46 protein-coding genes, 1 tRNA gene and 4 pseudogenes (2 of these 51 only partly in view) are annotated in these 56,713 nt (G+C 63.9%); 31 read left to right on the top strand and 20 right to left on the bottom strand.

Annotated features, from left to right (window positions below; translation table 11 throughout):
* The 3 genes in view from HWY37_RS29020 to HWY37_RS29010 are tightly spaced (at most 28 nt apart) and all read right to left on the bottom strand, a layout consistent with a single transcriptional unit that may run on beyond the window.
* Positions 1 to 917 carry the 5' portion of a branched-chain amino acid ABC transporter permease gene (locus HWY37_RS29020; RefSeq protein ID WP_176090388.1) on the bottom strand. It extends 64 nt beyond the left edge of the window, so only the first 917 of its 981 coding nucleotides appear in the window; the start codon lies at positions 915 to 917; its stop codon lies off the left edge, out of view.
* Between the two features lie 2 nt (positions 918 to 919).
* Complete coding sequence (locus HWY37_RS29015; protein WP_175206044.1) at positions 920 to 1,795, bottom strand: branched-chain amino acid ABC transporter permease; 876 nt, start codon at positions 1,793 to 1,795, stop codon at positions 920 to 922.
* Positions 1,796 to 1,823: 28 nt separating this feature from the next.
* Positions 1,824 to 2,966, bottom strand: a complete 1,143-nt coding sequence (locus HWY37_RS29010) for an ABC transporter substrate-binding protein (protein ID WP_176090387.1) — start codon at positions 2,964 to 2,966, stop codon at positions 1,824 to 1,826.
* A gap of 211 nt (positions 2,967 to 3,177) precedes the next feature.
* Here HWY37_RS29010 and HWY37_RS29005 point away from each other — a divergent pair, with 211 nt between their 5' ends.
* Positions 3,178 to 3,951: an IclR family transcriptional regulator gene (locus tag HWY37_RS29005; protein WP_176090386.1), complete on the top strand. Its 774-nt coding sequence runs from the start codon at positions 3,178 to 3,180 to the stop codon at positions 3,949 to 3,951.
* Between the two features lie 90 nt (positions 3,952 to 4,041).
* Here the strand turns inward: HWY37_RS29005 and HWY37_RS29000 are convergent, their stop codons facing one another.
* The 5 genes from HWY37_RS29000 to HWY37_RS28980 form a co-directional block, all read right to left on the bottom strand.
* The gene (locus HWY37_RS29000; RefSeq protein ID WP_176090385.1) at positions 4,042 to 6,378 is read right to left on the bottom strand and encodes a molybdopterin guanine dinucleotide-containing S/N-oxide reductase; all 2,337 of its coding nucleotides are present in this window, start codon (positions 6,376 to 6,378) and stop codon (positions 4,042 to 4,044) included.
* Positions 6,379 to 6,384: 6 nt separating this feature from the next.
* Entirely contained in the window at positions 6,385 to 7,248 is an 864-nt protein-coding gene (locus HWY37_RS28995; RefSeq protein WP_175206047.1) for a sulfurtransferase, read from the bottom strand.
* A 95-nt stretch (positions 7,249 to 7,343) separates the two neighbouring features.
* Positions 7,344 to 8,348 carry a Bug family tripartite tricarboxylate transporter substrate binding protein gene (locus HWY37_RS28990; protein ID WP_175206048.1) on the bottom strand — a complete coding sequence of 335 codons (1,005 nt, stop codon included), beginning with the start codon at positions 8,346 to 8,348 and terminating at the stop codon, positions 7,344 to 7,346.
* Between the two features lie 38 nt (positions 8,349 to 8,386).
* Positions 8,387 to 9,751 carry an adenylosuccinate lyase gene (purB, locus tag HWY37_RS28985; protein WP_176090384.1) on the bottom strand — a complete coding sequence of 455 codons (1,365 nt, stop codon included), beginning with the start codon at positions 9,749 to 9,751 and terminating at the stop codon, positions 8,387 to 8,389.
* Between the two features lie 18 nt (positions 9,752 to 9,769).
* Positions 9,770 to 11,215 (bottom strand): FAD-binding oxidoreductase, encoded by a 1,446-nt coding sequence (locus HWY37_RS28980; protein WP_176090383.1) that lies wholly within the window; start codon positions 11,213 to 11,215, stop codon positions 9,770 to 9,772.
* A 152-nt stretch (positions 11,216 to 11,367) separates the two neighbouring features.
* On the opposite strand from HWY37_RS28980, the gene HWY37_RS28975 reads away from it, so the two are divergent.
* Positions 11,368 to 12,096, top strand: coding sequence for an IclR family transcriptional regulator (locus tag HWY37_RS28975; RefSeq protein ID WP_246302436.1), 729 nt, complete (start codon positions 11,368 to 11,370; stop codon positions 12,094 to 12,096).
* A 42-nt stretch (positions 12,097 to 12,138) separates the two neighbouring features.
* Here the strand turns inward: HWY37_RS28975 and HWY37_RS28970 are convergent, their stop codons facing one another.
* Together HWY37_RS28970 and HWY37_RS28965 are read right to left on the bottom strand one after the other, a co-directional pair.
* On the bottom strand, positions 12,139 to 13,521 hold the full coding sequence (locus tag HWY37_RS28970) for an MmgE/PrpD family protein (RefSeq protein ID WP_176090382.1): 1,383 nt from the start codon (positions 13,519 to 13,521) through the stop codon (positions 12,139 to 12,141).
* A gap of 291 nt (positions 13,522 to 13,812) precedes the next feature.
* On the bottom strand, positions 13,813 to 15,021 hold the full coding sequence (locus tag HWY37_RS28965; RefSeq protein ID WP_175206052.1) for a GGDEF domain-containing protein: 1,209 nt from the start codon (positions 15,019 to 15,021) through the stop codon (positions 13,813 to 13,815).
* Positions 15,022 to 15,401: 380 nt separating this feature from the next.
* Between HWY37_RS28965 and HWY37_RS28960 the strand changes: the two genes are divergently transcribed.
* Entirely contained in the window at positions 15,402 to 16,391 is a 990-nt protein-coding gene (locus tag HWY37_RS28960; protein WP_175206053.1) for a quinone oxidoreductase family protein, read from the top strand.
* A gap of 133 nt (positions 16,392 to 16,524) precedes the next feature.
* Here the strand turns inward: HWY37_RS28960 and HWY37_RS28955 are convergent, their stop codons facing one another.
* From HWY37_RS28955 to HWY37_RS34920, 3 genes and pseudogenes are all read right to left on the bottom strand, one after another.
* On the bottom strand, positions 16,525 to 17,493 hold the full coding sequence (locus tag HWY37_RS28955) for a LysR family transcriptional regulator (protein ID WP_246302435.1): 969 nt from the start codon (positions 17,491 to 17,493) through the stop codon (positions 16,525 to 16,527).
* Positions 17,494 to 17,761: 268 nt separating this feature from the next.
* Entirely contained in the window at positions 17,762 to 24,823 is a 7,062-nt protein-coding gene (locus HWY37_RS34575) for an autotransporter-associated beta strand repeat-containing protein (protein ID WP_246302434.1), read from the bottom strand.
* A gap of 156 nt (positions 24,824 to 24,979) precedes the next feature.
* Positions 24,980 to 25,105 (bottom strand): annotated as a pseudogene (locus tag HWY37_RS34920) (ESPR-type extended signal peptide-containing protein); the annotation flags it as partial.
* 490 nt (positions 25,106 to 25,595) lie between these two features.
* Here HWY37_RS34920 and HWY37_RS28945 point away from each other — a divergent pair.
* The 6 genes from HWY37_RS28945 to HWY37_RS28930 all read left to right on the top strand — a co-directional run bounded on the left by HWY37_RS28945 (position 25,596) and on the right by HWY37_RS28930 (position 28,746).
* Entirely contained in the window at positions 25,596 to 25,886 is a 291-nt protein-coding gene (locus HWY37_RS28945) for a hypothetical protein (protein WP_175206055.1), read from the top strand.
* 356 nt (positions 25,887 to 26,242) lie between these two features.
* A complete protein-coding gene (locus tag HWY37_RS34730) occupies positions 26,243 to 26,392 on the top strand; it encodes a hypothetical protein (RefSeq protein WP_246302433.1) in 150 nt (49 codons plus the stop codon).
* Positions 26,393 to 26,482: 90 nt separating this feature from the next.
* Positions 26,483 to 26,728, top strand: a complete 246-nt coding sequence (locus HWY37_RS34725) for a hypothetical protein (protein WP_246302432.1) — start codon at positions 26,483 to 26,485, stop codon at positions 26,726 to 26,728.
* On the top strand, positions 26,725 to 27,102 hold the full coding sequence (locus HWY37_RS34720; protein ID WP_246302431.1) for a cation transporting ATPase C-terminal domain-containing protein: 378 nt from the start codon (positions 26,725 to 26,727) through the stop codon (positions 27,100 to 27,102). Before HWY37_RS34725 ends, HWY37_RS34720 begins: the two co-directional genes overlap by 4 nt.
* Before the next feature lie 89 nt (positions 27,103 to 27,191).
* Complete coding sequence (locus tag HWY37_RS28935) at positions 27,192 to 28,169, top strand: cation diffusion facilitator family transporter (protein ID WP_175206056.1); 978 nt, start codon at positions 27,192 to 27,194, stop codon at positions 28,167 to 28,169.
* 25 nt (positions 28,170 to 28,194) lie between these two features.
* Positions 28,195 to 28,746 (top strand): cytochrome b, encoded by a 552-nt coding sequence (locus tag HWY37_RS28930; RefSeq protein ID WP_175206057.1) that lies wholly within the window; start codon positions 28,195 to 28,197, stop codon positions 28,744 to 28,746.
* Between the two features lie 68 nt (positions 28,747 to 28,814).
* Here HWY37_RS28930 and fabF read toward each other — a convergent pair whose 3' ends face one another.
* Positions 28,815 to 30,086, bottom strand: a complete 1,272-nt coding sequence (gene fabF / locus HWY37_RS28925; protein WP_176090381.1) for a beta-ketoacyl-ACP synthase II — start codon at positions 30,084 to 30,086, stop codon at positions 28,815 to 28,817.
* Positions 30,087 to 30,193: 107 nt separating this feature from the next.
* Here fabF and HWY37_RS28920 point away from each other — a divergent pair, with 107 nt between their 5' ends.
* The 4 genes and pseudogenes from HWY37_RS28920 to HWY37_RS28905 form a co-directional block, all read left to right on the top strand.
* Positions 30,194 to 30,775: a TetR/AcrR family transcriptional regulator gene (locus tag HWY37_RS28920; RefSeq protein WP_175206059.1), complete on the top strand. Its 582-nt coding sequence runs from the start codon at positions 30,194 to 30,196 to the stop codon at positions 30,773 to 30,775.
* A gap of 474 nt (positions 30,776 to 31,249) precedes the next feature.
* Positions 31,250 to 32,023 carry an SDR family oxidoreductase gene (locus HWY37_RS28915; protein ID WP_175206060.1) on the top strand — a complete coding sequence of 258 codons (774 nt, stop codon included), beginning with the start codon at positions 31,250 to 31,252 and terminating at the stop codon, positions 32,021 to 32,023.
* 141 nt (positions 32,024 to 32,164) lie between these two features.
* Complete coding sequence (locus HWY37_RS28910) at positions 32,165 to 33,112, top strand: LysR family transcriptional regulator (protein ID WP_175206061.1); 948 nt, start codon at positions 32,165 to 32,167, stop codon at positions 33,110 to 33,112.
* A 1,004-nt stretch (positions 33,113 to 34,116) separates the two neighbouring features.
* Positions 34,117 to 34,278, top strand: a pseudogene (locus HWY37_RS28905) (transposase); the annotation flags it as partial.
* A gap of 489 nt (positions 34,279 to 34,767) precedes the next feature.
* Here the strand turns inward: HWY37_RS28905 and HWY37_RS28900 are convergent.
* Positions 34,768 to 35,385 (bottom strand): TetR/AcrR family transcriptional regulator, encoded by a 618-nt coding sequence (locus HWY37_RS28900; RefSeq protein ID WP_175206062.1) that lies wholly within the window; start codon positions 35,383 to 35,385, stop codon positions 34,768 to 34,770.
* A gap of 147 nt (positions 35,386 to 35,532) precedes the next feature.
* Between HWY37_RS28900 and HWY37_RS28895 the strand changes: the two genes are divergently transcribed.
* The 3 genes and pseudogenes from HWY37_RS28895 (at position 35,533) to HWY37_RS28885 (ending at position 39,418) form a co-directional block, all read left to right on the top strand.
* Positions 35,533 to 36,582: an SDR family oxidoreductase gene (locus HWY37_RS28895; protein ID WP_175206063.1), complete on the top strand. Its 1,050-nt coding sequence runs from the start codon at positions 35,533 to 35,535 to the stop codon at positions 36,580 to 36,582.
* 40 nt (positions 36,583 to 36,622) lie between these two features.
* A complete protein-coding gene (locus tag HWY37_RS28890) occupies positions 36,623 to 36,847 on the top strand; it encodes a hypothetical protein (protein WP_246302430.1) in 225 nt (74 codons plus the stop codon).
* Positions 36,848 to 38,331: 1,484 nt separating this feature from the next.
* Positions 38,332 to 39,418 (top strand): annotated as a pseudogene (locus tag HWY37_RS28885) (IS3 family transposase).
* Between the two features lie 120 nt (positions 39,419 to 39,538).
* Here HWY37_RS28885 and HWY37_RS34715 read toward each other — a convergent pair.
* Positions 39,539 to 39,776 (bottom strand): annotated as a pseudogene (locus HWY37_RS34715) (tyrosine-type recombinase/integrase); the annotation flags it as partial.
* On the opposite strand from HWY37_RS34715, the gene HWY37_RS28880 reads away from it, so the two are divergent.
* From HWY37_RS28880 to pdxK, 8 genes are all read left to right on the top strand, one after another.
* A complete protein-coding gene (locus HWY37_RS28880) occupies positions 39,699 to 40,286 on the top strand; it encodes a LysR substrate-binding domain-containing protein (protein WP_246302429.1) in 588 nt (195 codons plus the stop codon). The pseudogene HWY37_RS34715 and the gene HWY37_RS28880 sit on opposite strands and share 78 nt — an antisense overlap.
* A 361-nt stretch (positions 40,287 to 40,647) precedes the next feature.
* Positions 40,648 to 41,241 carry an NADPH-dependent FMN reductase gene (locus tag HWY37_RS28875; protein ID WP_175206064.1) on the top strand — a complete coding sequence of 198 codons (594 nt, stop codon included), beginning with the start codon at positions 40,648 to 40,650 and terminating at the stop codon, positions 41,239 to 41,241.
* A gap of 446 nt (positions 41,242 to 41,687) precedes the next feature.
* A complete protein-coding gene (locus HWY37_RS28870; protein WP_176090380.1) occupies positions 41,688 to 42,656 on the top strand; it encodes a Bug family tripartite tricarboxylate transporter substrate binding protein in 969 nt (322 codons plus the stop codon).
* Between the two features lie 2 nt (positions 42,657 to 42,658).
* Positions 42,659 to 43,300, top strand: coding sequence for a glutathione S-transferase family protein (locus HWY37_RS28865; protein ID WP_176090379.1), 642 nt, complete (start codon positions 42,659 to 42,661; stop codon positions 43,298 to 43,300).
* Between the two features lie 28 nt (positions 43,301 to 43,328).
* On the top strand, positions 43,329 to 44,111 hold the full coding sequence (locus HWY37_RS28860; RefSeq protein ID WP_176090378.1) for an aldolase: 783 nt from the start codon (positions 43,329 to 43,331) through the stop codon (positions 44,109 to 44,111).
* A gap of 92 nt (positions 44,112 to 44,203) precedes the next feature.
* Entirely contained in the window at positions 44,204 to 44,758 is a 555-nt protein-coding gene (locus tag HWY37_RS28855; protein WP_176090377.1) for a helix-turn-helix domain-containing protein, read from the top strand.
* Between the two features lie 48 nt (positions 44,759 to 44,806).
* A complete protein-coding gene (locus tag HWY37_RS28850) occupies positions 44,807 to 45,169 on the top strand; it encodes a cupin domain-containing protein (protein ID WP_176090376.1) in 363 nt (120 codons plus the stop codon).
* A gap of 27 nt (positions 45,170 to 45,196) precedes the next feature.
* A complete protein-coding gene (pdxK, locus tag HWY37_RS28845; RefSeq protein WP_176090375.1) occupies positions 45,197 to 46,030 on the top strand; it encodes a pyridoxine/pyridoxal/pyridoxamine kinase in 834 nt (277 codons plus the stop codon).
* A gap of 56 nt (positions 46,031 to 46,086) precedes the next feature.
* On the opposite strand, the gene HWY37_RS28840 is transcribed toward pdxK, so the two are convergent.
* Together HWY37_RS28840 and amaB are read right to left on the bottom strand one after the other, a co-directional pair.
* Complete coding sequence (locus tag HWY37_RS28840; protein WP_176090374.1) at positions 46,087 to 47,379, bottom strand: phospholipase A; 1,293 nt, start codon at positions 47,377 to 47,379, stop codon at positions 46,087 to 46,089.
* Positions 47,380 to 47,528: 149 nt separating this feature from the next.
* The gene (amaB, locus tag HWY37_RS28835) at positions 47,529 to 49,031 is read right to left on the bottom strand and encodes an L-piperidine-6-carboxylate dehydrogenase (protein WP_176090373.1); all 1,503 of its coding nucleotides are present in this window, start codon (positions 49,029 to 49,031) and stop codon (positions 47,529 to 47,531) included.
* 149 nt (positions 49,032 to 49,180) lie between these two features.
* Here amaB and HWY37_RS28830 point away from each other — a divergent pair, with 149 nt between their 5' ends.
* From HWY37_RS28830 to HWY37_RS28800, 7 genes are all read left to right on the top strand, one after another.
* Positions 49,181 to 49,930, top strand: a complete 750-nt coding sequence (locus HWY37_RS28830) for an amino acid ABC transporter ATP-binding protein (RefSeq protein WP_176090372.1) — start codon at positions 49,181 to 49,183, stop codon at positions 49,928 to 49,930.
* Positions 49,931 to 50,066: 136 nt separating this feature from the next.
* Entirely contained in the window at positions 50,067 to 50,858 is a 792-nt protein-coding gene (locus HWY37_RS28825; protein ID WP_175206074.1) for an ABC transporter substrate-binding protein, read from the top strand.
* 4 nt (positions 50,859 to 50,862) lie between these two features.
* Entirely contained in the window at positions 50,863 to 51,555 is a 693-nt protein-coding gene (locus tag HWY37_RS28820; protein ID WP_175206075.1) for an amino acid ABC transporter permease, read from the top strand.
* A gap of 2 nt (positions 51,556 to 51,557) precedes the next feature.
* Positions 51,558 to 52,247, top strand: coding sequence for an amino acid ABC transporter permease (locus HWY37_RS28815; protein ID WP_175206076.1), 690 nt, complete (start codon positions 51,558 to 51,560; stop codon positions 52,245 to 52,247).
* 11 nt (positions 52,248 to 52,258) lie between these two features.
* The gene (locus HWY37_RS28810; RefSeq protein ID WP_176090371.1) at positions 52,259 to 53,551 is read left to right on the top strand and encodes an NAD(P)/FAD-dependent oxidoreductase; all 1,293 of its coding nucleotides are present in this window, start codon (positions 52,259 to 52,261) and stop codon (positions 53,549 to 53,551) included.
* A gap of 12 nt (positions 53,552 to 53,563) precedes the next feature.
* A complete protein-coding gene (locus HWY37_RS28805; RefSeq protein WP_175206078.1) occupies positions 53,564 to 54,148 on the top strand; it encodes a helix-turn-helix domain-containing protein in 585 nt (194 codons plus the stop codon).
* 97 nt (positions 54,149 to 54,245) lie between these two features.
* Positions 54,246 to 54,322, top strand: a tRNA-Arg gene (locus tag HWY37_RS28800).
* Between the two features lie 12 nt (positions 54,323 to 54,334).
* Here the strand turns inward: HWY37_RS28800 and HWY37_RS28795 are convergent.
* Together HWY37_RS28795 and HWY37_RS28790 are read right to left on the bottom strand one after the other, a co-directional pair.
* A complete protein-coding gene (locus tag HWY37_RS28795) occupies positions 54,335 to 55,351 on the bottom strand; it encodes an XdhC family protein (protein WP_176090370.1) in 1,017 nt (338 codons plus the stop codon).
* A 2-nt stretch (positions 55,352 to 55,353) separates the two neighbouring features.
* Positions 55,354 to 56,713 carry the 3' portion of a xanthine dehydrogenase family protein molybdopterin-binding subunit gene (locus HWY37_RS28790; protein ID WP_176090369.1) on the bottom strand. The gene runs 932 nt beyond the window's last position, so only the last 1,360 of its 2,292 coding nucleotides appear in the window; its start codon lies beyond the right edge, outside the window; its stop codon occupies positions 55,354 to 55,356.

The following is a 56,713-nucleotide window of genomic DNA, read 5'->3' as shown; positions in this document are numbered from 1 at the left end:
GTGGCCGGGTCGATCAGGCTGATCAGGCCGCGGGGCAGCACGATCAGGATGGCCAGCACCAGAATGCCGAAAACCAGCAGATAGGCGTTGCCAACGCCGCGCAGCAGTTCGGGCAGCAGGGTCACGCTTACCGCGCCCAGGATCGCGCCGACGATGCTGCCTTCTCCACCCACGACCAGCATGGCCAGGTAGATGATGGAGTGGGAGAAGTTGAAGTCCTCGGGAGAAACAAAGCGGATGTGGAAGGCGAACAGGCAGCCAGCCACCCCCGCGTAGGCGGCGCCCAGCGTGAAGGCGGCGACCTTGACCTCGGTGACCGGCAGGCCGGTCATGGCGGAGGCCAGTTCGTCGTCGCGCACCGCCATCAGCGTGCGGCCCGCGTGGGAATGGCGGATGCGGGCGGCCAACAGCGCGAGCAAGGTCAGGACCGCCAGCGAGAACAGGTAGAAGCTGGCTTCGCTGTCGAGCGGGATCGTTCCGAGCGCAAGCGGCGCAATGCCGGATATGCCATTGGTTCCTCCCGTGATGTCGATCCAGTTGGATACGACGATGGTGAAGCTAACGTTCAGTCCCAGGGTCGCCAGCGCCAGGTAATGTCCCTTCAGGCGCAGCAGGATGCGGCCGGTGACATAGGCGATCAGGCAGGTGGCCGCGATGGCGAGCAGCGCCGCCAGCCAGGGATTCCAGCCGTGGGACGTGGTCAGCACGGCAACCAGGTAGGCGGCCACGCCCATGAAGGCCGCATGCGCGAGCGAGATGAGGCCGGCGTAGCCGAACACGAAGTTCAAGCCGATGACGGCGATGGCCGAGATGACGGCGGTATTGGCAAGGCGGTTGCCGTAGCCCTGCGTAAAGAGCGGCAAGGCGGCGGCCAGCGCCACGACAGCCAGGCCGTAGAGCAGATGGGATCGTTTCATGGTCAGCCCCGATCGGCGATGCGTTCGCCGAAGATGCCCTGCGGCCGCAGCAGCAGGAAGAGAATCATGATTCCAAAGGCCAGCAGGTCCTTGTAGGTGGAGGACAGGTACGCCGCGCCGAGGATTTCGATCAGGCCTACGACCAGTCCGCCCGCGATTGCACCGGGCACGCTGCCGAATCCGCCGATGATGGTGGCGGCGAAAGCCTTGAGCGCGACGGCATCGCCCATGTTGACGTCGGCGAACCACATGGGTCCCACCAGCAGGCCGGCAAAGCCCGCGAAGACGGCAGCCAGCAGCCAGGCAAATCCCAGCAGCAGGCGCACCGGCAAGCCCATCAGCCTGGCGGTTTCGACGTCCTGCGCCACCGCCCGCATCGAACGGCCGATGGAGGTGCGGTGCAGCAGCGCGTAGAGTCCGGCGATCAGTAGCAGCGTGATGACGATGGTGGCCAGGGCATGCACCGTGATGACGCCGCCGGCCAGGCTGACCGTGCCGTCGCCGAAAGGCGAGGGCATGCGGAAGGGCCAGGCGTCCCAGACCAGCAGGGCGCCGTTCTGCATGGCGATGCCGGCGGCGACCGTGCCGATGATGACCGTCACGACTGGTCGGTTCTGCAGCGGCAGGTGAACCAGGGCATAGAAGAGCAGGCCGAAGGCCGCCATCATCGCGATCGCGGCCGGATAAGCCAGGGCCGCGGGCCATTGCGCCTGGATGATGGTGCTGACCCCGAAGAAGGTGCCCAGCATGACGAACTGGCCGGCGGCGAAGTTCACCACGCTGGTGGCCGAATACACGATGACGAAGCCCAGCGCGGCCAGGGCGTAGACGCTGCCGAGCGCGACGCCGTTGACCAGCAGTTGGATCATTTCCTGCATGGAATTCCCCTTGTGGCGCGCGTCATGCTCAGTCGACCTTGATGGTGCTGATGAACTGCATGTCCTTGCCGCCCTTGGCGAACTTCACGATGGCGACATCGTGCACGCCGTTGCCTTTGGCATCGAAGCTGTAGACGTGCGAAACGCCCTGGTAGCCTTTGAGGTCCTTGAGATAGGCCTGGAGCTTTTGCGGATCGGCGCCGACGGCATTGATGGCCTGGGCCATCAGCATGGCGCCGTCGTAGTAAGCGGCGCCGTAGGGATCGGCGTCCATCGAGAAGCGCTGCTTGAAGCGTTCGGCGTAATTCTTGCCTTTGTCCGTCGCGGGCAGGTAGGTGTCGATCACGCCCCAGACGTTGTCCAGGTCGGATGCCGACAGCAGTTGCATCGCCGCGGGGACAAAGGCGGCCGACGAGGCCACCACGGGCTGCTTCAGGCCGAGCATCTTGATCTGGCGCAGCACCATCGCGCCGTCCTGGGGGTAGACGAAAGCCAGGATGACGTCGGCGCCCTTGTTCTTCAGGCTGAGGATCTGCGCCGACATGTCCTTGTCGTTCTGGCCATAGGCTTCCGTGCCGACGGGCGTGATGCCCTGGTCCTTCAGGAAGGCCGCAGCCGCGTTGGCGCCACCCTGGCCGAAATCGTTCTGGATGTAGAGGATGCCGGGCTTGGACAGCTTGAGCTCGTCCTTGACGAATCGCGCCATGGCGATGGCTGCCGTGCTGTCTTGCGGGCGGATGCGGAACATCCAGGGATTGCGCAGATCCGCGACCGCGTCGGCGCCGCCGGCGTACATCGCGGGAATGCCGGCCTTTGCCACTTCCGGCGCGACGGCCATGTTCTGGGTGCTGTAGCTGGTGAGAAAGGTGAAGGCGGGCTTGTTCTCCTGCGCCAGCTTCACATAGGCGTTCACAGCGGTGCCATTGGAAGCCTGGGCATCCTCGAAAACGAACTTGACCGGCTTTCCTTGCAGGCCGCCCGCCTTGTTGATGTCGTCCTCGGCCAGCTTGAGAGAGTTGAAGTACTGCTTGCCGGTCAGCGACAAGGGGCCGGTGAGGGGCACGGTGGCGCCTACGACCACGTTCTGGGCGCTGGCCGCGCTGGCAAGGCCAGCCAGGGCGATGGCCGGTATTACGCGGCGGGCGAAGGTGAGGATGTTTTTGACGGACATGTGCTGCGCTCCTGTAACGATCAACGTTGAAGGCGGGGCGGCTTTCCCCAGGGTTTTGGTCGCTCAGCCTTTATGGCTGAGTCGTCGTTCCGAAAATCGGTACAACGTTCCTTTTTTCGGTATAATAAAAAATAGCCGGCCTGGGCAGCAAGACCGGGTTTTCCCGGCATGGGCGTTCGGCCGCCCTACAATCCGCGTCCAAGGAGCGCCTATGAGCCAAGATTCCAAACTCCCCCCGCTAGAGCGCTACACCCGCATCCTCGAACTGCTCGCCTCCTTTCCCGATGGCCTTGCCCTCACGGAAATCGCGCGCATGCTGGCGCTGCCCAAGACCAGTGCGCATCGTCTGTTGGGCACCATGCAGGACTCGCAGTTGGTGGATCTGGCCGCAAGCACTTATGTGCTGGGCGCGCGAGTGAAGCGGCTGGCATACGCCAGCGCGGACACCGAATGGATCGGCGCGGCAGTGCGTCCGCACCTGGCGGACCTGGCGGCCGAGACCGACGAAACCTGCTACCTGGCGAAGCTGCATAGCGGCCACCAGGTGTCGTCCGTGCTGATGGAAGCGCCCGATACGCCCTGGCGCGGATTCGTGCTGCCCGGCAAGGGCATGGCGCCGCATGCCGCCGCATCGGCCAAAGCGATTCTTGCGTTCCAGGCGCCCGCGGTCATCGATGCCGCGCTGGCCGAGCCGCTGCCGCGCCTTACCGCGCATACGTGTGTGGACAGTGGCCGCATCAGGGAGGAGTACGCCCAGGTCCGCCGGCAAGGCTATGCAACTTGCATCGGGGAAATCGACGAGGGCCTGGCGGCGCTAGGCGTGCCGGTAAATCTGCCGCACCTGGGCGTGATCTACAGCCTGGGCGTAACGGGGCCGTTGCAGCGCTTGAAGTCCAAGAATCTCGCGGCGCTGGCGGCCATCATGCAGCGATACGCCGAACGGGTCGAGCTCGCGCTGGCAGCCGGTTACGCACGCCGGCCCTGAGACCACGGCGGCAAGCGCGCGCCGTCGCGCATGCCGCCATGCCTTGCGGGTTCATTGCCGCGGGAAACCCCAAGGCGTCGAGCGCCTTTGCTATGTCGAAATGCGCAGGGGCTGCGGCGCCTCGAACGTCCGGATCGCCGGCAAGACGCCGTCATGGCGTTCGATCTGTATGGTCGTCAGTTGCCCGCTGCATCCTTGCGCCAACGAGGATGTGCCGACATCGCGCGTCAGGATGTTGGGGTTGCCGTGGCCGCACAGCGTGACGTTGCCGTCGGCGTCGTGCACCGGGTCGTACCAGGCGCCGGTGGGCAGTTGCGCCACGCCTTGCATGATGCCGGTGCTGAGGGCGGCGCTTGCCAGGCAGGCGCCGCGTTCGTTGAACAGCCGCACGATATCGCCCTCGGCGATTCCGCGCGCGGCGGCATCCTGCGGGTGCAGCGTGCATACCTCGCGTCCTTGCCGCTTTTGTGACACGCTGTGCGCGCCGAAGTCGAACTGGCTGTGCAGACGCGTGGCCGGCTGGTTGGCCACCAGGTACAGGGGGTGTCTTGCCGTGGGCGCATATCGGGGAGGCAGCCATGCAGGGTGGCCGGGGCAATCCGCATAGCCGAAGCCGGCGATCGTTTCCGAACTGATCTGCACCTTGCCGGAGGGGGTGGGCAGGGGCTTGCCGGCCGGGTCGTTGCGAAACGCGCGCAGGATGCCGCCGTCGTCGTCTTGTTGCGGCAAGACCAGTTCTCCGCGTTCCCAGAAGGCGTCGAAGCTGGGCGCGTCCAGGCCTTTCTCCTGCAGGGCGGCGCGCGTCTTCTCGTAAAGATGGCGCAGCCATTCGCCGCTGTTGCGGCCTTCGGTGAAGGCCGCGCGCGCGCCCAGGCGCTCGGACAGGTCGGCGAAGATATCGTAGTCGTCGCGCGCCTGCCCATTGGGCGCGGCAATGCGGTGCATCGCCACCAGCAGCGGATCCGTGGGCGCGCCGCCGATGTCCTCGCGCTCCAGTGTCATCGTGCAGGGCAGCACGATGTCGGCATGGCGCGCGGTGGCCGTCCAGCCGATTTCATGGACGACGAAAGTGTCCAGCGTGGCGAAGGCCTGTGTCAGGCGCTTCAGGTCCTGGTGATGATGAAATGGATTGCCACCTGCCCAGTATGCCAGCCGGATATGCGGATACCGCATGCGCTTGCCGTTGTAGTCAAAGGGCTGGCCGGGATGCAGCAGCATGTCGGCAATGCGCGCGACTGGGATGAAGTCCTTGACCCCGTTCACGCCCTGCGGCAACGAGGCCACGGGCACCGCATTGCTGCGCTTGCCATAATGGGCCAAGGTGCCCAGCGCGTAGGCGTAGCCGCCGCCGGGCAAGCCCAGTTGGCCCAGCGCCGCCGCCAGCACGGCGGCCATCCAAACGGGCTGTTCGCCATGTTCGGCGCGCTGCAACGAATGGGCCACCGTCACCAGCACGCGTTTGCCGGGCAGCCTGCGCGCCATCTCGACAATCTTTGAGGCGGGCAGGCCGCAAAGCGCCGAGGCCCAGCCCGCATTCTTTGCATGCCCGTCGACACGGCCCAGCAGGTATGCTTCGAACTCATCCCAGCCCTCGCAGAACTCGGCCAGGAATGCCTTGTCGTGCCAGTCGTTGATGACCAGCTCATGCACCAGCGCCAGCATCAGCGCAACGTCTGTGCCGGGCACAGCCTGCACCCACTCGGCATGGGCATCCAGGGGAAAGTCGCTGGCCAAGGGGCTGATGTTGATAAAGCGGCAGCCGCGCGCCGCCGCCTGGCGCATCGATTCACGCTCGATGTGGCGGCTGATCCCGCCGCTGGCCACGCGCGAATTCTTCAGCGCCATGCCGCCAAAGGCCAACACCACGTCCGTGTGGGCAACGATCTGCTCCCAGGTGACGTTGCGCCGGGCCACATCGTCCATGCTGCCCAGGACATGAGGCAGGATCACGGCCGATGCGCCCGCGCTGTAGCTGTTGACCGATCGCACGTAGCCGCCCAGCGCGGTGTTCAGGAATCGATGCACCTGGCTTTGCGCGTGATGGAAGCGGCCCGCACTGGACCAGCCATATGAGCCGCCGAACACGGCTTGTGCGCCATGCGCGTTCTTGACGCGTTGCAGCTCCGCGGCAAGCAGGTCCAGCGCTTCGTCCCAGCCGACTTGCACATAGCCGTCGCGTTCCCGGCTGGCGTCCGGCCCCGGCCCCCGTTCCAGCCAGCCGCGCCGCACCATCGGCGCGGTAACGCGCACGGGGTGGTCCAGCGCGTTGGTGAAGTTCTGGATGAGCGGATTGGGGTCGGGGTCGCGGGGGTGCGGTTGCACGTTCAACACGCCATCTTTCCAGGCGGCGGAAAAAACTCCCCAGTGCGCGCTATGCGGTTTGGAGGGGGTGTCGGGACGGTCGGGCGAAGTGGTGGGGGCGTTCATCACGGTTTACGCATTGGGGCCGGTGGCGACCGGGGCGCCAGGTTGGGCGCTCCATTCGCTCCACGAGCCGGGGTACAGGGCCGCTTCCTTCAATCCTGCGACCTCCATGGCCAGCAAATTGTGGCATGCCGTCACCCCGGAACCGCATTGGTTGACGACATCGGCCGGCGCGCGGCCGTTCAAGTGGGACGCGAATGCCTCGCGCAGTCGGGCAGGCGCCAGAAAGCGCCCGTCGGGTCCCAGGTTGTCGCGAAAGAACCGGTTGCGAGCGCCGGGGATATGACCGCCCATCCGGTCCAGCGTTTCGTTTTCACCGCGATAGCGGTCGGGCGAGCGCGCATCCAGCACCAGGCAATCGCCTGTTTCGAGGGCCTGTCGCAGCTGCGCATAGTCCAGCGTGCGCTGCAGGCTGTCGCGAACCGGCAGGTCGCCGGCCGGGCGCTGCAAGGCGGGGTCGGAGGTCAGCGGATAGCCTGCGGTGGTCCACGCGCCTTGGCCGCCGTCCAGCACCGCCACGGCCTCATGTCCGATCCAGCGCAGCAGCCACCACAGGCGCGCGGCAAACATGCCGCCCGCATTGTCATAGGCAACCACCTGCGTCTGGCGGCCGACGCCCAGCACCGCCATCGAGCGCGCGAAACCGGCGCGGTCGGGCAAGGGGTGGCGGCCGTTGGCGCCGCTCTTGACGCCGCTCAACGTGTCGTCCAGATGCACGTAGGCCGCGCTTGGGATATGGCCGGCGTCATGGTGGCGCCGTCCCGCTTGCGCGTCGGTCAGGTCAAAGCCGCAATCCAGTACCACGACGTCGTCGCGTCGCGGTTGCGTCAACAGGCGGTGCAGGTCGCTCGCGCTGATCAAGGTGGCGTACATGTAGGGCTCCCTTTCAGGCGTGGCGCTTGGCCAGCGGGTGGGTGGTGTGCTGCGGCATTCGGCGATCTCCTGATTCGATGGCGGGCGGTGCGAGGCTATTGCCCTATCTGCTTGAGCAGGGCGGGGGTGGCGGCTTTGCGGTAATTGGCGATGTCGTCGACGATGTACTGCTTGAACTGGTCCATCGGCAAATCGTGTTCCATGGCGGCGTCCTTGCGGATGGCGTTCTGCACCGACGGCTCCTTCAAGGCGCGCGACAGGTTGTCGGACAGGGTCTTGACCACGGCGGGCGGCGTGCCCGCCGGCGCGGCCAGGCCGTACCACTGCGTCATCGTCATGTCGATGCCCAGCTCCTTGAAGGTGGGCACGTCCGGCAGGATCGGGCTGCGCTTGCTGCCGGTCAGGGCAAGCACGCGCAACTGGTCTTGCTGCACCTGCGGCACCAAGGGCGACGCGGTGGCGAAGAACATATCGATCTGACCGCCCATCATGTCGGTGATGGCCGGGCCAGACCCTTTGTACGGCACGTGCAGCAGCTTCAGGTGGCCCAGTTCCTTGATGGTTTCCATGCCAATGTGGGCGGCGCCGCCCGTGCCGGTGGACGCGAAGGTCAACTCCTTTTCCTTGGCGGTCTGAAGCACTTCCTGGGCCGTCTTAAAGCGCGACTGCGTGGCAACGAACAGGCCGTGCGGCGCTTCCAGGATCAGGCCGATAGGCGCGAAGTCCTCCGGCACCTTGTACGGCAGAGTCTTGGGTTTCAAGGCGGGCGACACCGCCAGGTTGCCGCTCATGGCCAGCAGGATCGTGTAGCCGTCGGGAGGCGCCTTGGCGACGAGCCCGGCGGCGATATTGCCGCCCGCGCCCGGCCGGTTTTCAACGATGACGGTCTGGCCGATCTCTTTGCCCAGGGCGGTTGCGATCAGGCGTCCATACAGATCGCCGCCGCCGCCCGGGGGAAAGCCCACCACCAGCGTGATGGGGCGCTCGGGGAACGCAGCCTGCGCCACGCCGCCAGCCAAGGCGGCCAGGCCCAGCCCCGTTGCCACCGCGGCGCGTGCGCCGAATCGCCGGACGAGCCGGCCTGCGGAAAAATTGCCCATTGCGTTTGTCTCCTGTTGTGTTTTTTTCAGGGAACTTCTCAGGCGCCAAGCCAACCGGCTTGTTGCCGTGCCACAACTCTGTCTACCGACGCGGCGCATTGCCCCAGGTAGCTTGCCGTATCGGTCAGCCGCAGGATCTCTTCTTCTCCCAGCTGCGCCGCCAGGTCTTTATGCAGGCGCAAGGCCTGCGCGAAATCGAGCTTGTTCGTGATGCCATGCATGGACGCTTCATAGATCCATTCGTGGGCAGTCTGCTTGCCCACGCGTCCGGACAGCTCCAGCATCACATGTTCGGACAGCAGGTAGCCGCGCATGCGATCCAGATTCAGCGCCATGGCGTCCGCGTCCACGCGCAGCCCGGCCAGCAGGTTCTTGGCCTGGAACAGCATGGCGCCCGCGATCAGGCAGCATTCGGGCAGGGCCTTCCATTCGATCTTCCAGGCGATGCCGTCGCGCTCGCCTTCCTGCACCATGCCTTCAAGCATCAGCGCCGCGTTGGCGCGCAGCGGGCGGCACAGGCCCGCCAGATTCTCGGCGGACGTCGGGTTGCGCTTGTGCGGCATGGTGGACGAGCCCAGCTTGCCCGTCGAGAATGCTTCTTCGACTTCGCCGAATTCATTCCTCTGCATGTTGAAAAGCTCGTTGCCGATCTTGGACAAGGTGGCGCCCAGCATGGCCAGTACCAAGGCGTATTCGGTGTAGCGGTCGCGCGCCGGCGCCCAGCTGATGGCGGGCGCGGCCAGCCCCAGCTTGGCCAGCGTGCGGCGCTCGACCTCTTCGGCCTGTTCTCCCAGCGACGCCTGACTGCCCACGGCTCCGGCCAGCATGCCGACCAGCACGCGCGCTTCGCATTCCTTCAGGCGCTCGTGATGGCGGGAAATCTCATCCAGCCATACTGCGCATTTATGGCCGAACGTGATCGGCAGCGCTTGCACGCCATGCGTGCGTCCCGCCATCGGAGTGTCACGATGCGCTTGCGCCAACCGCGCCAGTTCCTGTCCCACGGCGCTGACATCGCGCAGGATCACGGCGTGCACCTCTTTTAGCTGCAAGGCCACGCCGGTATCCACCACGTCTTGCGTGGTCGCACCGTAGTGCACCCATTCTCCGTGTTCCGGGCCGCAACGCGCCTGAAGCTGCTTGAGCGCCGGCACCAGCGAATGCTTGATGCGGCGGATCTCGGCCGACATCTGGCCGATGTCTATGTTCGATACCTTGGCCTGGGCGCGGATTTCCTTGGCGGCGGCAGCGGGAATGATGTCCAGCTCGGCCTGGGCGTCGGCCAGCGCGGCCTCGAAGTCCAGCCACTTCTGGATGCGGTTCTCTTCAGAGAAAATGCCGCGTAGTTCGTCGGTGCTCCACAGGTGCTGGAGCGACTGCATATCGAAAACGGAGACGGACATGACGTGAGATCCTGGTGATTAGGAAGGCTGGCGGGTCGGGCGCGGCAACAGGCGTCCGGGATTGAACGTGCACCGAGGATCCAGCGCCTGCTTGATGCGCTGCATGGCCTCGACGGAGACTGCGGATTTGAATTGCAGGAATGCTTGCTGCTTGAGCCGGCCGATGCCGTGCTCGGCGGAAATGGAGCCGCCCAGCGAGGCGGCGACCTCATGCACGATGTCGTGCACCGCATCCTGGCGGGCCAGGAAGTCGGCGTCGTCCATGCCGGGCGGCTTGCTCTGGTTGTAGTGCAGGTTGCCGTCGCCCACGTGGCCGAAACAGACATTGCGGATGCCGGGCATCAGCGCTTGCAGCCGCTTGCCAGCCAGAGCGATGAACTCCGGAATGCGCGACACGGCCACCGAAATGTCGTGTTTGATGGACGGGCCGTGCAACCGCTGCGCTTCGGGCACATGCTCGCGCAGTGCCCACAGTTCGTGGGCCTGACGGTGGGATGCCGCGATGACGGCGTCGCTCACGCTGCCATCTTCCATCGCCGCTTCCAGCACGCCGTGAACCGCCTGCTCGGGATCCATCAGCGCCGAGGTCTCGGAGACATCGAACAGCACCATCCACGGACAGGCGCCAGCCAGCGGATCGCGCATGCCGTCCAGCGGATGCGCAAGCACCTGGGTCAGCGTTTCGCGTCCGATCAGCTCAAAGGCTGTCACGCGTTCGCCCACCGCGTCGGCCAGGCGGGCCAGCAGTTCCACCGCCGCTTGCGGCGTTGGCACCCCGACCCATGCCGTCATTACCTTGCGAGGCGGCGCATACAGCTTGAAGGACGCGGCGGTGACCACGCCCAGCGTGCCTTCGGCGCCGATGAACCATTGCTTCAGGTCGTAGCCGGTGTTGTCCTTGCGCAGCGTGCCCAGTTGTTCCAGCACGCTGCCATCAGCCAGCACCACTTCCAGGCCGAGAGTCAGATCGCGCGTGTTGCCGTAGCGCAGCACCTGTTCGCCGCCCGCATTGGTTGAGATCACGCCACCTACCGTGGCGCTGCCTTCGGACGCCAGCGACAGCGCGAACAGACGGCCGGCGCCGGCCGCTGCCTGCTGCGCGGCAAGTACCGTGCAGCCGGCTTCCAGCGTCATGCTGTTGTCCAGCGCGTCTACCCTGCGCACGGCCGTCATGCGGTCCAGGCTCAATACCACTTCGCGGCCGGAGGCATCGGGCGTGGATCCGCCGACCAGCCCGGTGTTGCCGCCCTGGGGCACGATCGCCACGCCCTGGGCGGAGCACAGCGCGACCACTCGGGCCACTTCTTGGGTGCTGCCCGGTCGGACTACGGCGCGCGCCGCGCCAGGAAAATTGCGGCGCCAGTCCGTCACGTAGCGCGCCGTGTCCGGCGCTTGGGTCAAGACGTGGGCGGGGCCGACGATGGCGCCCAGCGCGGGGAAGAGTGCGTCAACCTGATTGGGCATAATGCTACGGTTCGCGCAGCCGGGGTGTGGCGCCCTGGCACGCGCGGGTCTCCTGGATGAAATGAAGGCGGGGCCCTGGTCCGGTAGCCGCCTTAGGTTTCATTGGTTAAAATACGTTTTATTGAACAAAACTATAGGAAGCATCGTAAACCGTGTCAAGCGAGAATTCCCCTAAGCCGCCCGTCGGCGTGCTCGAGCGCGGCATCTGTGTGCTGGAGTGTTTCAGCGAAGACAATCTGCGCCTGTCGCTGCGCGACCTGGCCGAACGCACCGGGCTGGACAAGGCCACCTTGCTGCGCCTGCTGGGCGTGTTCATCAAGGCGCGCATGATTCATCGCTACGACAGCAGTACCTATGCGCTGGGACCCGCGCTGTTGCACATGGGCATGCTCTATCGCGACACGTTCGACCTGGGATCGCGCTTGCAGCCGGTGCTGCGCAACATCATGGAACAGACGGGCGAAACCGTTGCCCTGTACGTGCGCAGCGGCGAAGACCGCATCTGCCTGTACCGCGAGAACACCTCTCGCGAAGTGCGCCATCACGTGGAAGTCGGCAAGCGCATCAGCCTGAAAGACGGCGGGTCGTCTGCGCATGTGCTGCGCGCCTTCACGGGCGGCGCCACGCCGCTGGCGCGCAGCATCCACGAAAATGGCTATGCCATGACCCGAGCCGAGCGGGTCGCCGAAATGGCGTCGGTGGCTGTGCCGGTGTTTGACGCAGACGACGCGTTCGTGGGCGCGCTGGTCGTGCTGGGCCTGGCCTCGCGCCACGACGAAGCCGCGCAGCTCAAGGCCGTGGAGATCGTGCGCCATGAACTGGCGCAGCAGGGCTTTCGCACGAGCGCGCCCGCCGGCTGGAATCCCGGCGCCGACGCCTGAGCCCGCGGCGCGCCAGCTGTGCCGCGCCGTGGCGGCAGGCCGCTAGGCGCGCATCGCAGGGGCAAACAGGCCGGGGGGCGGCAGACAGATGCTGTCGTCCTGGCCGGGGTCCGTGAAGCGTTCGCACCAGGTCGAGATGGCGGCCGCCGAGGCATCGTCCATGGCGGGAGCAAAGGCGCGCATGCGCGCTTGCAGCGCCTGCCAGGTGTAGGGGTCTTCCGGATCGCCGCGCCGCAGTTTTCTCAGCGCGCTCAACTGTCGGCCATCCTTGAGCGTCAGCGTGACGCGGCACGGGCGCAGGCGCGGAAACTCCGCCTGGAACGCATCGCTGGTGCGCACGCGGATGCGCCGCGCCAGGGACAGGAGGCCGGGCGCCTGCAAGTCAGGCGACTCCATGTCTTCTATGCCCAGCTTGCCCGTCATCAGCAGGCACGCCACCACATAGCGCAGGGAAAAGCAGGTTTCCGCCGGCTTGGCGGGCCAGTCGACGCCGGCTATCTTCAGGGCGTGCGTGAAGATCTCCACGTCCACGGATTCGATGTCCTCGGCCCGGGGCGCATGCTCGTCCAGCAACTGTCGCGCGGCATCCAGCGGCGTGAACAGTTGCGCGCAGCATGGCCACGCCTTGATGGTGGCCGTGTTCAGGCGCTCGGGTGCATCCAGATCGCCATCCAGGGCCTGCAGGGGGCCGTCGCCGTCCAGCAGTCGATACAGGCCGCGAGAGCCCGTCGCGAAGCGTTGCGCGCCCGGCAGGCCTGCGCGCGCCGCGTAGGCAGCGGCCATGCCGTTGCGCACGGCGAAGGCGGGATGCAGGGATTTCGCTTCGTGCGCGTCATCGTCCACCAACTGCCACAGGCCAGCCGCTTGCGTAGCCCCGACGCCCAGCGCGTGATGCAGGGCTTGGGGCGACAGGCCCAGGGCGGTGGCTGTGGCGGCCGCCGCTCCGACTGCGCCTGCGGTGGCGGTCGCATGAAAGCCGGCGGCGTGGCGCGTGCCCAGGGCTTCGCCCAGGCGCAGCGACACTTCGTACCCGGCGATGATGGCGTCCGCTGTCCGGCGCTGCGTCATGCTGCCATCAGCCGCCAGAGCCAGCGCGGGCGTGACGGACACGACCCCGGGATGCAGCATGGCGGCACGGTGCGCGTCGTCGATTTCCCGGATGTGGGCAATGGCCGCATTGGCGAAGGCGGCGCCGTTAGCATTCATGCCGGCGCCGCCAAAGACGGGGACGTCGCCCGCGCCCGGGTGGCAGTCGCGCGCGGCGCGGCGATAGCACTCCGCGCCCGCCGTGCCCGCTGCCGACCAGCCGGCCGTGAACCAGTCCAGCAAGGCCTGCGCCAGACGGTCGCGCGTGGCGGTCGAAAGGGGCCGCCGCTGCAAATGGCCAAGATGGGCGACCAGCGCTTGTTCGGGTACGAGAGTCATGAGTTTTATTTCATTGAATAGAAGATATTTTGTTCAATGAAACAATAAACGATCTCGGGCGCCCTGCAAACCCTTCTCTTCGTCTCTTCGACCCGTTACTCCGACCCGTTACTCCGACCCGTTACTCCGGCCCGTTACTCCGGCCCTTGCTTGCCGGCCCGCGGCAACGCGATCCCAAACAAAGTCAGCGTCGGACCCTTGGGCGCGCCGCTCCTGAAGACCTGTTCATGCGGTTCACGCCGCCAGCTTCGCCAATCGTGCGCACTGTGGACAGCGTCGCGGACTCCAGATCTATGCGCAACATTCTTGTTTGCCCGCCTTGTCGGCAAACTTGGAGAGGTCATGCACCGTGTTGCCTGGCGCTATACCCGAAACCGTGCAGTTCCGTCCTCGCCGCTTCGCTGCGTAGAGCAAATCGTCTGCGCGCTTGAGCGTGCTGGCGAAAGGTTCGCCCGCTTGTAGCAGGGTCACGCCCATGCTGGCCGTGAAACGCGAATTGGGAGCGTGCGGGGCCCAGCGCTGCGCCACGAAATCCGCGCGGATCTTTTCGGCGATTGCCGTCGCGCTCTCCAGATTGGCTCCGGGCAGCAGCAGCAGGAACTCTTCTCCTCCCAGGCGGGCAGCGCGAAGGCGCGTGTCTGCTTCCGACCGGAGCAGGGCGCCAAATCGTGTCAGCACCATGTCGCCAAACACATGGCCGAAGACATCGTTGATACGTTTGAAATTGTCGATGTCGGCCATGATCACTCCGATCGGCGCCGTCGTATCCGAAATGAGACGCCTGGAAGCGGAGGCGAGAAGACTATCGAGACCCTGCCTGTTCAGAAGGCCCGTCAACGCGTCGGTATGAGCCTGGTGGCGGTATTTCTCTATGGCGTCGTAGCTCGTCGCTATGAATACCGCGAAGGTCAGAACAATGCTTCCGAGCAGCCCGGTGTATTGGATCAGGGTTCCCCAGACGGAGGTTCTCCATTCCCCCATTGCAAGATGAGGCGTCGGGGCGGCAACATACAAGAGGCATTGACCCGTCAATACCAGCGCGATGAAGAGGAACGCGGCGGTGAGCACCTTGTCCGACGTAGTTGCGACCTGTCTTGCGAAGGAGAGCGTGGCCCGCCAGACTACGAGCGCGCAGCAGGCCTGGACGAAAAACGTCTCCAGTTTTGCGCTGGCGAACAGGGCGACCGAGACGATGACCATTGCCGTCGAGGCCAGCAGGATCGCCACATCGATGTAGCAAGAGAGCTGTTTGCGGCGACGGCTCAGCAGTGCGCGGCAGGCCAGAATGACGCCGCCCAGAATGAAAGCATCCTCGACGGCTTGTTTGTAGGGCGATAGCTCGCTGGCCTGCACGAGCATGATGCCGTAGCCAATGCCCAGGCTGCCCAGGGCGTAGCCCCAACGCAATGTATTGAAGCCGGCGAAGCGTGCGGCGCACAGTCCGATGGCGCACAACAGGATCGCCGCGGGTACGGACCATTCAAGCAGGGTTGCGGGCATAAACGGGCGAGTGCATGGAAATGGGGGCGGCGGGGCGTTGAGACGATTTGCCGATTCAAGGAAGCCCGCCTGGCCTATGCGCCACCGTTGTCTTGCATCCGGCGCCGGTACAGGCGACACACTGTGTGTTTGAAAATATTACGATGTGTCGCAATGTATCGCCAGGGATCAACAGTCAAGGATTGTGAAGGGGGCATGCACCGGCCTGCGCGGCAGCGGTAAAACGCTTGAAGCACGCATGCAAGGCATGCCGGCAAACGCGCGCCCTTTCAGTCCTGTAATTGCTTCGTTCAGTGAAGCAGTGTCGTTCACCCGGCCCGATTGCCGGAGCAAGCCGATCGGCAGACCATGGAAGCCTGATTTTTCAACAGGAGAGGCCCATGGCATCAGCCCTAACCGCAGCCGCGATCCGCATTGCCGCTCCCGGCGGCCCGCAGGTGCTGGAACCGAAACAAATCATGGTCGACAGCCTTGCCCCAAATGAGGCGTGGATTGTGCAAGAGGCCATAGGCATCAACTTCCTTGATGCGATGCAGCGCTCTGGCGCGGTGCCCATACCCACTCCATCCGGTCTCGGCCTGGAAGCGGCAGGTCGGGTGGCCGCCGTCGGCCGCGCGGTATCGCAAGTTGCGGTCGGCGACCGCGTCGCCTACGCGTTAGGGCCTATCGGCGCGTATGCGACGGCGCGGGCGTACCCGTCCGAACGATTGATCCGTCTACCCGATTCGATTGACTGTGAAACGGCGGCCGCCATTACTTTCAAGGGCATCACGGCGCAATATCTGTTGAAGAGCACCTTTCCTGTCGGGCCGGGGACCACTGTTCTTTTGTACGGCGTGGCTGGCGCCCTTGGACAGTTGATGGCGCCTTGGGCGAAGCATCTCGGTGCAACGGTTATCGGAGTGGTGTCCAAGGAAGCCAGCGTCGAAGCCGCTCGTTCTCGTGGCTGCGACGAGATTCTTGTGTGGGGCAAGTGCGATGTGCCGGCCGAGGTCCAGCGCATCACAAAGGGACGCAAGGCGGATGTCGTGTACGACGGCGTTGGCAAGGCCACATTCTCGGCTTCGATCGACAGTCTGCATGCTCGCGGAATGATGGTGTCGATTGGCGCATCCAGCGGTGTGCCAGACCCGGTGTCAGTCGGCACGCTTAACGCGAAGGGATCCCTGTTTCTGACGCGGCCTTCAATTACGGCTCACGCGACCGACCTGCAGGAGTATCGCGACCGCGTCGCCGACGTGTACGCGGCATTCTCAGAGGGGATTCTTCCCGCCAACATCTGGAAGAGGTTCGCTTTGGAAGATGTCGCTCAAGCACATGCAGCATTGGAGAACGGCAGTTCCAATGGACCGGTGGTATTGAGAGTTTGATGGAAGCAGCGATTGAGTCGTTGCTCGCCGCTGGCCGGATGAGCTGTTTCCATTGACAGCCCCGGCGGCCGGTCCCTTCGGACTGACTGGCATGGGCGTGCAGGCCTTGATTCGGATCAGTGTCGCAGGGCCATCAGTTCTTCTGGCGTTTGTGGTGGGTGGCGCGCAGCCAAGGCGCATTTTCAGAAAATTGACCGGTGATCCAGACTGCAAATGCCTGCACGCGCGCAGGCGCGTGGCGGATTGACGGCCTGACGAGATACACCCCCCCATTCGCATCAAAGGTCCACCCCGGGAGAACGGGCACGAGAACGCCTTGAGCAAAATCTCGAGCCATTAGCCACTCTCCGCCTCCGAGGATCCCAATGCCTTGGCGCGCGGCCTCGAGCAGCGCAAGGCTGTCATTCGACAAAAGGGAGCCTTGGGCCAGGATGGTCTCCTCGCGGCTTCCTCGTTTCAGCTTCCAATTCGGAAAGGATGCGAACGATGGCAAGCAGATGCAGTTGTGTTCTGCCAGATCCCGCGGCTCCCGCGGTTCGCCGAACCGTTTCAGGTAGTCAGGGGAGGCGCCCAACACTCGGCGGTGTCCGCACAGCTTCTTGGCCACGAGCCGGCTGTCATTCAGAATACCCACACGGACAGCTGCATCAAATCCCTCAGCAACCAGGTCGATGTACCGTTCGCTGTAGTCGACCTCGATCTGAAGCGCGGGATGGCGCTTCATGAAGTCTGGCAGCAGCGGTGCCAACCATTGGCGCCCCAGGGCCGACGGGAACGCAAGTTTCAATCGCCCACGCAGTTCGGCCGCGTCTGCGCTGGCTTCGTGTTCGGCCTCGACTATTGCTCCGCTTGCGGAGCGCACCTGCTCCGCAAGGCGCTCGCCGGCTGCCGTCAGCTTCACTTGGCGAGTGGTCCTCTCGATCAGCCTGACACCCAATCGAGCCTCGAGCGCGGCTATCCGGCGAGACACTATCGTGGGGTGACGAAGCAAACTCCGGCCCGCCGCAACGAAAGAACCTTCCCTTGCGATGGCCAGCAGCGCGGCCAGTTCGTCTATCCTGGTGCTGTCCAGGTCAGTGGCCAGTAAAGAGGTCGTATTCAAGATTGGGGCTCCTTGGAGCATCATTTTGCCTTGCCTACGACCCAGCTGTGGCAACCAGGGGCGGGGAGCTTGGTACGCTGAGTCGTTTCAGCCACGCTGCGCCCGCGCCCGCCTTTGTTAGCACCGTCAAGACCAAGCAGGCGGGCTTCACGCAGACCTGCGACACCTAGGCATGCGTGAAGCGCTGGCAGGGAGGGCTGATGTGGCGCGGGATCATTCCGTTATCGCTGGAGTGAGGTCGGGGAGCTGACCACGCGCCATGCGTCCGTCAGTACCGCCAGCGCACGTTGAGTGACCCGGCATGCTCGCGGTTGCCGCCGCCGTACTGACCGTTGTAGGTCAATGCCATCGTCGTGTCGCGCGACACCGCGACTTCCGCGCCCAGTTCCGCCAGGGCGGAGTTGCGCGCAATCGGCGTGCCGGCCACCGTGAACGCCTGGCTGCCTTCGAAGGCCATCGTCGTCTGCGGCGTCAGGCCGCCAAAGGCGTGGCGCCAGCCCGCCATGGCATGCAGGCGCGCTTCGGAACGGCCGACGTTGAAGTCGGTCTGCGTGCGCAAGCCCAGCGTGCTGCTGGTCTGCTTGTCGCTGCTGCCTTGGCCATTCAAGGCCGCCGAACCGCCCGACTCCGAGAAGCCGCGCGTGCGCAGATCGCTCCAGGCAACGCCCACGAAAGGCTCGATACGGGTGCTGTCGGTCAACGCCATCGAGTAACCCAATTCCGTAAAGAGCTGAGTCGTGTTGGCGCCGTAGTCGGCCGTCAACTTCTCCTGCCCGCTCGCCACGGTGGCATAGCGCTTGGTGCTGACGTCATGCCAGGTGTAGGCAGCGCCCGCCAGGAAGTTCAGCTTGCCCGCGCCCACCTCAAACGATTTTCCGCCGTACAGCGTGGCGCTGTAGCCGGACACATCGGCCTGCGAGGACCGGTCATCGACGTTGATCTTGCTGTCGGTATAGCCGACCGCGGCGCCCAGGCGCCAACCGCTGCGGCCCACCTCATGATCCGCGCCGATGAAGAGGCCGCCCGTGTGCTGGCGCACTTGCGCGGCGTTGCCGTTTTCCTTTTGCGTCTGCCAGTTGCCCACCAGCTCGGCCCAGGCGGGCTGCGCGTTGGACGACGGCAAGGCCGAGGCCGGCAGCGGACCGCCCGCCTGCGCCGTCGGAGAACCCGGGCTCATGCCGGCGTTCAGGTTCGCGCGCAGGCGCTGCATCGACAGGGTGCGCGGCGACGTGGCGCCCCCAAGCAGACTGGACACCACGCTGGCGTGGGCCTCGCCGCTCAGGCTGTTGAAGACATCCGGCGGCATGCCCTCGGGCAGCGTCAGGATGTACTTGTGCAAGGCATTGCCCGACGGCAGGCTGTCCAGGGCATTGGCCACCGCACGCTGGTTCGATGTAGTCGCGGCATCGGCAAACGCAATCGGCTTATTGGGCGTGGTCTGCTTGCGCTCCAGCTGCAGCTGGACCTGTTGATCGCCATAGCTCAACGAGGGATTGAGGTAGGCGTAGTTCGACGACACCGTATTGAACGTGCCATTGACCGCGTTGGCCGTCAGGATGGTATAGGTCCTGGCCGCATCGAAGCCCGCTTCAGGTCCCACGTGCAGCACGCCGCCAGCCAGGGAGGCCGTGCCGGTCACCGCGATGCGGTCGCTGGCGCTGGATCCGGGGTCGGCATGGACCTGGTACGACGAGCCGGCCTGGAAGGTCAGGTCGCCGTTGACGGTCAAGGTGCCATAGGCGTGGCCCGATGCGCCGGCGCTGCCCGGAGCGACGATGCTGCCGCCGGCCAGCGTGAGCGAGCCTACTGCGCCGCCGCCGCTCAGGCTTGCGCCGCTGGCGACCGTCAGCTTGCCTCCCAGCGCGGCTCCAGTGTTCAACGCCAGCGTCCCGGCATTGAGCACCGTGCTGCCCGTGTACGCGCCGCTGTCGCCCGTCAGCGTCAAGCGGCCGGCTCCCGTCTTGGTCAGGCTGCCGTTGCCGCTGATGGCCTGGGCCAGCGTGGCATCGGTGGCCTGGTTCAGTTCCAGGGCGGCGTTGTTGGCGATGGCGCCGCTACCCAGGCTGGCCACCGAGGCGACCAGCTTGCCCGCGTTGATGGCTGTGCCGCCGGAATAGGTGTTGACGCCAGCCAGCGTCAGGCTGCCGGCGCCCGTCTTGGTCAGGCTGCCGGTACCGCCGATAGCCTGGGCCAGGGTGGCATCGGTCGCCTGGTTCAGTTCCAGGGCCGCGTTGTTGGCGATGGCGCCGCTGCCCAGGTTGGCCACCGAGGCGATCAGCTTTCCTGCGTTGATGGCTGTGCCGCCGGAATAGGTGTTGACGCCAGCCAGCGTCAGGCTGCCGGCGCCCGTCTTGGTCAGGCTGCCGGTGCCGCCGATGGCCTGGGCCAGCGTGGCATCGCTGGCCTGGTTCAGTTCCAGCACGGCGTTGTTGGCGATGGCGCCGCTGCCGAGGTTGGCCACCGAGGCGACCAGCCTGCCCGCGTTGATGGCGGTGCCGCCGGTGTGGCTGTTGGCGCCAGTCAGCGTGAGACTGCCGGCTCCCGTCTTGATCAGGCTGCCGGTGCCGCCGATGGCCTGGGCCAGTGTGGCGTCGGTCGCCTGGTTCAGTTCCAGGGCGGCATTGTTGGCGATGGCGCCGCTGCCCAGGCTGGCCACCGAGGCGACCAGTTTGCCCGCGTTGATGACCGTGCCGCCGGAGTAGGTGTTGACGCCAGCCAGCGTCAGGCTGCCGGCGCCCGTCTTGGTCAGGCTACCCGTGCCGCTGATGGCCTGGGCCAGCGTGGCATCGGTCGCCTGGTTCAGTTCCAGGGCGGCGTTGTTGGCGATGGCGCCGCTGCCCAGGCTGGCCGCCGAGGCGATCAGCTTGCCCGCGCTGATGGTGGTGCCGCCCGTGTAGGTGTTGGTCCCGGTCAAGGTGGTTGTGCCAGCGCCTTGTTGCACCAGATTGCCGCTGCCGGTGATCGGGTTTGCCAAGGTGATTGCGTCGCTGCGGGCGATCGCCAGCGTGCCGTTGTTGGTCACGCCTCCCGCCCCCAGGCTTCCCACCGTGCCGCCATTGCCCAGCTGCAGCGTACCGCTGGCGATGGTGGTGGCCGCGGGAGTCAGGTCCTGGTCCAGCACCCAGGTGCCTGTGCCGATCTTGACCAGCTCGCCAGCCAAGGTGGTGCTGCCGCGCACGGCCTGCGAATGCAGCTGTTGCGCGTTGCCGGCGGCCTCCAGCGTCAGCGTGGAGCCGACGTTGCCGCCCAGGTTCAGATTGCCCAGGATCTGGCTGCCGGCCTGCAATTGCACACGGTTGGCGCTGGACGTGTCCATCAGCAGATTGCCCGCGAGCGTGCCGGCATTGTTCAGTCCGCCGCCGTGGGTCAGCGTGACCGTATTGGCCAGCGTCACGCCGCTGTTGATCTGCAGGATCGCATTCCGGCCCGCCGTGTTGTCCACCGTCACAGCGCCTGCGCCCAGCGCGTTGTTGCTGGCGGCCACCAAGGTGCCCTCGGCCACCGTCGTGCCTCCGCTGTAGGTGTTCACGCCAGAGAGCGTGAGCGTGCCGCCGCCGACCTTCAGCAGGCTCGTGCCCGAGCCATCGACGAGGGTCGTCGCGATGGCGGCGCTGATGCCTGCGTCGGTGTTGATGGTGCCCTGCGTGCCGGAGGCCGGCGAGAACGCCAGGCTGCCGCCCGTCAGGTTGTAGCCATCGGTGCTGAACTGCAGGGTGTCGAAGGACTGGGCGCCGGCCACGGCCACGTTGCCGCCGGCGCTGCCGCCGAATACGGCGACCGATCCGTTCCACCCCTGGGTCGCGGTGCCCGCGCTGTCCGTCCAGTTGGTGCCTGCCAAGCTCCAGGTGCCGGCCCCGCCGGTGATGCTGCCGTTGCCGCTGGTCTGCCCGCCGTTCCAGAACTGCAGGCTTTGCCCTGCGGCCACCACCGACAGATTGATCTGGCCGGTCGTGCCGGTGTCCAGGCTGTGGCTGCGGGGCGTGAAACCCGATTGCGTGCTGTTGACCTGGGTGGACGCAAAACTGCCCGACAGGCTGCCGTCATAGTTGAACAGGCGGTACCAGCCGGCCGAGGCCGCATTGGCGGTCAACGCTCCGCCTAAGGTGAGGTTGCCCCGCACGGACACCAGGTCATTGCTCGCGCCTCCCACGACACCGGCCTGGCCCAGCTCGAAGCTGGTGGCCGAATTGGCCTGCAGCGTGAGATTGCCACCCACGGTCAAGGTGCCGGGACCGCCGTGGCCGGGAGACAGGGTCGCGCCCGAAGCGATTTCGACATCGCCGGCAATGCGGCCGATGCCGCCCAGCGTGCCGCCGTTGTTGGCAGTGACGGTCCCGCTTACCGAGCCGTCAACCAGCAAGGCGCCTGCATTGACCTGGGTGTTGCCTGCGTAGGTGTTGGCGCCCGCCAGCGTCAGCGTGGCCGACCCGTTCTTGGTCAGTCCACCGCCGCCGGCAATCGTGCCCTTGAGCGTCAGGTCGTGGCTGCCCAGCACGTTCAGGCCGCCGAAATTGGTGTTTACGCCGTTGGTCAGCGTTACGGCGGAGCTGCTGTCCAGCGAGGTGCCGCCGGCGGCAGTCAAGGCGCCGGTGCCCAAGGCGGTGTTGGAGGCGACGATCAGCGTACCGTTGTTGAGGGTGGTCCCGCCGCCATAGGTGTTCGCCCCGCTCAGGGTCAGGGTGCCCGCACCGGTCTTGGTCAGGCCGGCCATGCCGTCGATCATGCCGCCGAGCGTCAGCGCGCTGCTGCCCGGCAAGGTCAGGCCGGCGTTCAGGTGTATGGCGTTGCCCAGCGCCAAGGGCGTAGAGCCGGTCAGGCTGGCGCCTCCGCCGACGGTCAGGTCGCCCGAACCGAGCGCACCGGCGTTGCCGATCGTGATGCTGCCGCCGTTGAGGAAGGTGCCGCCGCTGTAGGTGTTCACGCCGGTCAGGCTGAGATCGGCGGCGCCGCCCTTGGTCAGGCGGCCGTTGCCATCGATGACGCCTTGCAGGGTGAGGTTGCTGAGGCCGCCGACCGCCACTGCGCCATTAAGAGTGATGGCGTTGGCCACGGTCGGGGCCGATAGGGAATCGATAGTGCCGCCCGAGGCGATCAGGCGGCCTTGCCCCAGCGCGTCGGCGCTGCCGATGTACAGCGTGCCGGCATTGAGCAGGACGTTGCCCTGGAAGGTATTGGCGGCGGCCAGCTGGAGAATGCTGCCGCCATTCTTGGTCAGGTTGCCGCTGCCGCTGATCACGCCGTTCAGGCTGAGGTTTTGCGGGCCGTTGATGGTCAGGTCGCCGTTGAGTCCGATCGGGTTGCGCACGGTCAGGCCGGTGCCGGTGGCGCCGAGGGTGGTGCCGGCAGCGGTGGTCAGGGCGCCGCCCGTACCCAGGGCATTGTTGTTGCCGAGCAGCAGGGTCCCGGCATTCAGCGCGACGCCGCCCTGGAAACCGTTGTTGCCCGCGATGGTCAGGGTGGCGGCGCCATTCTTGGTCAGGCCGCCCGCGCCGGTGATCGGACCGTTGAGCGTCAGGTTGTTGGACCCGGCGACGGTGACGTTGCCGCCCAGCGTCATGGCATTGCCTACGGTGCGCGCCGCGTTGGCATCCAGAGTCGTGCCGGCTGCGGCATTGAATATGCCGGTGCCCAGGGCGCTGTCGCCGCCGATGATCAGCTTGCCGGCGTTCAGTTTCACGCCGCCCGTGAAGGTGTTCGCGCCGCTCAGGGTCAGGTCCGCAGCCCCGTACTTGTCCAGGCCGCTGAAGTCACCGCTGATGGCGCCGCTCAAGGTCATTGCATTGCTGCCGGCCAGGGCCAATCGCTGGCTGTTGCCAAGGGCGATGCTGTTGCCCAGGCTGACTGTCCCCGCATTGTCGAGGGTGACCCCGGTGGCGCTGATGGTCAGGCCGCCCCTGCCCAGCGCGGTGTCGCTGGCGACGATGAGCGTGCCGGCGTTGAGGTTGACGCCGCCCGTGAAATTGTTGGCGCCGGTGAGGGTCAGGGCGCCGCTGCCGGCCTTGGCCAGGCCGCCGCTACCGGTGATGTTGCCGCTCAGGGTCAGGTTATTGGCGGCGTCCACGCCCAATGTCGCCCCCAGGTCGATGCCGGTTCCAAGGGACAGCGCCGTGGTGGTTTGCAGGGTTGACATGCCAGTGACCGACAGACCGCCGTTGCCGAGCGCCGTGGCGCTGCCCAGGGCCAGGGTGCCGCCGTTAAGGGTGGTGCCACCGATGTAGTTGTTGGTGGCGTTGTCCAGCACCAGGGTCCCGGCTCCGTTCTTGGTCAACGCGCCGCTACCGCCCAGTTGGCCGCTCAGGGTCAGTTGACTGGTTCCGTCGATGGTCAGGCCGTTGGCGCCCAGGTTGAATGTATTGGCCAGGCTCAGCGGCGAGCCCTGAGAGCGCAGGGTGCCCCCGTTGGCGACGACGGTGGCGGTGCCGAAGACCAAAGCATCGTTGATGCTCGCGACACCGCCGTTCAATTCGGCCGTGGGGTTGATGTAAGCGCCAAGCAGAGGACCTTGAATGGTCCAAGTGCCGCTGTAGACCTTCAGGTTGGGAAAGTTCTTGTAGGTGGTGGGGGAGACTGTGCCGGTGCCGTTGGGACCAGTGCCAGGATTGGCGGCATCGGCAACGTTTTGCAGGACCAGGGTGTTGCTGGCGCCATTCAGGCCGCCATCGACGACGCCTGCGGGGGCGAACTGAAGGCCTGCCTTGCCCAAGATGCCCGTGGCGGTTGCTACCCCGCCGCCACTGTTGACCACCGAGCCGGTCACTGCGATGAACTTGTTGCCCGTGAGGCCGCCCGCGCCCATGGACAAGCTGCCGTTGAGGATGCCGGCGTTGATGAAGGTGTTACCCGCCGCCGAACCCTGGAATGCGATCCGGCCGGTGATGAAGCCGCCAAGGGTGTTGGTGAAATTCACCTGCGGGCCCGCGCCTGGGGCACCGTTCAACGGGTTGTAGAGGATGATCCCAGGGATGTCCGCGGCGGACAACATGCCAGCAGTGATCAGGGGCGCGGCATCGATGGTGCCGGTGTTGGTGAAGTTCACCACGCCGTTCGCACCGTTCTTCACCTCATAGGCCATGCCGGTCAGGTTGAGCAGGTTGCCCTGCGGCGTATCGCCGACCGCTCTGGTGAGCCCGCCGTTGGTGATATTCACGGTGCTGTTGTTTGAGTTGCCCAAGGCCACCGCGGAGGTGAAATTGACCAACGACCCCAACAGCGTCGGGCCGACCATCCCGTAGTTGTTGAACCTGATGTTGTTGCCGGCGAGATTGAGAGCAGGACCCGTCTGCGAATACACCGTGGCGTCGCTGGCGACGTTGACCGTGATGTTGTTCACCGATGAACTGTAGGTCGAAGTAACGGTCCCGGAACAGTCCACCGTTCCACCCGCGCCAGGAATCGTAACAACGCAGGCTGCCAGCGCTACCGGAGCGCCTCCCGCCAAGCCCCATGCCAGTGCTAGGGCCGTTGCAACACCATGCAAACGCAGCGCAGGCGCCCTTGCAGCACTGGAGCCCACGACGCCAGACCCCAAACCACCGCCGCCACGGGCGATTTCCGGCGCGACCACCCAATTGCCCAGGCTCGCATTCCAGAGCTTGCGGTAAATACGGTTCATCCTTTTGTTCCCTTGAATGACTGGCTGAAGCTGGGCAGGCGTGCCGCAGCGTGTGGTTGTTTTTCGAATAGATCCAAGATCAGCCCGCACATCACCCACTGCAATGCGGAAGGTCGCGGCGGCGAAAAATGCTCGATGACTCAAATCGATGCATTTGCTACAAAATAATACATTATCGATACATTTTGTCTGCGACGGCAATGGAAATAATGTCCGTCCAAGGTGTATCGGTCTGCCGCAAGGTGTCCAGGAAGCGCATGGGACAAGGTCCGGTCTTCGTCGGAATAGCATTGACCCTATTTAGTCAGAAGCAAGACCTGCGCATGGGGCACTAGGGATCCCGCGATACGCATGCGCAACGTGGCGGTCCCTTTGCATGGCACTGCCCAATTCGCGCAGTGCCAACCCAGCCTCTGTTTTGGGGGGCATCGTGGCGACTGACACTGAGCAACGTAAAATGTCAGCCTTCCAGCCTCTACATGCTTTTCTCATGAACCTTGAACGACTGCGTCGCGAATTTCCCGACTTCGACATAACAACCCTGCCGCCCCTGCCCGAAGGGTATTTCGATGCGTCGAGCTACATCGATGCTGCGCCTTCATTCGAGAACACGGAGCGCGGCTTGAAAGTGTTTGTCGACTACGCCAACTATGCCGACCGCGAATCCGGCAGGAGCCAGCGCTTCTGTGTTTCGCGCTACGACGAGGAAGCTGGCGACTTCGAGGACGTCGCCCTGTCGACCAACGATTGGGCCGAAGTCACGCGCTTCCTGACCGCCTGAACGCCCTCGCCGGGGGCGATCGGTTTGCGCTCCGATCGTCGGATGATCGCCCCCGCGACCTCTTGCGCTTCCCGACCCACAGCGGTCAACCCAGTACAAAATCAAAGCTGGGGTCGCACCCGAGGCGGTGGTTGCTGCCGTGTTGGATTACCTGAGCAAGCATCGCTCGCGCTAACCAGCCGCGCCTGGCATGCCCATGGGGAATGGCCGGGCGCGAGTGACACCCAAGTGTTGTATGACGCCTAGGCAGGCGGCGGCGTATACGCGATCAACTTTGAGTGTGCGCCGGACGAAGCGTTTGCGATTCTCCTCGCCAAGCGCCATCGTCTCCTGCCAGGCAGCCGGTATCCGGGGGGATGATGACCGGAGACCATCCGGCCACTGCCGTCGCCATCGCCCGTCAGGTTGGCCCGGACATCAACGCTCCGCCGATGACCGGCCAAGAGCTGGCGAGCCTTGGCGACGCCGCCCTGCGGGAGAGCTTGTCCGCCACCCGGGTGTTCTGACGGCTGCAGCCCGCGCAGAAGCTACGCCTGGTACAAGCCTTTCGCGCGCGCGGCACCGAGGTGGCGCGCGAGGCGGCCGATCTGGTGTTGATGAACGACGACTTTGACTCCATCGTCACCGCGGTGCGCCATGGCCGTCGCGTGTTCGCCAATCTGCGCAAGGCCATTGTGTCCGGGGTGGCAGTGCACGTGCCCATCGTGGGCCTGTCGCTAGTGCCGGTATTGCTGGGGTGGCCCATGCTGCTGATGCCGGTGCAGATCCTATTTCTGCAGCTCATCATCGACCCCGCCTGCGCGATTGTGTTTGAAGCGGAGCCGCTGGAGCGAATGCCATGACCGAGCCGCCGCGCCGCGCGGACGCCCGCCTGTTCGACCGCGCCATGGTGTTCACGGTACTGGTGCTTGCCAACCTGGGGCTCATTTACGCCAATCGCAACCTGACGCGCCCCTCCTGGCGCACGGGAGATGCCGGTAACCGCTATGCCGCCTGGATCAGCGCGGTCACCGTGCTGCTCCAGGCCTGCGTGCTGGGCATCTCTCCCGTGAGCCGCCTGTTTGTGTTCGAGCAGCCAACGCCGTGGATACTCCTGTCGGCGGCAGGGCTGACCGTGCTGGGCTTGCTGTGGATCGAGGCAGTGAAATGGGCGCTAGGGCGCAAGTCAAGGCAAATCCGTTGTGGGGCCTCCCGTCCGGCGCCGCCGCGAAATTGAAGCTCACGTTCATCATCCGTTCAGGTTTCGGTGCTTATGCTTCTGGCCCGAACGCCGCAAGGCTAGATTGCAAAAACGGGAGCAGAACCATGACCGCCTTTCAGCCTCCGCCGGACGACCCGGAGGACGATGAACACAGCCCGGCCGAACGCGCCGCCGCCGCCGCCCGCAGCACCTGGGTGAGCGTGGGGGTGAACGTAGTGCTCGCCACCGCCCAGATCATCATCGGCATTTTCTCCAAGTCCCAGGGCCTGATCGCGGACGGTATTCATTCTTCTTCCGATCTGATCGCCGACTTCATCGTGCTGCTGGCCAACCGGCATGGCCAGAAAGAAGCCGACGCGGACCACCCCTACGGCCATTATCGCTACGAGACCGCGGCATCCCTGGCGCTTGGCGTACTGTTGCTGGTGGTCGGCGGCGGCATGCTGTGGTCCGCCGTGACCAAGCTGGAGCAGCCCGACGCGATCCCGCAGGTCCACTTAATCGCGCTCTGGGTGGCCTGTGGCGCCCTGGTGATCAAAGAGGCCTTGTTCCGCTACATGCTGGCCGTGGCCAAGCGCGTGAAGTCCAGCATGCTGGTGGCCAACGCCTGGCACGCGCGCTCCGACGCGGCCTCGTCGCTGGTGGTGGGCCTGGGCATCATCGGCAACCTGCTGGGATACCCGATACTGGACCCGATCGCCGCGGCCATCGTGGGCTTCATGGTGGCCCGAATGGGCTGGAGCTTCGGCTGGGACGCCTTGCACGACCTGCTGGACCGTGCCATCGACGAAGGCGAAGCCGCGGCGATCCAGCGCACCCTGATGGACACCCCGGGTATTCAAGGCGTGCACGATCTGCGCACCCGAAAAATGGGGGATATGATCGTGGTCGACGCTCACCTGGAAATCTACGCCGGGCTGACTGTCGAGGAAGGCCACAAGATCGCCGTGCAAGCGCGCCAGCGCGTCATGCAGCGGCATCGTGTATTGAACGTGATGACCCATGTTGATCCCTGGAGACCTTCCGACGCGTCCACGCAGGGCGCCGAGGGCAGGGCGAATCTCGAACCAGGCTGTGCGTAGGGCGTTTTGACGACAAGGAAGAAACATGAAAATCAAGAACTCCGATACTCAGTACGCAGGCCTCGTGATCGTCATGCACTGGCTCATGCTCGTGGTACTGGCACTAGTCTACGCCTGTATGGAATTGCGCGGGCTGGCCACCAAAGGCACTGATCTGTACAACAACATCAAGGCCCTGCATTTCTCGCTCGGGCTGTGTGTGATCGGGCTGGTGGTGCTGCGGCTGGTCATCCGGCTGGCTGCGGGTACAGCGCCACGCGTGCGTCCGCCGATGCCAAGATGGCAGGACGTGCTTTCCCGGCTGATGCATTACGCGCTGTATGCGTTCATGATCGTCACGCCGATTCTGGGGTGGCTGACGCTCAGCGCCGGGGGCAAGCCGATTCCGTTGTTTGGCCTGGAGGTTCCGGCGCTGGTGAGCCCGGACAAGGCCTTGGCGGATCAGGTCAAGGAACTGCATGAGACCTTGGCTACGGTGGGGTATTTCCTGGTGGGGCTGCATGCCGCCGCGGCGCTGTTGCATCACTATGTGTTTCGGGACAACACGCTGGTGCGGATGCTGCCGGGGCGGCGTTGAGCTTTCTTGGGGCGGGTGCGCCAGGCGGGCGTGATCCAGGGCAGGGGAGCCTGCCCGCGAGATAGGGCTCAGGCTGAAAACCGCTTGAGAACCAACGACGCATTGACGCCACCGAAGCCAAATCCGTTGAGCATGGCATGCTCCATGGCATGAGCGCGCGCACTTCCAGCGATCAGGTCCAGGCCGTCTGCCAACGGATCTGGATGGTCCAGGTTGAGCACGTGTGGCGCAATCTGGTCACGCAAGGCCAATATGGTGAAAATCGCGGCGGCCGCGCCAGCGGCGCCAAGCATGTGGCCCATGGCGGATTTCGTGGCCGTGATGGAGGGACCAGAGCCTGCTCCAAACACTTGGCGTATGGCCGCCAGCTCTCCTCGGTCACCGACAAGCGTGGATGTCGCATGAGCATTCAGGTGTTGAATGTCATGGGGTTGCAACCGTGCCTGCCGCAACGCCGCGCGCATCGATCGGGCGGCGCCGGATCCATCTTCCGGCCCGGAAGTGACATGATAGGCATCGGCGGAAGTGCCGTAGCCCACGACTTCCGCCAGCGGCTTGGCACCGCGAGCCAACGCATGATCCAGCGCTTCCAGCACCAATAGTCCCGCGCCTTCGGCCATGACAAAGCCGTCTCGGGCCAGGTCAAACGGGCGGGAAGCCTTCGCGGGCTCGCTGTCGCAATGGGTCTTCACCGCCTTGGCCGCCGCAAAGCTGCCTAACGCCACTTTGTCGATGGTGGCTTCGCTGCCGCCGCAGAGCGCCATGTCGGCTTCGTCATTCCGAATCAGGCGTGCGGCATCGCCAATGGCCTGAATGCTGGCGGCACAAGCCGTCACCGGTGCTCCCAACGGACCCTTTAGCTGGTGCCTGATCGACACCTGTCCCGCCGCCAGATTGGCCAGGAAAGCCGGCACGGTAAAAGGCGACAAGCGCTGCGGCCCCTTGCCATCCGTGGTTCGCACTGCTTCGACAATGGTGCTGAAACCGCCCACACCGGAGCCGATGATGGTCGCTGCGCGCTCCTGCTGCTCGGCGGTTGGATGGCGCCACTGTGCGTGTGCCAGGGCCTGATCCGCCGCGCCCAACGCAAATGCGATGAAGCGGTCCATGCGGCGTAGCTCTTTCGCCGGGATGACGACTTCGGGGCTCCACCCGGCTTGAGGATCTTCCTCCTGGCTTGGCACCCGGCCAGCGATGGAAACGCCGGTGCCTTCGCCAACCGCCGCATCCAAGGCGCGTATTCCGGACTGGCCTGCCAGCAAGCGTTGCCAGGCCAGTTCTACCTCGCATCCGAGAGGGGACACCAAGCCCAAACCGGTGATGACTACCCGACGTTCCATGCCGCACCTTCCGCAATTGAACCCAGCTCTTGCGACGGGCTGAGTGTAATTTTATTGATGATGATCGTAATCATAAATCAATTTTGATGAGGGGTATCATCTAACCCATGAAAGTCAGCAAAACACAGGCCGCCAAGAACCGCGAAGGAATCGTGGACGCCGCCGCACGCCTCTATCGAGAAAAGGGCCTGGATGGCGTGGGCCTGGCCGAGATCACCCGCGATGCAGGGTTGACCCATGGCGGGCTGTACCGGCACTTCGAGTCCCGGGATGCTCTCGCTCGCGAGGCATGCACGCGCGCGTTTGAGTGGACGATTACGCCGCAAGAGGGATCGGAGTTTCCAGAGGTGGATGGCGCATCTGCAGGCGGACTCCGCGCACTGGTATATGGCTATCTTTCCACGTTCCACCGCGATCACCCCGGAGAGGGGTGCCCTGTTGCGGCATTGGCGGCAGACGTTGCTAGGGCTGGGCCGGAAATGTCAGAGGTCTTTGCGCAGGGCGTGGAAAGCAACTTCCAACGCTTCATGAGTGAGCTCCAGGGGGATGACCCGGCCAGGCGCACGCAGGCAATCGTGACCCTATGCAGCATGGTTGGCGCATTGACCCTCGCCCGCGCCACGGCGGCGGGCAACCCGGCGCTTTCCGAAGAAATCCTGGCAACCGTGCGGGAGCAGTTGGCTGGATAGTTCTATCCTGGCGGCCGCCCAGCTCCAACTCGCGCGAGCCAGCGCTATTCGAACCGGTTCAAAATCTCCAACTGCAGGCGCTGAATTATTGCTAGGGCGGGAGGGGGAGGTTGCCGCACCCTCTAACTCAAGCTGTTGGCTGCAAAAACCGGCGGCTCTGCAGAATTGATGTCAAGGTTGCTTATGCAGACGGCCACGGGGTCCGCAGTCGGCCAGGATCAGTCAGCTCCGAAGGGCTACTTCTGGCCGATAGCAGTCTAGTCAACGAACAAGGGGACGATTCCAGATAAACAGGGCTTTCTGCCAATTGCCTCGAATCGCGTACTGCACGCACGACTATCACGGGATCATGTGCCAGTGCATCCATGCGGGATTGGGTGAATTTTCTGGATATTCTATCCAGACAACGGGAGTTGATCGCTTGGCTGAAGCCCCCTAAGCTTGACCCTCCACGTATTCCAGAAGGGGACTTCCATGGCAGACCATTCGATCAAGGGCAAGGTTGTTCTGATCGCCGGCGGCGCCAAGAATCTCGGCGGACTCATCGCCCGCGATCTGGCTGCGCATGGTGCAAAGGCTGTCGCTATCCACTACAACAGCGCCGCATCCAAGGCCGACGCCGACTCGACGGTAGCTGCGGTCGAAGCCTGCGGCGCCCGCGCCGTGGCACTACAGGGTGATCTGACGACTGCCGGGGCCATCGAGAAGCTATTCGCTGATGCCATCGCTGCAGTTGGCAAGCTCGACATCGCTGTCAATACTGTTGGCAAGGTGCTCAAGAAGCCGATGGCCGAGATTAGCGAAGCCGAGTACGACGAGATGACCGCAGTTAACTCTAAGACCGCTTTCTTTTTCCTCAAAGAGGCCGGCAAGAATGTCAACGACAATGGCAAGATCTGCACTGTGGTGACATCATTGTTGGGTGCTTTCACGCCATTCTATGCTGCCTATGCTGGTACGAAGGCGCCGGTGGAACATTACACTCGAGCTGCCTCAAAGGAGTTCGGTGCTCGTGGAATCTCGGTGACGGCGGTCGGTCCGGGCCCGATGGACACACCATTCTTCTACCCTGCCGAAGGCGCCGACGCGGTGGCTTACCATAAAAGTGCTGCCGCGTTGTCGCCGTTCAGCAAGACAGGCTTGACTGACATCGAGGATGTAGTGCCCTTCATTCGTCATTTGGTTAGCGACGGCTGGTGGATCACCGGGCAAACCATCCTCATCAACGGCGGTTACACAACAAAGTGAATTCCCCTCGAATTCCGGGATCTTTCGAGTACGGGCCTGTGGTTGAGTGCTCTCGACCAATGGATGTCTCGCGTAGAGCCTGCATTTATGAGCTAAGTCATTTCTGCTGGATGACCTCTGAAACGCAGGATAAGTAAATTCATGGGCCGCTTCGAGCAGTATCGCGTGTTTGCCCACGTGGCCGAAATGGGCAGCTTCATCAATGCTGCCAACGCATTGGAAGTGCCACGCGCCACCGTATCCGCAGCCATCCAGCAGCTGGAGGCGCAATTGGACGTTCGCCTGCTGCACCGAACGACGCGACAAGTCAAGCTTACGCCAGATGGGCAACAGTTGCTTGACCGTATACGTCCTTTGCTGGCCGAAGTGGAAGACATCGATCAATTGTTTCAGACCAGTCAACGTCAAGTCTCCGGAAAACTTATCGTTGACGCGCCAAGCCGCATCGCGCGTCGCATGATAGCTCCGGCGTTGCCCAGCCTTCTGCGGCGACATCGGCGCCTTCAGCTGACTCTAGGTTCGGCGGATCGCGCGATTGATTTGGTGCGGGAAGGTGTCGACTGTGCGGTGCGCGTCGGCGTGCCGGGCAGCAGCAGTCTGGTGGCGCGACCGCTGGGCTACATAGCTCTTATCAATTGTGCCAGCCCGTCCTATCTTCGGGAGTACGGAGTGCCTGAGAGTCCGGCGGCTTTGCCCAACGGGCACTGGGCTGTGGGATATGCATCTCCCAAGACGGGCCGGGAAGTGCCTTGGGATTACCTGCCCGGGGACGGCAGTCGCCAGCTGCTCGAAGTGCCGAGTCGGGTAGTCGTAAACAATGCTGAAAGCTACATCGCATGCTGTCTTGCAGGGCTGGGGCTTATCCAAATCCCGCGCTTCGATGTTCAGCACTTGCTAGATTCAGGCCAGTTGGTGGAAGTCATGCCAACTTGTCGCCCGGCTTCGATGCCGGTGTCGTTGATTTACCCACATCGGCGCCAGCGTTCTAGGCGGCTGGCGGTCTTTCATGAGTGGTTTGCGGCATTGATCAATCGGCATATTGAATTCACAGGCGACCTGGCGCACGATGAGGTTTCACCCCGCGTATGAGGAGCACGCTAGGCGACATTAGCCGCAATTTGGGGCAAGGAATATCTACATTTGGCATGTGGCGCCGTCAACTTGATGAAATGATTCTAGGCGCAATGTCGAGGATCTTGGAGCCGAGGCGTGGATGCCAGCGATATTCATTAACTTTTGCTGGACGCGGAAAGGGCAAAAAGGCTGTACCGCACTTTGGTACCGCGCGGGATTCCTTGGTTCCGTTCAGGGCTGAACATCGAAAGTGGAAATCAGGTGTCTACTAAAATCTGCTAACTTCAAATTGAAGTTGCGGCATTGCTTGTGTAACGCGGCCGATAATAGTGGGGCAGATAAATTTTTAAACCTTATCATGATCGTCATAGGAACCAAAGACCCTAATAAACTGTGGCATTGCATCTGCGCTGCCGCAAGCGAACGTCGCCTTGAATGTTGGGAAAAACTCTCTGATGGGCGGATTGCCCTATTTAAATGGCCTACCCGACACACCGAAATTTTGCTATTGGCAAGTGCCAACGAAGCGCGACAACGGCTGACCCTAGTGGAGTTTGACGGCAACCAGCCACCGGCTGCCGATGAGACAGTGCGAGTCCAACATCAATTGGTAGACCGGCTTAGGGAGCTTTTCGCTCTCGAAATCGATACTTTTTCAGTTACCGAGGCAATGTTATGAAGCGTCGGCTCCGGCTGCTACCAAGGGAAAATGGTTCAAATAGAAATAGAACGTTCGCTTTTCCATTGTCCAGAAGTTGAAAAACGACGTCCAGAAAGTAATGCTCAGAGTATTTCCAATGCGGACTATGAGGTGTTTAACGGTCAAACCGGGATAGGGGGGTACAGCGGGTGGCTAGCCACTAGGCGCAATGCAATTAAGTGCCCAGTGGAATTATCAGGGTTTATCGCTAGCGTTTTTCTTGTCTGCCGGGCTGACAGCACATGCGTATCTGACGCAGCGACCTGCTCCCCGTGGTTAGTACGAAATCGATGTGGAGTCCGTTCACAAAGGAACGGCAATGAAGAAACGATTTACGGAAGAACAGATAATCGGGGTGCTGAAGGAGGCCGAGGCAGGGGCCAAGGTGGCCGAACTGTGCCGCAAGCGCGGGATCTCGGAGGCCACTTACTACAACTGGAAGGCGAACTTCGGCGGTATGAAGGGATCGTCGTCCGGTCGTAGCGCCATCACATCGGGATTGTTGTCGCCAACCTCCCACGCCTGCCTGACGTGAATTTCGCGCATGGGGATCGGTTTGACCGGGATAGGGATGGGCTGGCCGCGCCTCCCTGGAAAATGAAACGGCACAAGCAGCCCCCCCCAAATAGACACTATTGACATGCACCCTCACCAAAACCACCATGGACATCCTTGTGTGGCTAGGTGTTCCCGTCATTGAAGGGTGACTGTTATGGAGCGGTGACCGATAGGTCGCGATGCGACTACGAGCAGCGGCAATCGCTGCAAAGCGGAAGTAGCCTGCGGCAGGCAGCTTTAGGTTGATCGTGGTCGTTCGTAACTCAGTGCCTAAACAGCAGCAATCTCCAACACCAGTCGTTGAACGTCATGTGTCTTGAACGGCCACATCACCCTCGTAACTGGCCACTTGGTTGCGTGCTTCACCACGTACCGGCCTGAATGCCCGTTTCTTCGCTCCATCGAGTCGTGGCTATGTCGAACTTGCGATCAATCCACGTAGAAACACTATGATCAAGCGTCCAGTCAACTCCTGGCGGTTGGTAGTCTTTTGCAGTGCAAGCCCATGTGAAAGTGCCATAAAAGCAGCAGCTAGTTCGTGAGGCTCGGCAGGAGTTGAGCGACCAAGCTTTTTAAACAATAAGTCGATCACGCCGCCGATCTCGGATTGGTGTTTGTCCCAAACCTTTTGGTACTCCGCAGCGAAAGATGGGCTACGCCTCGCATGCAATTGCAGTTCTATGGAAAGCATGCACCAGTCAGCATCGTGATTGAGGGTAGAAGCCCAGGCCTCCAGTCGGGCCAGCATTTGCTCGGGCAACTGCGCGTTGTCGCCCATGAGCGTAGTAAGTTGCATCGCTTCTGCATCCATGTGCCGCCGCAGCAACTCTAGCAAGACATCCTCTTTGCTTGAGAAGTTTGAATAAAAAGCGCCTTGGGAATAGCCAGCGTTGTTCGCGATGTCACGGATCGATGCGCCTCCATACCCGTTTGTCACAAACAAGTGCCGTGCAGCGTCGATCAGGTGCTCGCGAGTCTGTGCCCGACTTTCGTCTCGGGTCAGGCGTCTTCTTGCAGTCGTGGTGCTCATAGTTTTAAAGATATCATATGAGATTCAGATATCGATCGTTGTGTGATCTTGTGTGAATGCTTGCCAAAAAAATTTCAGATATCACTTGAGATTTCAAAGTTCCAGCGGTATATTTAAATTTCAGGTGATATTTGAAGTTCAATCGAAATGAAAGAATACAGCAGTCCACAGTCAGCTTTTGTCACTGGTGCCACAGGCCTTCTCGGCAACAACCTTGTGCGTGAGCTGGTCGCGCGCGGCGTCTTCGTCAAGGCTCTCGTCCGTTCGGAAACCAAAGGTATGCAACAGTTCGCAGGAGTGAAAGGCGTTGAACTGGTGCAGGGTGATATGGCTGATGTGCCCGCTTTCTCAAGGGCGCTGCAAGGATGTGACGTGGTGTTCCATACCGCGGCCTTCTTTCGAGACAACTTCAAAGGCGGCAGCCACTGGGAAGAGCTCAAACGCATCAATGTGGATGGCACGCAGCAGCTTATCGAGCAGGCATACGACGCCGGCATCCGGCGCTTCGTTCAGACTTCATCCATCGCAGTGCTGAATGGCGAGCCGGGGGCGCCTATCGATGAGAATTGTCTGCGTGACCTAGCAGATGCTGACGACGACTATTACCGAAGCAAGATACTGGCCGATCAAGTCGTATCGGCCTTTCTTGACACACATCCGGACATGCATGCGAGCTTTGTCTTGCCCGGCTGGATGTGGGGTCCTGCCGATATCGGCCCAACCTCGTCAGGACAATTTGTCAACGATGTGGTGCTTGGCAAATTGCCTGGGTTGCTGCCAGGCAGCTTCTCGGTTGTCGATGCTCGCGATGTAGCGAAGGCGCAAATTTCAGCTGCGGAACGCGGCCAGCGCGGTGAGCGCTATCTCGCCGCAGGTCGCCACATGACGATGCAGGAATTGGTTCCCTTGGTGGGGCAGATCGCGGGAATCAAGACGCCGACCCGCAACTTGCCTTTCCTGCTTCTGTATTTCCTGGCGGCGGCGCAGGAACTCTACGCGAAGATCAGCGGTAAACCCATCTTGCTCAGTTTGGCGACGGTACGGCTCATGCGCAAGGAGGCGGGACGAAGTCATTTCATTCACACGAAGAGCGAACAGCAGCTTCAACTGAAATTTCGCCCCATTGAGCAAACTGTTGCCGATACGGTCGCTTGGTATCGCCGCCATGGTTGGCTACCCATTGCGTCACCTCAATAACGCCAGGTAATACTACGAAGCGTTCCAACTCTCTCGTCAGATGAAGATGCCAACCGCGGCGCAGTTGCGCAAACCCATCCTCATGGTGAACGGCGCCCGCGAAGATCTCGTATCCAGAAATGAGCCTACATCTCTTACCGCTCTCGGCTTCAATGTGACGCAGCTGGTCTTTGGAGATGACGGCCACACGGCGGAGTCGAACATGCGAGAGCACTTCGAGTTCACCGCGAACTGGCTCATGCGACGGCTAAAAGTCGGCGATTGATTGGACCGCTGGCAAGCAATCGATTAACGCTGCTCCCACTCAATGAACCGAGAAATTATTTTGATGCGCCACGGTCGGCCGAACTTGGCTCCAGGCGGTAAGGTTTCAGCACTTGACATGAAGTACTGGATTGAACAGTACGAGCTATCCGAAATCGTAGAACATCCCGTCCCTGTGGCCAGCATAGGCCTGGCCGCCACAGCAAAAGTGATCATTTCGAGCAATGCACCTCGAGCACTGGCGTCTGTTCGAGCATTGGGCCTTCGACCTCATCTTATAGATGAGATTTTTTGCGAGGCGAAGTTGCCTCACGGAAGATGGAGACGACCTCGCTTTTCCCCATTTACATGGGCATTTTTTCTCCGGATTGCATGGCTTTGCGGTTTTTCTGGAGGAGTCGAGTCTGCCCGAGAAGCTAAAGTAAGAGCTAATACAGCGGCTCAGCGACTTCAATTGATCGCAAATGAAGGCCCCGTTCTGCTGCTTGGCCATGGATTCATGAATCGATTGATCGCGAAGCAGTTGGAGTCTGCGGGGTGGATTTGCCGAGAAAGCAGCGGTACGCGGTACTGGAGCGCAGCGGTCTATCAAATGAGGCTGGGGGAAAGGAAATAGGTTGTCACTAGCACGACCCGTCATGTGACCTACCGGGTTTCTCTCAGAGGTCGATATCCAGGAATATTTCTCCCCTAAAGGGGAACTCATGCAACCGAGTCGATTCATGGCTGGCTTGCGGCCCTGAGCAGTCAATTATGTGAATGCGTGAGCCAATGGACTCTCGCCATCACGCAGGAGCTTTGCTGTCTCGCGCAACCAGATTCGGTCTACATCATGTTAGGAAGTTGGGGAATTTTGATGCAATCACCGGGCACGATAGTCGAGCAAGCACATCAATTGATCGATCGTATCAGCACGCTGCCACAGTCTGCTGTCGATCTTGAGGCTATTGCAGACAGCCTTCTACACCTTGCGAACTCCCCTATGTGGCAAGTAGCTCCTTATCCTTTAGCCCGAGTTGGCGAGGAGGTTCTCTATGAACTCGCTGTCGCTGGGGATCGGCCGGCACTGTATCTTGTCTCGGATGGAGTTAGCGTCACAAGTCCTCCTCACTGCCACGAAACATGGGCTGTCGTGGCGGGCATTCGGGGCTTGGAATTGAACCACCTCTACACGAAGTCCGCTAAGTCCGGAATCGTTGTCGAAACCACCCACGTTGCAGTAGGCTCCGGCGAGGTTTTACTCCTAGGACCCAACGATATCCACTCCACCGAAGTAGTTGGTCAAGCTGCTACGTATCACCTCCACCTCTATGGGAGGCCATTGAGTGCTCTTTCGAGTTTTCAAGCCCGTTGCTTCAGCCTTGGTAGCCCATGACGTCCGACGCCAAGCTTGAAGGCCAGCACGGCAAAACCGACGTCCTGGTAATCCCCCCGCAAAAGCGATGAGGTCAGAAGTAGAATTTTCTCGTTGAGGAGTTCTACCGCATGAAGAAGTCGAGATTTACGGATAGCCAGATCATTGAAGCCATCAAGCGCGTGGAGGCTGGTCTTGCCGTTCCTGAGCTGTGCCGAGAACTGGGCATCAGCTCGGCTACGTTCTACAAGTGGCGTTCCAAGTATGGCGGCATGGACGTATCGCTGATGGCTCGCATGAAGGAGCTGGAGGCCGAGAACGCCCGGCTGCGCAAGATGTACGTCGAGGAGAAGCTCAAGGCCGAGATCGTGACGGAGGCGCTAGAAAAAAATGGTGAGGCCGTCTCGCCGCCGCGAGATGGCCCAACGTGCTGTGCAAGACCGCGGCGTATCGATCCGGATGGCCTGCGAGGCGTTCGGGGTTAGCCAGACTTGCTATCGGTACGTCGCCAAGACGGATGCCGAGAACGAGGAGATCGCCAACTGGCTGCTGCGTCTGACCGACAACCACCGCAGCTGGGGCTTTGGCCTGTGCTTTCTGTATCTGCGCAATGTTCGAGGCTTCGGCTGGAACCATAAGCGGGTGTACCGGATTTACCGCAACCTCGAACTGAACCTGCGGATCAAGCCGCGCAAACGGCTGATTCGGCAGACGCCTGAGCCACTGACCGTGCCGACCAACGTGAACCAGGTCTGGTCGATGGACTTCATGCATGACCAGCTTGCCGATGGGCGCAGCATCCGCGTGTTCAACGTGATCGACGACTTCAACCGCGAAGCGCTGGGCATTGAGGTTGACTTCTCGCTGCCGTCCGAGCGCGTGATCCGCACGCTCAAGTAGATCATCGGCTGGCGGGGAAAGCCCTTGGCCATTCGGTGCGATAACGGGCCCGAATACCTGAGCGCGGCAATTGTCGATTGGGCCGGGGCATGGGGCATAAAGCTCGAATATATCCAGCCGGGCAAGCCACAACAGAATGCCTACGTCGAACGGTTCAACAGGACCGTGCGCTACGAGTGGCTGTCCCAATATCACTGGGAAGATCTGGACCACGTACAGCGCGTCGCCACGCAGTGGATGTGGTCCTACAATCACGAGCGCCCAAATATGGCTCTGGGCGGATTTACCCCAAAACAGCGGTTAGCCATGGCCGCGTAGCGTTCCTACTTCTGCCAATCGCTAAAAATGGGGGGATTAGCGTGAGCTTGAATCATCGCTGGACAGCAGAACGTCCGACAAGCCGTCCAGCTCCCGTCTTCTGAACGATTGGAGAGCGGTTTAGATTTCCGTCTGCTCGGAGATCTCTAGGGCATCATCAACCTCGACGCCGAGATACCGCACCGTCGACTCCAGCTTAGAGTGCCCGAGGAGCAACTGCACGGCCCCGCAGGTTCTTCGTCCGCTGGTAGATGAGGGTCGCCTTCGTGCGGCGCATCGAATGACCACCACCGATGCGCTGGCTGTGGACTTCGTGGTTCCAGCCATTGAACACTTGCGCGCCAGCCATCCCGAGGTGCGCGTGATCTTGAGCACTACGACGCGGCTGCTCGATGTGGCGCGGCGGGAGGCCGACATTGCTGTGCGCACCCTGCGGCCGGAGCAGCCGGATTTGATCGTTCGCAAACTCGGGTGCTGGGAAGTCGGCCTCTACGCTACCCGAGGCTATCTGGAAAAACATGGCGAACCGCAGCCCGGGCAAGGCCTTTCGAATCACGATATTGCGCTCTACCAGCAGGGTGTGACCGGCCGGCAGGACGACACGCTGGCAGGTGAATCTAGGGCACACGGTCGCGTGGTTGCCGAACTGGATTCGAGTCTGATGCTCGCGACCTTCGTGCGGGCCGGCTTGGCCATAGGCGAGTTGCCCGAGTACGTGGCCCGTCGGGATCGCGCGCTAGTGCGGCTATGGCCGGAGCGACGTCGGGCCAAGCCCTACGAGGCGTGGCTGGTGTTGCACCAAGACTTGGCGCGCACGGCCAGAGTTCGTGTCGTCGTGGAGGCACTCACATCGGCGTTCGCTGATTAAAAATTAGGCATTGGCAAGCCACGTAGTGGCGAAGTTCGGCGACATGACCATCTCGGCCGCTCACAACCAATGCAGGGCTGTACCATGCGGATTCGATTCGTCCAGGCCAATGCATGGCCATCAACACTTAACAGGGGAATGCCGGACGGTTGCCGCGCGGCCACGGGCAGGAATTGTGGAAGTGCCAGTGGGCTTTCGTTGCAAATTCAGACGCATCGCGAGGCGAGCATGGTGCGCGCAAATTCATTGCGTTGTTCCTGCTCCGTAACGTAGTTGAGGGCGGCGGAGTGGTGATAGCCGAAGGCCGGATTACGGTCACGCATGGGATACTACGCATCCGATCGGCAACGGTTAGATCGATATGCTTCGTCTTCTTTTCCTGTCCGGCAGCCTACGCTACGCGTCGTCCAATACACACGCACTCGTCGCGGCTTCCATGTTGGTGCCGCACTGCGTTGTAGTCGAACACTACAACGAGATTGGCGAACTGCCTCACTTCAATCCGGATCTTGAAGACAAACTGCCCGCGCGCATCGTTGACCTGCGCACTCGAGTGAATGAGGCTGACGGCCTCCTCGTTGCTTGCCCGGAGTACGCTCGTGGAATCCCTGGGTCCTTTAAGAACATGCTGGATTGGCTGGTAGGAAGCCCGGATTTTCCGGGAAAGCCCGTCGCCCTTTTAAACACCTCGCCACGAGCGTCCGCTGCTCAAGCAGCCTTGAAGCTGGTCTTGGAGACTATGTCTGCAACGCTCATCCCGGAGGCATGCGTGACTCTCCAGTTGTTGGGCAAACAGACCGACCCGGTTGCGATAGCGAATGATCCAATTAGCAGGGAAACACTGCGGCAAGCGCTTCAGGCAATCGTCGATCATATCTTGGCGGCATCATCCGAGACGTCCCTGAACGCAGCGGCAATGCACTTCGTCGAAGGTCGGCTCGCGTGTCGTGATTAGACCTCGATAAACGGGTCGTGAATGACCGCTCCTGGCCGAAAACGGCCACTTGCCACAGGGGCCTTCCATACGAAGCACTGCGCTTGCGACCCCGAAATTTTCCAATAGCCGAGTGCCTCGAGACATCCATGCCTCCCACCTAATTCCATACGGGCATATCCCAAATCTGCCGGCTTGAACTGTTGCGCTAATTTGATCGCGTTTATTGCAAAGCTCGCCTTTCTTCAGCCTGCATGCTGTCCATCCGCCAAGAATAAGAGAAGATGCCCGCGAAATAGCAGGTGTTGCCGGCCAAAGCCAAAAGGCGAACTTCAGCAAAAAAAGGCGAACTTTATTCCTGCGGTTCAGGGTTTTCCCTGAAACTATTTCTCTTGCGGAAAATCAATGCTCTATAGGACACTTTGTGTCATTAGGGTTCCGATAGGCGGAGCCCAATGGGGGATGACATGAAAATTTCCAAGATGGCGGGCGCGCTGGCGCTGGTGGCGGCGATGACTGGCGGCGGGGCCCAGGCGGCGGCCTATCCGGACCGGCCGATCCGGCTGGTGGTGCCCTTCGGCGCGGGCGGGATCACGGACATCGTGGCGCGCCAGGTGGGCAAGGGCATGGGCGACGCGCTGGGACAGAGCATCGTGATCGAGAACCGGCCCGGGGCGGGCGGGGTGATCGCGGCGCAGGTGGCCGCCACCGCGCCGGCCGATGGCTATACGATCTTCATGGGCACGGTGGGCACCCAGGTGGTCAACCCGCTGATCTACAACAAGCTCAGCTATGACGCGGACAAGTTCGCGCCGGTGGGCATGGTGTCGGGATCGCCGTACCTGCTGGCTATCCGGTCCGGCGTGCCGGCCAAGACCTTCGGCGAGTTCGTGGCCTATGCCAAGGCCAATCCGGCCAAACTGAACTTTGGTTCGGCGGGCAACGCCAGTTCGCCGCACCTGGGCCTGGAACTGCTGAAGCTGACGGCGGGCGTGGACATCGTGCACGTGCCGTTCAAGAGCGGCAGCGAGGCGGTGAACGCCGCGATCGGCGAGCAGGTCGACGTGGTGATGGACGCCAGCCCCGTGATCATGCCGCACGCGGCGTCGGGCAAGCTGCGTTCGCTGGCGGTGGCGGCCGACAAGCGCCTGCCGTCCGCGCCGGACGTCCCGTCCAGCAGCGAGGTGGGCGACGCGGCCTTGCAGATCAGCTCGTGGAATGCGTTCTTCGCGCCCGCGGGCACGCCGCCCGACGTGCTGGAAAAGCTGAACGCGGCGCTGCAGAAGACCTTGGCGTCGCCGGAGCTGAAGGATAGGCTGGCCTCGCAGGGCACGCAGCTGTACACGGGCAAGCCGGACGAGTATCAGCGCTTCATCGCCGGCGAGAAGGCCAAGTGGACCGAGATCGTGAAACGCGCCAACATCAAGATGGACTGACGATGAACCAGACACCGCATCCGCTGGCGGGCAAGCCGCTGGAACTGGCCGATACCTTGCGTTCGGGCAATGCCTGGAAGATCCGGCTGGCCTGCGGCTACATGGGCCTGCCGATCAAGCGGCGCACCTTCGACATCGTGCAGGGCGACCTGGAGACCGAAGCGTTCGCCCGCATCAATCCGTGGCGCCAGGTGCCGGCCTTGCTGACGCCGGAGGGCGAATGGCTGGCCGAGTCGCAGGCGATCCTCTGGTATCTGGCGATGGGCACGCCGTGGCTGCCCGCCGGCCGCCTGGAGCAGGCGCAAGTCAGCAGCTGGTTGAGCTTCGAGCAGACCCAGCACATGCACGCCTTTGCCCAGCCGCGCCTGCTGATCCATCTGCGCAATACGGCGCAGGTCGATGACCCGGCGATGCGGGCATGGCGCGAGATCGGCATGAAGGCGGCCGCGCTGATGGACGCGCATCTGGCCGGCCGCGATTATCTGGTGGGTGCCGCGCCGACCATTGCCGACGTCGCGCTGTATCCCTATACGAGCATGGCGGCAGAGGGCGGCTACGACCTGTCCGGCTTTACCCATATCGACGCCTGGCTGGCGCGCATGCGCGCCTTGCCGGGTTTTACGCCGCTGATCGAAGCGGCATGACAGAGACACTATCTTAGGAGTGACGACGATGGCCGATACGATGCATCTGGGCAAGGACGAACTGATTGCGCGGGCGAAAGCCGAAATGCAGCGCCAGTTCGAGACGCCCGAATGGAGCCTGCGCGAACGCCTGGCGCTGACCTGCCGCATCCTGTTCGACGGCGGACACGATTCCGGCCTGGCCGGGCAGATCACGGCGCGCGCGCCGGAGCCGGACCGGTACTACACGCAGCGCCTGGGCCTGGGCTTCGACGAAATCACCGCCAGCAACCTGCTGCTGGTCGACGAAGACCTGCGCGTGCAGGATGGCGGCGGCATGCCTAACCCGGCCAACCGCTTCCATTCCTGGATCTACCGCGCGCGTCCGGACGTGAACTGCATCATCCACACGCACCCGCTGCACACCGCGTCGCTGTCGATGCTGGAAGTGCCGCTGGAAATCTCGCACATGGACAACTGCCCGCTGTATGACGACGTGGCCTTCCTGAAGGACTGGCCCGGCGTGCCGGTGGGCAACGAGGAAGGCGAGATCATCTCGGCCGCGCTGGGTGCCAAGCGCGCCATCCTGCTGTCGCACCATGGGATGCTGATCGCGGCGGGATCGGTGGAAGAGGCTTGCGTGCTGGCGCTGCAGTTCGAACGCGCCGCCCGCATGCAGCTGCTGGCCATGGCCGCCGGCAAGATCCAGCCCATTCCGCCGGCGCTGGGCCGCGAGGCGCACGATTGGATCCTGACGCCCAAGCGTTCGCAGATCGGCTTTTCATATTACGCACGGCGCGCGCTGCGAGCGCATCCCGACGTGCTGGCCTGACTGCGGCAACAGAGGGGGCCAATTCGACGGCGGGGCTGGTTTAGGGCATGCTTATCGGTCGTACTCCGTGACTGCATTTTGCAACCCAGCCCATGATCGATCTGCCGCATCGCCTGCGCGCCCTGCGCCGCCAGCAAGTCCTGTCCCTGGAGCAGCTGGCGCAGCGCACCAGTTTGACCAAAAGCTACCTCTCGAAACTGGAGCGGGGCCTGAGCGAACCGTCCATTTCCACCGTGCTGCGGTTGGCGGAAGCCTACGGCCTGAGCGTGTCGGAACTGGTGGGCTCCGACGACGCGGCGCAGGAAGAAGTGGTCAGCGTGGTGCGCGTGGCGGACCGCGAAGCGCTGCAGCGCCGCGGCCTGGGCAGCGAATATCACTATGAGTCGCTGGCCGGGCGCCGCAAGGTCAAGGCGATGGAACCCTTCGTGGTGCATCCGCCCCGCGAATTTCCCGATGCGGCCGCGGTGTTTCCGCACCCCGGCGAGGAATTCCTGCTGGTGCTCAAGGGCGCCATCGAGGTCCAGGTGGGCGAACGCCAGTTCCGCCTGGAAACCGGGGATTCCGTCTATTTTGACTCCGAACTGCCGCACCGCATGCGCACCGTCAGCCGGGCCATGGCCGAAGTGCTGGTGGTGGCCGCGCACTGAAGGCGCGCAGCCGGACTCGTCTCCCTCTATCCGTATACAGGAACTGCCATGAAGAATGACCAATCGCGGCTCGTCCGCATCGATGCCGGCCCCATGAAGAATCCGGTGCCCGGCAAGCCGCGCCGTCCGATCTCGGGCGATGCCGCCTTCCGCACCGTGACCGCCTTCGAAGGCAATGGCGGAAAAGCCGAGGGCGGCGTCTGGGAAAGCACCGCCGGCGTGTTCCAGTCCAACACCACGGGCTATATCGAATTCGGCTACATCGTCGAAGGCGCGGCGCGCCTGGTGGACCCGGACGGCACCGTGCACGAGCTGACCGTGGGCGAAGCCTTCGTCATGCCCGAAGGCTATACGGGGCGCTGGGAAGTGGACCAGTTCGTCAAGAAAATCTATTTCATCACCCGCATGTAGGGCCGCAGCATTCCAGGAGCAAGCCGCATGAGCGCAATCCCCGCCGTCACGGCGCAGGTGGATATCGTGTCAATCCAGTCCCAGGTCGTGTACGGCTGCGTCGGCAACAATGCCGCCATGCCGGTGTTCCGCAAGGCCGGCCTGCACGCGATTGCCGTGCCGACCGTCATCCTGAGCAATACGCCGCATTATCCGACCCTGCACGGGGGCGCGGTGCCGCTGGACTGGTTCGAGGGCTTGCTGCAAGGGCTGGACGAGCGCGGCGTCACCAGGACGGCGCGCGCCGTGGTTTGCGGCTACCTGGGCCAGCCCGGGCAGGCGGGGCTGCTGGCCAACTGGCTGCCGACGCTGCGCGCCTCGCGGCCGGACCTGAAGGTGCATATCGACCCGGTCATGGGCGACCGCAATGACGGGCTGTATGTGAACGAAGGGCTGGTCGAGCAATACCGTGACCTGCTGGTGCCGCTGGCCGATGGCATGACGCCGAACCACTTCGAACTGGAGCTGCTGGTCGGGCGCGCCCTGTCCTCGATCGAGGAGGTGGTGGCCGCCGCGCGTGAATTGATCGCGCGCGGTCCGGAATGGATTGTCGTGACCAGCGCCGCGCCCATGGCCGCGGCGCCCGGCACCTTGCAGCTGGCGGTGGTGACGCGGGACCAGGCCACCGTTGTGACGCATCCCGAGATCGCCATTCCGCCTTCGGTGCATGGCACCGGCGACGTGTTCATGGCCAGCGTGACGGCGCGCTTGCTGACCGGGCAGGACCTGATCGAGGCGGTGCGCTCGGCGGCGGCCCAGGTCACGGTGGCGCTGGAGCGCACCCGCGAGCTGGGCTGGGAAGAACTGGCGGTGGAGGGCTAGGCGCCGCGCCTGGCGCCGACGCCGGTCAGGTCGTCAGCGACAGGCCCCGATGCGGGTTACGGCACCAGCGACAGGCCAACGCGGAACTGCGATTCGTTGCGCTGGTTGTAGCCCAGCAGCGTTTCGCCGTAGCCGTTGAAGTATTGCAGGTGCAGATAGCCGTTCATGTTCAGCCAGGTGCGCTGCAAGGGCCACGCGAAGTCCAGCTGTGTGGTGCGGCGCTTCTGGTCGCCCTGGCGGTACAGGGCGGAGACGACCGCGCCGTTGTCCTGGGCCCAGCGCAGTTGCCAGTCGACGCGGCCGGCGTAGTCGGCGTAGTCGCTGTTCTCGCTGGCGACGCCGAAATAGGCCTTGATCCTGGGCGCGAACGTGAGCGTGCTGCCGCCGTCGAAGCGGTAGTGGAAGCGCGGCTCGATATAGCCGTCGTTGACCGAGCGCGAATCCGCGCCGTCCTTGCCGTTGGAATTGTGCTCGACGCCGGTGTTCATGCCGAATCGCCAGTTCTGGCTGGCGGACTGCCAGATATTGTCGGACAGCCAGAAGGCGCTGGGATTGAAGGTGGTATCGATGAAGGGCATGGAATCGCCCTGCAGGTCCCACAGCGAGGTCTGCGTGTACGCCAGGTAGAAGTTCTCGTCCCAGGTGGGCGGGCGGTCGCCGGCCGGACTGAAGAGGCGGTACTTGGCGCTGATCTGGAAACGGGCGGTCGTCTGTCCGCGGGTGCCGATGTCGAAATACACCGGCTTGTATTCCGAGATCGAACTGCGGAAGCGGTCGAATGCGTTCTGCTGCTGCACCGTGGGCACCGCCGACGCATCGGGCGACGGCCCGCCTTCGGGCGAAGCGCCGACCGCGGCCACGGCGGCGGCGGGCACGGGCTCGCCGCTGTTGGCATCCACCACCGGGCCGCGCGCCGGCGTGCTGGCCAGCGTGCCGCTGTCGCGGCCGGTGGCGTCCAGCGCCATCATGGCGGGCTGGCCTTCGATCGACACGGCCTGCAGGCCATTGGCGGTGGCTGGCACGACGGCCGTCCAGGCCATGCGCGCGAAATTGTTGACCGGCACGCTGAAGCTGGCCGTGCCGCCGCGCAGCTTGGCCAGGCTGCGCACGATCTGGCCGTCCTGGCCGCGCCATTGCAGCACCAGTTCGGGCGGCGCTTCCCAGGTGGAGCGGGCGGTGCCTTCGTTGAAGTACACGGCCTCGATGGTCACTGTCTCGCCGGGCGCCGCGGACGGGCGATCCAGCCGGTACGACACGCCCGCGCTGGCAGTGCCAGCCAGGCCCAAGGCCAGGGCGGCGGCCAGGGGGCGCAGGGGGAGGGCGGATCGTGCTGGAAAGCTTATCGGCATCGGATGCATAACGTGGTTTTGTGACCAGGAAATGTAGCATCCACCCCCACTACAGTTTGTAAGGCAGGCTAATCGTATGTAGAAAGCGTAAGCCCCCGCGCATGGCGGGCCATGCGCGGGGGCTTGCGTGGACTGCCTTGCTCGCGGGCCTATTCGCCGAACTTGATGCCCTGGGCCAGCGGCAACTGGCGCGAATAGTTGATCGTGTTGGTGGCGCGGCGCATGTAGTTGCGCCAGGCGTCCGAACCCGATTCGCGGCCGCCGCCGGTTTCCTTTTCTCCGCCGAACGCGCCGCCGATCTCGGCGCCGGAAGTCCCTATGTTGACGTTGGCGATGCCGCAGTCCGAACCCGCGGCGGACAGGAAGGTCTCGGCCTCGCGCAGGTCATTGGTGAAGATGGCGGACGACAGGCCTTGCGGCACGCCGTTATGCAGGGCGAGCGCCTGGTTGAAATCGGTGTAGCGCATCACGTACAGGATCGGCGCGAAGGTCTCGTGGCACACCACGTCGGTCTGGCCCGGCATTTCGGCGATGGCGGGGCGCGCGTACCAGGCGTCGGGGTACTGCTCGGCCAGCACGCGCTCGCCGCCCGTGATCTTGCCGCCTTGCTCGCGCGCGGCCGTCAGCGCGGCCTGCATGGCGTCGAACGATACGCGGTCGATCAGCGGGCCGACCAGCGTGGCGCTGTCCAGCGGGTTGCCGATGGTGGCGCTGGCATAGGCCTTGTGCAGGCGCTGCACCAGGTCGTCGGCCACGCTTTCGTGCACGATCAGGCGGCGCGTGGTGGTGCAGCGTTGGCCGGCCGTGCCGATGGCGCCGAACACGATGCCGCGCGCGGCCATGTCCAGGTCGGCGGTGGGGCCGACGATGATGGCGTTGTTGCCGCCCAGTTCCAGCAGCACGCGGCCGAAGCGCTGCGCCACGCGCGGGCCGACCTGGCGGCCCATGCGGGTCGAGCCGGTGGCCGACACCAGCGCCACCGCGTGCGAATCCACCAGCGCTTCGCCGATGTCGCGGCCGCCGATCAGGACTTCGGACAGGCCGGCGGGCGCATCGCCGAAGCGTTGCGCGGCCTGCGCGAAGAGCGCCTGGCAGGCCAGGGCGGTCAGCGGGGTTTTCTCCGACGGCTTCCACACCACGGCGTTGCCGCAGACCAGCGCCAGCGCGGCGTTCCAGGACCACACGGCGACGGGGAAGTTGAAGGCGCTGATCACGCCGACCACGCCCAGCGGATGCCAGGTTTCCATCATGCGGTGGCCGGGGCGCTCGGAGGCGATCGTCAGGCCGTACAGCTGGCGCGACAGGCCCACGGCGAAGTCGCAGATGTCGATCATTTCCTGCACTTCGCCTTCGCCCTCGGCCACGATCTTGCCGGCCTCCAGGCTGACCAGGCGGCCCAGCTCGCGCTTGTGCTGGCGCAGCGTTTCGCCGAACAGGCGCACCAGTTCCCCGCGCCGCGGCGCCGGCACGTCGCGCCACGCCAGGCTGGCCTGGCGCGCGCGGGTGATGGCGGAATGGGCTTGGGCGACCGTGTGTTCGTGGACCTGGGCCAGTTCGGCGCCGTCTATCGGGCTGCGCGCGCGCAGCGTGCCGCCGCTGAGCGACTCCGGGTTCAGCCCGAGCGCTCGCAGGATGTCGTGGGGAGTGTCCATGCCGGTTCCTTGGGTTGCCTGCGAAGAGCCAGTCTTCGCTTAAGGGTTATGCCTAAGTGGCGATTCTGGAAAAAAATTTACTATACGAAACTCCAGCGTGAAATGCGAAACCTTTTTAACCAAGGCAGCACTCCTTTCAAGGTGGATCCGTGGCGGAACCTTTGCTGGTTGTCCAGGCAGTCACCAAGACCTATCAACGCGACGGGCAGGCCCCGCATCTGGCGTTGGACGGCATCGACTGCCAGCTCAACCGCGGCGAGGTCATGGTGGTGGTCGGACCTTCCGGTTCCGGCAAGAGCACCTTGCTGCGCACCCTCAACGGGCTGGAAAGCATCGACAGCGGCGCCATCCGCGTGGACGGCGTGTCGCTCACCGACCCGGCCACGGACGTCAACCGCTGGCGCACCGAGGTCGGCATGGTGTTCCAGCACTTCAACCTGTTCCAACACCGTACCGCGCTGGACAACGTCGCGCTACCCCAGCGCGTGGTGCGCGGGCGTCCCCGCGCCGAGGCCGAGCGCTACGCCCGCGAACTGCTGGGCCGGGTCGGCATGGCCGACTACGGCGCGCGCTATCCCAGCCAGCTGTCCGGCGGCCAGCAGCAGCGCGTGGCGATCGCGCGCGCGCTGGCCATGGACCCCAAGCTGATGCTGTTCGACGAGGCCACCTCGGCGCTAGACCCCGAAACCGTGGGAGGCATCCTGGAACTGATGCGCGCGCTGGCGCGCGACGGCATGACCATGGCCGTGGTGACCCATGAAATGGGCTTCGCCCGCGACGTGGGCGACCGCGCGCTGTTCATGGACGCGGGCCGCATCGTGGAAATGGGCACGCCGGACGAAGTGTTCGGCCATCCCAGGGAGGCGCGGACCCGCGCCTTCCTGGAGAAGATTCTGTAGCAGCAGGAAGCAAGGGGCGTTTCGCGCTTGCGCGGCGCCCGGCGGTAACCAGGGCCGGTCCGGCTGATCCGGGCGCTGCCGGCGCACTGTGCTTTGCCCGGAATGACATGAGTCCATTCACCACAAGGGGTAGGAAATGCTGAAAATCAAACAATGGCTGGGCGTCGCCGGCATCGCCCTGGCGGCCGCCTCCGTGGCCCTGCCCGCGCAGGCGGACGAGCTGGGCGACATCCTCAAGCGCGGCGAACTGCGCGTCGCGGTGCAGACCTCCGGGCCGCTGATGAGCTTTATGGACAAGAGCGGCAAGCGCACCGGCCTGGCCGTGGAAGTGGCCAAGCGCATGGCCGACGACCTGGGCGTGAAGCTGGTGCTGCAGGACTACGAGTGGAAGGGCCTGATCCCGGCGCTCTTGTCCGGCAAGGCCGACATGGTGGCCGCCGACATGACGCCGACTCCGCAGCGCGCGGCCCAGGTGCTGTTCTCCACGCCGATGTTCTATGCCGACACCGTGGCCGTGGTGCCCAAGGATTCCCCGTACAAATCGTACGAGGAACTCAACAAGGACGGCGTGACCGTGGGCGTGCTGGGCGCCAGCACTTATGCGGAAGTGGGCAAGAAGATGCTGCCCAAGGCCACCATGAAGGAGTTCTCCGGCGGCAGCGCGCCGGTGGGGCAGGCCCTGTCCAGCGGCCGCCTGGACGCCGGCATCATGTCGCTGTCCACGGCCAACCAGTTCCTGGTCGACTTCGGCAATCTGCGCGTGCTGGACGGCATCATGGTGCGCGAGCCCCTGGCCTTCGCCGTCGCTCCCAACGCCTTCCGCCTGAAGTTCTGGCTGGATAACTGGCAGACGCTGAAGACGGCCGACAACACGCTGCCCGAACAGGTGAAGTACTGGTACTCCACCGACTGGAAGAAAGACCACTGACCCCATGGACTGGCTGCTCGATTTCTATAACTGGCGCATCGTCAGCCAGTACACGGGCCAGTTCGCCACCGGCCTGGCCAACACCCTGATCGCGGCGGGCGCAAGCCTGGTGCTGTCGGTGCTGGCCGGCATCCCGTTGGCGCTTGCCCATATGTCGCCCCGCGCCGCCGTCTGGCGGCCGGTGGCGGCCTATGTGCAATTCATCCGTTCCACCCCCTTGCTGGTGCAGATCTACCTGGTCTATTACGCGGTGCCCATGCTGGTGCCCGGCGCCAAGGGCTGGAGCGAGATGTTGCTGGGGATCATGGCCATGACGCTGCACCACGCGGCCTACATGAGCGAAATCATCCGCGTCGGCATCGAGTCCGTGCCGCGCGGCCAGATCGAAGGCGCCAAGGCCTGCGGCATGAACTACCGCCAGCGCCTGCGCTACGTGGTGCTGCCGCAGGCCTTTGCCAATACCCTGCCGCCGCTCCTGGGCCAGACCGCCGTGCTGATCAAGGACACCTCGCTGTTGTCGCTGATCACGGTGTTCGAACTGGTCGCGGCCGGCGTGCAGATGAACAGCGACCGCATCGTGCCCAACGAGAGCTTCCTGACCATCGCGGCCGGCTATCTGTTGATCTATGCCTGCATGCTGCTGTTGTCGCGCGGCGTGAGCATCTGGCTGGCGGGTCCCGCCTGGAACGCGAGGTAAGCATGCTGGATTCCTATCTTTCCACCGCCGGCGTGGTGCTGCCCTTCCTGCTGAAGGGCTTCTGGGAGACCCTGAAGATCTCCTTCGTGGCCATCATCGCCGGATCCCTGCTGGGCTTTGTCATCGGGGTGATCCGCAGCTACCGCATCCGCGGCGTGCATCAGCTGCTGGGCCTGTACATCCACATCCTGCGCGGCACGCCGTTCCTGGTGCAGCTCTACATCTTCTATTTCGTGCTGCCCAGTACCGGCATAGAAATGCTGCATTGGGATTCGGGCACGGCCGCCTTCGTCTCGCTGTCGGTCTACACGTCCTGCTACGTGGCGGAGATCGTCATGGGCGCGATCCAGGCCGTGCCGCGCGGCCAGACCGAAGGCGCGATGACGCTGGGCCTCAGACCCTTCCAGATCCTGCGGCTGGTCATCCTGCCGCAGGCCATGCGGCTGATCGTCCAGCCCATGAGCGGCGTCTACGTCATGCTGATCAAGAGCACCGCCATCCTGTCGGTGGTGGGCATCACCGAGCTGACGCGGCAGGGCGAGGTCTTCATCATCACCTTCCCGGCCAAGTCGCTGTTCATCTACGGCATGATCGCCGCCATCTATTTCATCTACTGCTACCCGCTGTTGCGCCTGGCCAACTGGCTGGAGAAACGGCTGACGGGCGGCCTGCAGGGCGCAAGCCTGAACTGACGCCGACCACCATGGCTTCCGAGTACATCGACACCTATTACAAGCGCACGCTGGCCGACGCCGCTACCCGCTACGAGCCGCTGACTGAAGCCGCCAGCACCGATGTCTGCGTGATCGGGGCTGGGCTGGCGGGCCTGTCGGCCGCGCTGGAGCTGGCCCGCCGCGGCCGCGACGTGACCTTGCTGGAAGGCCGGCGCGTCGCCTGGGGGGCGTCAGGGCGCAACGGCGGCTCCGTTTCGCCGGCGTTCTCGGCCGGCGCCGACGCCATCAGGAAGCACGTCGACGAAGACCACTACCGCAAGCTCTACCGGCTGTCGATGGAAGGCGTGGAGATCATCCGCAACAACATCCGCGACCTGGCCATCGCCGACGCCCACAAGGTGGACGGCCGCCTGCGCGTGACGCGCTACGAAGCGACCGAGGCCCTGCAGCAGTGGTGCGACAGCCAGCAGCGCGACTTCGGCCGCGACGTGCGCGTGCTGAGCCGCAGCCAGGTCCGCGAACGCCTGCTGTCCGACGCCTACTTCCAGGGCGTCGATGACCCTGCGTCGTTCCACTTCCATCCCCTGAACTACGCCCGCGCGCTGGCGCGCGAGTGCGCGCGGCTGGGCGTGCGCATCCACGAGGACTCGCCCGTGACGCAGGTAGGGCTGGAAGGCGCGGTCAAGCGCCTGCAGACCGACCGCGGCCAAGTCGACGCCCGCACGGTGGTGCTGGCCACCGGCGGCTACACCGAAGGCGTGGTGCCGGCGCTGCGGCGGGCGATGCTGCCCATCGCCACCTACATCATGCTGACCGAGCCCTTGGGCGACCGGGTACAGGAGGCCATCCGCACCCATGCCGCCATCGGCGACGATCGGCGCGCCGGCAACTATTACCGGGTGGTCGATGGCGGCCGCATCAGCTGGGGCAGTAGAATCACCACCCGTGTCGAGGACCCGCCCGACCTGGCCGAGTCGCTGCGCCGCGAACTGCTGACCGTGTATCCGCAGTTGCAGGGGCTGCGCGTGGAAACCGCGTGGTCGGGGCGCATGGCCTACGCGCGGCACCTGATGCCGCAGATCGGGCAACTGGCTCCGGACGTCTGGTACTGCACGGCGTTCGGCGGGCATGGCATGAACACCACGTCCATCGGCGGCCGGGTTGTCGCCGAAGGCATCACGGGCGACACCCAGCGCTACAAGCTGTTCGCGCCGTTCGGACTGGCGTGGAACGGCGGCGGCTTCGGCACGGCGGCGGTGCAACTAACTTATTGGTCTTACCAGGCGCGCGACTGGTGGCGGGAGCTGCGGTCGCGCGCATGACAGGGTGCATAGATGGAAGGCAACAAACAGAGCGTATTGGCACAACGGCTGCGAGCCTTGCGCCAGGCGCGGGCGTGGACCTTGAAGCAGGCGGCCGCGGCCACCGGCGTGTCCGCGTCCACGTTGTCCAAGATCGAAAACAGCCTGCTGTCGCCCACCTATGACAACCTGATCAAGATCGCGGCGGGCCTGGAACTGGACGTGGCCGAACTGTTCACCGCGTCCGACGCCCACATGGGCACCGGTCGCCGCAGCCTCAGCCGCCAGGGGGAAGGGCGCCAGTACGAAACTCCGTACTACGACCACCGCCTGCTCTGCACCGCGCTGTCGCACAAGCGCATGATGCCGTTTCACACCCGCGTCAAGGCGCGCTCCTTCGATGAATTCCAGGACTGGAGTCGCCATCGCGGCGAGGAATTCGTCTACGTGCTGGAAGGCGAGGTCGAGCTCTACACCGAGTTCTACGAACCCGCCCGCCTTAAGGCCGGGGAAAGCTTCTACATAGACAGCCGCATGGGCCATCGCGTGATCAGCCTGAGCCAGGACGACGCCCTGGTGCTGTGGGTGTCCACCCATGCGGACATAGGCGAGGAATAGGCCGCGCCGGGCTGAAATCCCGGGGCAGCCGCCCAAGCCGGCCGCAACAGGGTAAAATGCGGCGCCCGGATCCTCTCCGGGAATACCACCACACCGCGCGGCAGTAGCTCAGCTGGATAGAGCACGGGCCTTCTAAGCCTGAGGTCGGGGGTTCGAGCCCCTCCTGCCGCGCCAGGCTCCCCTATGTCAGGAACCGGCTGCCGCCAGGCAGCCTTTCCCTTGTCCGACGGGCAGCGCGGCAGGCGCCGCAACCCCGTTCTTGACGGCAAGAATCTCCGCCATGATGCTCACCGCGATTTCCGCGGGCGTCCTGCTGCCGATGTGGATGCCGACTGGCGCATGCAGCCGTTCCAGGGACGAGGCGGTTGCGCCGAAATGCTCGATGAACCGTTGCCTGCGGATGTCCGTATTGCGGCGCGAGCCTATGGCGCCCACGTAGAAGGCAGGACTATGCAGCGCTTCCAATAGCGCAAGATCGTCCAGCTTGGGATCGTGGCTCAAGGCGACGATGCAGGTGCGCGTGTCGGGGGCCAGGGCCATCACGGCGTCATCGGGCATTTCCCGGGTGATGTGCACCCCGGGCACGGACCAGCTGCCCACGTGTTCCCCGCGCGGATCGCAGACCGTCACGGCAAAGTCGTTGAACAGGGCCATGGTGGCCAGGTACTCCGCCAACGAGCCTGCGCCGATGAGCAGCATCCGGTACTGCGGTCCCAGGGTGGAGCAGAGCGTCACGCCGTCGAATTGCACCGCCGCGGGCGTCGAGGCCGGCGCCAATGTCACCGCTCCGGTGGCTACGTGGACGATGCGCTGGACCAACTGGCCGGATTCGAGTCGGCGCACCAGGGCGTCCAGTGTTTCGTAGTCCGGTTGGAACTCCAGCAGCAACTCCAGCGTGCCGCCGCAAGGCAGTCCGAACCGGTGCGCTTCGTCGGCGTCGATCCCGTAGCGCACCAGTTCAGGCGCGCCTTGGGCAATGGCGCCTCTGCCGTAGGCGCGGGTATGCCGGTGTATCAGGTCATCTTCGATGCAGCCGCCGGAAACGGAGCCGACGCAACGTCCGTCTTCGCGCAACGCCATCATGGCGCCGACAGGGCGCGGGGAAGAGCCCCAGGTCTTGACCACCGTGGCCAGCAGCAGCCTGTGCCCCTCCGCCAGCCAGGCGCGGGCCTCGCGCAACACCCGGACGTCGACCGTCTCCACGCCTAGGCTCCGCTGCGCACGGGCAGGCTGCGAACCCGCTTGCCGGTGGCGGCGAAGATGGCGTTGCACAGCGCGGGCGCCACGGGCGGCACCGGCGGCTCGCCCACGCCGCCTGGCGGCAGGGCGTGGTCGTCGTTGACCAGATGAGTGCGAATCACGCGCGGCGAGGCGTTGTGGCGCAGCACCTCATAGTCGTGGAAGTTGCTTTGCTTGACGCGGCCCTTTTCGAAGCTGATCTCGCTGACCATGGCGAGGCCCAGGCCCATGATGGCCCCGCCTTCCATCTGTGCGCGGATGCGTTCGGGGTTGATCTGCGGGCCGCAGTCCATCGCCATGTCCACGGCCACCACGCGCACCTGGCCCTTTGCATCCACGGCTACCTCGACCACGGTGGCGGTGTAGCTCATGAAGCTGTAGCAGAATGCCAGCCCCAGACCATGGCCCTGCGGCAGGGTTCTGCCCCATTCCGCGCCTTTGCAGGCCGCTTCGATCACGCCGCGCAGACGGCCCGTGTCGTAGGGGTAGCGCTCGGGGGATTCCGAGTAATTCCAGGTGTCGGCCATCGTGCCCGGGTCGATCCGGCGTGCCGGGCCGATGAGGTCCAGCGCGAAATCCTTGGGATCCTTGCCTGCGCGATGGGCCAGTTCGGCAATGAAGCACTGGGCCGCGTAGGCATGCGGAATGTTGGCTACCGAGCGGAACCAGCCGATGCGGGCATGGGCTTCCACTTCGGCCGTTTCCACCCGGACGTTGGGAATGCGGTACGGCATGTTGATGGCGGACATGGCCGATTCGAACAGCTGCTGGCCCTTGGCGCCTTCCGAGAAGAGGGAGGCAATCGTGGGGGCGGCGCTGCGGTGCAGCCAGGACTGGACCTGGCCGTTCTTGTCCAGAACGGCCTCCAGGCGTTCCACCGACACGGTATGCAGATAGTCATGGTGAATGTCGTCCTCGCGCGTCCACACCAGCTTGACCGGCGTGCCTTCGGGCATGGCGCGGGCGACGATGGCGGCTTCGTCCACGAAGTCGGGCTTGGACTTGCGGCCGAAGCCTCCTCCCAGCAGCAAGACGTTGACCGTGACCTTGGCGGGTTCCAGTTTCAGGCGGGCGGAGACGGCGTCGCGCGCCGCGATGGGGTTCTGGACCGAGGTCCAGACCTCGGCGCGGCCATCCTTGATCAGGACGGTGGCCGCCGGCGGTTCCATCGAGGCATGCGCCAGATGGGGAACGTAGTACTCCGCCGTCACGCGCTCGGCTTCGGGCGCCTTGGCCCAGGCTTGCGCGGCATCGCCCTGGTTGCGCATCGCCTTGCCGGGTTTGCGCGCCGCCGACTCCAGCGTCTGGCGGTAGGTGTTGGAGTCG

The sequence above is a fragment of the Achromobacter anxifer genome (genome assembly GCF_903652925.1).
Taxonomy (GTDB): domain Bacteria; phylum Pseudomonadota; class Gammaproteobacteria; order Burkholderiales; family Burkholderiaceae_B; genus Achromobacter; species Achromobacter anxifer.
This window is presented reverse-complemented; position numbering and strand designations above follow the sequence as displayed.

What these genes read in the sequence shown, in the direction of transcription:
- HWY37_RS29015 (WP_175206044.1), bottom strand. Translation starts at nt 1,795, where the DNA reads ATGCAGGAAATGATCCAACTGCTGGTCAACGGCGTCGCGCTCGGCAGC.
- HWY37_RS29010 (WP_176090387.1), bottom strand. Translation starts at nt 2,966, where the DNA reads ATGTCCGTCAAAAACATCCTCACCTTCGCCCGCCGCGTAATACCGGCC.
- HWY37_RS29005 (WP_176090386.1), top strand. Translation starts at nt 3,178, where the DNA reads ATGAGCCAAGATTCCAAACTCCCCCCGCTAGAGCGCTACACCCGCATC.
- HWY37_RS29000 (WP_176090385.1), bottom strand. Translation starts at nt 6,378, where the DNA reads ATGAACGCCCCCACCACTTCGCCCGACCGTCCCGACACCCCCTCCAAA.
- HWY37_RS28995 (WP_175206047.1), bottom strand. Translation starts at nt 7,248, where the DNA reads ATGTACGCCACCTTGATCAGCGCGAGCGACCTGCACCGCCTGTTGACG.
- HWY37_RS28990 (WP_175206048.1), bottom strand. Translation starts at nt 8,348, where the DNA reads ATGGGCAATTTTTCCGCAGGCCGGCTCGTCCGGCGATTCGGCGCACGC.
- purB (WP_176090384.1), bottom strand. Translation starts at nt 9,751, where the DNA reads ATGTCCGTCTCCGTTTTCGATATGCAGTCGCTCCAGCACCTGTGGAGC.
- HWY37_RS28980 (WP_176090383.1), bottom strand. Translation starts at nt 11,215, where the DNA reads ATGCCCAATCAGGTTGACGCACTCTTCCCCGCGCTGGGCGCCATCGTC.
- HWY37_RS28970 (WP_176090382.1), bottom strand. Translation starts at nt 13,521, where the DNA reads ATGACTCTCGTACCCGAACAAGCGCTGGTCGCCCATCTTGGCCATTTG.
- HWY37_RS28965 (WP_175206052.1), bottom strand. Translation starts at nt 15,021, where the DNA reads ATGCCCGCAACCCTGCTTGAATGGTCCGTACCCGCGGCGATCCTGTTG.
- HWY37_RS28960 (WP_175206053.1), top strand. Translation starts at nt 15,402, where the DNA reads ATGGCATCAGCCCTAACCGCAGCCGCGATCCGCATTGCCGCTCCCGGC.
- HWY37_RS28945 (WP_175206055.1), top strand. Translation starts at nt 25,596, where the DNA reads ATGAACCTTGAACGACTGCGTCGCGAATTTCCCGACTTCGACATAACA.
- HWY37_RS34730 (WP_246302433.1), top strand. Translation starts at nt 26,243, where the DNA reads ATGATGACCGGAGACCATCCGGCCACTGCCGTCGCCATCGCCCGTCAG.
- HWY37_RS34725 (WP_246302432.1), top strand. Translation starts at nt 26,483, where the DNA reads ATGAACGACGACTTTGACTCCATCGTCACCGCGGTGCGCCATGGCCGT.
- HWY37_RS34720 (WP_246302431.1), top strand. Translation starts at nt 26,725, where the DNA reads ATGACCGAGCCGCCGCGCCGCGCGGACGCCCGCCTGTTCGACCGCGCC.
- HWY37_RS28935 (WP_175206056.1), top strand. Translation starts at nt 27,192, where the DNA reads ATGACCGCCTTTCAGCCTCCGCCGGACGACCCGGAGGACGATGAACAC.
- HWY37_RS28930 (WP_175206057.1), top strand. Translation starts at nt 28,195, where the DNA reads ATGAAAATCAAGAACTCCGATACTCAGTACGCAGGCCTCGTGATCGTC.
- fabF (WP_176090381.1), bottom strand. Translation starts at nt 30,086, where the DNA reads ATGGAACGTCGGGTAGTCATCACCGGTTTGGGCTTGGTGTCCCCTCTC.
- HWY37_RS28920 (WP_175206059.1), top strand. Translation starts at nt 30,194, where the DNA reads ATGAAAGTCAGCAAAACACAGGCCGCCAAGAACCGCGAAGGAATCGTG.
- HWY37_RS28915 (WP_175206060.1), top strand. Translation starts at nt 31,250, where the DNA reads ATGGCAGACCATTCGATCAAGGGCAAGGTTGTTCTGATCGCCGGCGGC.
- HWY37_RS28910 (WP_175206061.1), top strand. Translation starts at nt 32,165, where the DNA reads ATGGGCCGCTTCGAGCAGTATCGCGTGTTTGCCCACGTGGCCGAAATG.
- HWY37_RS28900 (WP_175206062.1), bottom strand. Translation starts at nt 35,385, where the DNA reads ATGAGCACCACGACTGCAAGAAGACGCCTGACCCGAGACGAAAGTCGG.
- HWY37_RS28895 (WP_175206063.1), top strand. Translation starts at nt 35,533, where the DNA reads ATGAAAGAATACAGCAGTCCACAGTCAGCTTTTGTCACTGGTGCCACA.
- HWY37_RS28890 (WP_246302430.1), top strand. Translation starts at nt 36,623, where the DNA reads ATGAAGATGCCAACCGCGGCGCAGTTGCGCAAACCCATCCTCATGGTG.
- HWY37_RS28880 (WP_246302429.1), top strand. Translation starts at nt 39,699, where the DNA reads ATGACCACCACCGATGCGCTGGCTGTGGACTTCGTGGTTCCAGCCATT.
- HWY37_RS28875 (WP_175206064.1), top strand. Translation starts at nt 40,648, where the DNA reads ATGCTTCGTCTTCTTTTCCTGTCCGGCAGCCTACGCTACGCGTCGTCC.
- HWY37_RS28870 (WP_176090380.1), top strand. Translation starts at nt 41,688, where the DNA reads ATGAAAATTTCCAAGATGGCGGGCGCGCTGGCGCTGGTGGCGGCGATG.
- HWY37_RS28865 (WP_176090379.1), top strand. Translation starts at nt 42,659, where the DNA reads ATGAACCAGACACCGCATCCGCTGGCGGGCAAGCCGCTGGAACTGGCC.
- HWY37_RS28860 (WP_176090378.1), top strand. Translation starts at nt 43,329, where the DNA reads ATGGCCGATACGATGCATCTGGGCAAGGACGAACTGATTGCGCGGGCG.
- HWY37_RS28855 (WP_176090377.1), top strand. Translation starts at nt 44,204, where the DNA reads ATGATCGATCTGCCGCATCGCCTGCGCGCCCTGCGCCGCCAGCAAGTC.
- HWY37_RS28850 (WP_176090376.1), top strand. Translation starts at nt 44,807, where the DNA reads ATGAAGAATGACCAATCGCGGCTCGTCCGCATCGATGCCGGCCCCATG.
- pdxK (WP_176090375.1), top strand. Translation starts at nt 45,197, where the DNA reads ATGAGCGCAATCCCCGCCGTCACGGCGCAGGTGGATATCGTGTCAATC.
- HWY37_RS28840 (WP_176090374.1), bottom strand. Translation starts at nt 47,379, where the DNA reads ATGCCGATAAGCTTTCCAGCACGATCCGCCCTCCCCCTGCGCCCCCTG.
- amaB (WP_176090373.1), bottom strand. Translation starts at nt 49,031, where the DNA reads ATGGACACTCCCCACGACATCCTGCGAGCGCTCGGGCTGAACCCGGAG.
- HWY37_RS28825 (WP_175206074.1), top strand. Translation starts at nt 50,067, where the DNA reads ATGCTGAAAATCAAACAATGGCTGGGCGTCGCCGGCATCGCCCTGGCG.
- HWY37_RS28820 (WP_175206075.1), top strand. Translation starts at nt 50,863, where the DNA reads ATGGACTGGCTGCTCGATTTCTATAACTGGCGCATCGTCAGCCAGTAC.
- HWY37_RS28815 (WP_175206076.1), top strand. Translation starts at nt 51,558, where the DNA reads ATGCTGGATTCCTATCTTTCCACCGCCGGCGTGGTGCTGCCCTTCCTG.
- HWY37_RS28810 (WP_176090371.1), top strand. Translation starts at nt 52,259, where the DNA reads ATGGCTTCCGAGTACATCGACACCTATTACAAGCGCACGCTGGCCGAC.
- HWY37_RS28805 (WP_175206078.1), top strand. Translation starts at nt 53,564, where the DNA reads ATGGAAGGCAACAAACAGAGCGTATTGGCACAACGGCTGCGAGCCTTG.